This is a genomic window from Nitrosospira sp. Nsp2 (genome assembly GCF_003050965.1).
Classification (GTDB): Bacteria; Pseudomonadota; Gammaproteobacteria; order Burkholderiales; family Nitrosomonadaceae; genus Nitrosospira.
Window position 1 is genome coordinate 1 of record NZ_QAOU01000008.1, and the last position, 57671, is coordinate 57671.

46 protein-coding genes and 3 tRNA genes (1 of these 49 running past the window's edge) are annotated in these 57671 nt (G+C 55.4%); 11 read left to right on the forward strand and 38 right to left on the reverse strand.

From position 1 onward, the window contains the following. The first annotated feature begins 512 nt into the window (after positions 1–512). The 3 genes from C8R31_RS13885 to C8R31_RS13895 all read left to right on the forward strand — a co-directional run bounded on the left by C8R31_RS13885 (position 513) and on the right by C8R31_RS13895 (position 5212). The gene (locus tag C8R31_RS13885; protein ID WP_107694680.1) at positions 513–2708 is read left to right on the forward strand and encodes a primosomal protein N'; all 2196 of its coding nucleotides are present in this window, start codon (positions 513–515) and stop codon (positions 2706–2708) included. A 173-nt stretch (positions 2709–2881) separates the two neighbouring features. Then, complete coding sequence (gene argH / locus C8R31_RS13890) at positions 2882–4318, forward strand: argininosuccinate lyase (RefSeq protein WP_107694681.1); 1437 nt, start codon at positions 2882–2884, stop codon at positions 4316–4318. Positions 4319–4327: 9 nt separating this feature from the next. Next, positions 4328–5212 carry a fructosamine kinase family protein gene (locus C8R31_RS13895; RefSeq protein ID WP_107694682.1) on the forward strand — a complete coding sequence of 295 codons (885 nt, stop codon included), beginning with the start codon at positions 4328–4330 and terminating at the stop codon, positions 5210–5212. Positions 5213–5305: 93 nt separating this feature from the next. Here C8R31_RS13895 and C8R31_RS13900 read toward each other — a convergent pair whose 3' ends face one another. Genes C8R31_RS13900 through C8R31_RS13920 form a run of 5 tightly spaced genes read right to left on the reverse strand, consistent with a single transcriptional unit; the run spans position 5306 to position 13878 of the window. Further along, positions 5306–6904 (reverse strand): peptide chain release factor 3, encoded by a 1599-nt coding sequence (locus C8R31_RS13900; protein WP_107694683.1) that lies wholly within the window; start codon positions 6902–6904, stop codon positions 5306–5308. A gap of 12 nt (positions 6905–6916) precedes the next feature. After that, positions 6917–9076: an ABC transporter ATP-binding protein gene (locus C8R31_RS13905; protein WP_107694684.1), complete on the reverse strand. Its 2160-nt coding sequence runs from the start codon at positions 9074–9076 to the stop codon at positions 6917–6919. After that, on the reverse strand, positions 9076–10590 hold the full coding sequence (locus tag C8R31_RS13910) for an ABC transporter permease (protein WP_107694685.1): 1515 nt from the start codon (positions 10588–10590) through the stop codon (positions 9076–9078). The genes C8R31_RS13905 and C8R31_RS13910 overlap by 1 nt, the downstream gene beginning before the upstream one ends. A 22-nt stretch (positions 10591–10612) precedes the next feature. Then, positions 10613–11590, reverse strand: a complete 978-nt coding sequence (locus C8R31_RS13915) for an ABC transporter permease (RefSeq protein WP_107694686.1) — start codon at positions 11588–11590, stop codon at positions 10613–10615. Between the two features lie 23 nt (positions 11591–11613). Continuing rightward, positions 11614–13878, reverse strand: coding sequence for an ABC transporter substrate-binding protein (locus C8R31_RS13920; RefSeq protein ID WP_107694687.1), 2265 nt, complete (start codon positions 13876–13878; stop codon positions 11614–11616). Positions 13879–14277: 399 nt separating this feature from the next. Here C8R31_RS13920 and C8R31_RS13925 point away from each other — a divergent pair, with 399 nt between their 5' ends. Next, entirely contained in the window at positions 14278–15072 is a 795-nt protein-coding gene (locus C8R31_RS13925) for an enoyl-ACP reductase (protein ID WP_107694688.1), read from the forward strand. 15 nt (positions 15073–15087) lie between these two features. Here the strand turns inward: C8R31_RS13925 and C8R31_RS13930 are convergent, their stop codons facing one another. From C8R31_RS13930 to groES, 13 genes are all read right to left on the reverse strand, one after another. Then, complete coding sequence (locus C8R31_RS13930; RefSeq protein WP_107694689.1) at positions 15088–16965, reverse strand: SurA N-terminal domain-containing protein; 1878 nt, start codon at positions 16963–16965, stop codon at positions 15088–15090. A 59-nt stretch (positions 16966–17024) separates the two neighbouring features. Beyond that, positions 17025–17101, reverse strand: a tRNA-Asp gene (locus C8R31_RS13935). Between the two features lie 20 nt (positions 17102–17121). Then, positions 17122–17197: transfer RNA gene (locus tag C8R31_RS13940), tRNA-Val, on the reverse strand. A 14-nt stretch (positions 17198–17211) separates the two neighbouring features. After that, positions 17212–17484 carry an HU family DNA-binding protein gene (locus C8R31_RS13945; protein WP_107694690.1) on the reverse strand — a complete coding sequence of 91 codons (273 nt, stop codon included), beginning with the start codon at positions 17482–17484 and terminating at the stop codon, positions 17212–17214. Between the two features lie 159 nt (positions 17485–17643). After that, a complete protein-coding gene (lon, locus tag C8R31_RS13950; protein WP_107694691.1) occupies positions 17644–20055 on the reverse strand; it encodes an endopeptidase La in 2412 nt (803 codons plus the stop codon). A gap of 114 nt (positions 20056–20169) precedes the next feature. Next, positions 20170–21447: an ATP-dependent Clp protease ATP-binding subunit ClpX gene (gene clpX / locus C8R31_RS13955; RefSeq protein WP_107694692.1), complete on the reverse strand. Its 1278-nt coding sequence runs from the start codon at positions 21445–21447 to the stop codon at positions 20170–20172. 255 nt (positions 21448–21702) lie between these two features. Beyond that, positions 21703–22347 (reverse strand): ATP-dependent Clp endopeptidase proteolytic subunit ClpP, encoded by a 645-nt coding sequence (gene clpP / locus C8R31_RS13960; RefSeq protein ID WP_107694693.1) that lies wholly within the window; start codon positions 22345–22347, stop codon positions 21703–21705. A 1-nt stretch (position 22348) separates the two neighbouring features. Further along, positions 22349–23653, reverse strand: coding sequence for a trigger factor (gene tig / locus C8R31_RS13965; protein ID WP_107694694.1), 1305 nt, complete (start codon positions 23651–23653; stop codon positions 22349–22351). A gap of 101 nt (positions 23654–23754) precedes the next feature. Continuing rightward, a tRNA-Leu gene (locus tag C8R31_RS13970) sits at positions 23755–23839 on the reverse strand. Positions 23840–23899: 60 nt separating this feature from the next. Next, on the reverse strand, positions 23900–24658 hold the full coding sequence (locus C8R31_RS13975) for a YciK family oxidoreductase (RefSeq protein ID WP_107694695.1): 759 nt from the start codon (positions 24656–24658) through the stop codon (positions 23900–23902). 211 nt (positions 24659–24869) lie between these two features. After that, complete coding sequence (gene hpnD / locus C8R31_RS13980; protein WP_107694696.1) at positions 24870–25715, reverse strand: presqualene diphosphate synthase HpnD; 846 nt, start codon at positions 25713–25715, stop codon at positions 24870–24872. Between the two features lie 332 nt (positions 25716–26047). Next, positions 26048–27706, reverse strand: a complete 1659-nt coding sequence (groL, locus tag C8R31_RS13990; protein ID WP_107694698.1) for a chaperonin GroEL — start codon at positions 27704–27706, stop codon at positions 26048–26050. A 53-nt stretch (positions 27707–27759) separates the two neighbouring features. Continuing rightward, complete coding sequence (gene groES, locus C8R31_RS13995) at positions 27760–28050, reverse strand: co-chaperone GroES (protein WP_107694699.1); 291 nt, start codon at positions 28048–28050, stop codon at positions 27760–27762. A 502-nt stretch (positions 28051–28552) separates the two neighbouring features. Here groES and bioA point away from each other — a divergent pair. After that, the gene (gene bioA / locus C8R31_RS14000; RefSeq protein ID WP_107694700.1) at positions 28553–29869 is read left to right on the forward strand and encodes an adenosylmethionine--8-amino-7-oxononanoate transaminase; all 1317 of its coding nucleotides are present in this window, start codon (positions 28553–28555) and stop codon (positions 29867–29869) included. A 114-nt stretch (positions 29870–29983) separates the two neighbouring features. After that, complete coding sequence (gene dacB, locus C8R31_RS14005) at positions 29984–31537, forward strand: D-alanyl-D-alanine carboxypeptidase/D-alanyl-D-alanine-endopeptidase (RefSeq protein ID WP_107694701.1); 1554 nt, start codon at positions 29984–29986, stop codon at positions 31535–31537. 31 nt (positions 31538–31568) lie between these two features. On the opposite strand, the gene trpE is transcribed toward dacB, so the two are convergent. Next, entirely contained in the window at positions 31569–33053 is a 1485-nt protein-coding gene (gene trpE, locus C8R31_RS14010) for an anthranilate synthase component I (RefSeq protein WP_107694702.1), read from the reverse strand. On the opposite strand from trpE, the gene C8R31_RS16605 reads away from it, so the two are divergent. Continuing rightward, positions 33052–33186 carry a hypothetical protein gene (locus C8R31_RS16605; RefSeq protein ID WP_258192717.1) on the forward strand — a complete coding sequence of 45 codons (135 nt, stop codon included), beginning with the start codon at positions 33052–33054 and terminating at the stop codon, positions 33184–33186. The genes trpE and C8R31_RS16605 overlap by 2 nt on opposite strands. 34 nt (positions 33187–33220) lie before the next feature. On the opposite strand, the gene C8R31_RS14015 is transcribed toward C8R31_RS16605, so the two are convergent. Both C8R31_RS14015 and rpe read right to left on the reverse strand, forming a co-directional pair. Beyond that, complete coding sequence (locus C8R31_RS14015) at positions 33221–33979, reverse strand: phosphoglycolate phosphatase (RefSeq protein WP_107694703.1); 759 nt, start codon at positions 33977–33979, stop codon at positions 33221–33223. 204 nt (positions 33980–34183) lie between these two features. Continuing rightward, positions 34184–34867, reverse strand: a complete 684-nt coding sequence (gene rpe, locus C8R31_RS14020; protein ID WP_107694767.1) for a ribulose-phosphate 3-epimerase — start codon at positions 34865–34867, stop codon at positions 34184–34186. Positions 34868–35073: 206 nt separating this feature from the next. Between rpe and apaG the strand changes: the two genes are divergently transcribed. Beyond that, on the forward strand, positions 35074–35457 hold the full coding sequence (gene apaG / locus C8R31_RS14025) for a Co2+/Mg2+ efflux protein ApaG (protein ID WP_107694704.1): 384 nt from the start codon (positions 35074–35076) through the stop codon (positions 35455–35457). 83 nt (positions 35458–35540) lie between these two features. Here apaG and der read toward each other — a convergent pair whose 3' ends face one another. From der to purL, 11 genes are all read right to left on the reverse strand, one after another. Further along, positions 35541–36941 (reverse strand): ribosome biogenesis GTPase Der, encoded by a 1401-nt coding sequence (gene der, locus C8R31_RS14030; RefSeq protein ID WP_107694705.1) that lies wholly within the window; start codon positions 36939–36941, stop codon positions 35541–35543. A 91-nt stretch (positions 36942–37032) separates the two neighbouring features. Then, entirely contained in the window at positions 37033–38244 is a 1212-nt protein-coding gene (gene bamB, locus C8R31_RS14035; RefSeq protein ID WP_258192718.1) for an outer membrane protein assembly factor BamB, read from the reverse strand. Between the two features lie 145 nt (positions 38245–38389). Beyond that, positions 38390–39028: a tetratricopeptide repeat protein gene (locus tag C8R31_RS14040; RefSeq protein WP_107694707.1), complete on the reverse strand. Its 639-nt coding sequence runs from the start codon at positions 39026–39028 to the stop codon at positions 38390–38392. A gap of 14 nt (positions 39029–39042) precedes the next feature. Then, a complete protein-coding gene (gene hisS, locus C8R31_RS14045) occupies positions 39043–40332 on the reverse strand; it encodes a histidine--tRNA ligase (protein ID WP_107694708.1) in 1290 nt (429 codons plus the stop codon). Next, positions 40322–41572, reverse strand: coding sequence for a flavodoxin-dependent (E)-4-hydroxy-3-methylbut-2-enyl-diphosphate synthase (ispG, locus tag C8R31_RS14050; RefSeq protein WP_107694709.1), 1251 nt, complete (start codon positions 41570–41572; stop codon positions 40322–40324). The genes hisS and ispG overlap by 11 nt, the downstream gene beginning before the upstream one ends. A 32-nt stretch (positions 41573–41604) precedes the next feature. Beyond that, positions 41605–42585: a RodZ domain-containing protein gene (locus tag C8R31_RS14055; RefSeq protein WP_181320625.1), complete on the reverse strand. Its 981-nt coding sequence runs from the start codon at positions 42583–42585 to the stop codon at positions 41605–41607. 97 nt (positions 42586–42682) lie between these two features. Continuing rightward, positions 42683–43780, reverse strand: a complete 1098-nt coding sequence (rlmN, locus tag C8R31_RS14060) for a 23S rRNA (adenine(2503)-C(2))-methyltransferase RlmN (protein ID WP_107694711.1) — start codon at positions 43778–43780, stop codon at positions 42683–42685. 20 nt (positions 43781–43800) lie between these two features. Beyond that, complete coding sequence (gene ndk, locus C8R31_RS14065) at positions 43801–44226, reverse strand: nucleoside-diphosphate kinase (protein WP_107694712.1); 426 nt, start codon at positions 44224–44226, stop codon at positions 43801–43803. Positions 44227–44411: 185 nt separating this feature from the next. Continuing rightward, positions 44412–46490: a M1 family metallopeptidase gene (locus tag C8R31_RS14070; protein ID WP_258192719.1), complete on the reverse strand. Its 2079-nt coding sequence runs from the start codon at positions 46488–46490 to the stop codon at positions 44412–44414. 17 nt (positions 46491–46507) lie between these two features. Beyond that, positions 46508–47746 (reverse strand): ChaN family lipoprotein, encoded by a 1239-nt coding sequence (locus tag C8R31_RS14075; RefSeq protein WP_258192720.1) that lies wholly within the window; start codon positions 47744–47746, stop codon positions 46508–46510. Positions 47747–47855: 109 nt separating this feature from the next. Next, positions 47856–51890 (reverse strand): phosphoribosylformylglycinamidine synthase, encoded by a 4035-nt coding sequence (gene purL, locus C8R31_RS14080; protein WP_107694768.1) that lies wholly within the window; start codon positions 51888–51890, stop codon positions 47856–47858. Positions 51891–52071: 181 nt separating this feature from the next. On the opposite strand from purL, the gene C8R31_RS14085 reads away from it, so the two are divergent. The 3 genes from C8R31_RS14085 (at position 52072) to C8R31_RS14095 (ending at position 54959) form a co-directional block, all read left to right on the forward strand. After that, complete coding sequence (locus tag C8R31_RS14085; RefSeq protein ID WP_107694714.1) at positions 52072–53595, forward strand: NAD(P)H-hydrate dehydratase; 1524 nt, start codon at positions 52072–52074, stop codon at positions 53593–53595. Between the two features lie 174 nt (positions 53596–53769). Next, a complete protein-coding gene (locus C8R31_RS14090) occupies positions 53770–54372 on the forward strand; it encodes a peroxiredoxin (protein WP_181320627.1) in 603 nt (200 codons plus the stop codon). Positions 54373–54494: 122 nt separating this feature from the next. Next, positions 54495–54959, forward strand: coding sequence for a bacterioferritin (locus tag C8R31_RS14095; protein WP_107694716.1), 465 nt, complete (start codon positions 54495–54497; stop codon positions 54957–54959). A 60-nt stretch (positions 54960–55019) separates the two neighbouring features. On the opposite strand, the gene C8R31_RS14100 is transcribed toward C8R31_RS14095, so the two are convergent. The 6 genes from C8R31_RS14100 to C8R31_RS14125 all read right to left on the reverse strand — a co-directional run. Beyond that, entirely contained in the window at positions 55020–55238 is a 219-nt protein-coding gene (locus tag C8R31_RS14100; protein ID WP_107694717.1) for a hypothetical protein, read from the reverse strand. A 148-nt stretch (positions 55239–55386) separates the two neighbouring features. Continuing rightward, positions 55387–55659, reverse strand: a complete 273-nt coding sequence (locus C8R31_RS14105) for a hypothetical protein (RefSeq protein ID WP_107694718.1) — start codon at positions 55657–55659, stop codon at positions 55387–55389. Between the two features lie 214 nt (positions 55660–55873). Then, entirely contained in the window at positions 55874–56341 is a 468-nt protein-coding gene (locus C8R31_RS14110; protein ID WP_107694719.1) for a hypothetical protein, read from the reverse strand. Continuing rightward, complete coding sequence (locus tag C8R31_RS14115) at positions 56338–56952, reverse strand: acyl-homoserine-lactone synthase (protein ID WP_258192721.1); 615 nt, start codon at positions 56950–56952, stop codon at positions 56338–56340. Before C8R31_RS14115 ends, C8R31_RS14110 begins: the two co-directional genes overlap by 4 nt. Positions 56953–57258: 306 nt before the next feature. Continuing rightward, entirely contained in the window at positions 57259–57579 is a 321-nt protein-coding gene (locus C8R31_RS14120) for a hypothetical protein (protein ID WP_146164605.1), read from the reverse strand. A gap of 27 nt (positions 57580–57606) precedes the next feature. Further along, a protein-coding gene (locus C8R31_RS14125; RefSeq protein ID WP_107694721.1) for a TonB-dependent siderophore receptor crosses the window boundary here: on the reverse strand, positions 57607–57671 show its 3' portion. Its footprint extends 2041 nt past the window's final position; the window shows 65 of its 2106 coding nt (coding positions 2042–2106); its start codon lies off the right edge, out of view; the stop codon is at positions 57607–57609.

Genomic DNA, 57671 nt, shown 5'->3' on the forward strand with positions numbered 1-57671 from the left:
TGAAATACCAATATCAATACCAATGTTACATATACTTTACATACCCACAACCCTGTAAAGACTATCCGCGAAGATCAACCAAGTCAAGCAGTTTGTCAGCACTACAATACTCAGCAATATCCCCGCATCCCCTGACGAAAAGAGCGCCTAATGGCTCAGCCTTCTTCTCAACGTTTTTTGGCCCTTGATAAGAAAACCGAAATCCGTTGTTGCCATTACCCCAGCGGAATCGATCCGTCCACTAGCGTGCGGCACGGACAGTGCATCGCTTCGGTTAAAAGCATATCTTATGCCAACCCCTAGTGGATTCCGTAAATCAAGAGCTTGAGAAACAAAAACAGGCTTACCCGGGTACAATGTAAGAAGTCCCGACACGCCAACCCCAGATCCGGCGCGGAATTAAGCCGGTAACTGTCGGGGTTAAATTCCCCACCTTACTGCGATCGCCTCTCACGTCACCGCGGCGTCCGGGCATAATTGTCTGTTTCACTGGCTCCAGTGTCCATATTCCCATGCCTATCATTCGCGTTGCACTCGATGTTCCTGTGAACACCTTGTTCGACTACCTAGCACCTGACGAAATATCCGCGCGAGACATCGGCCTTCGTGTGCGCGTTCCATTCGGCAAAAATACGCTCACGGGCGTAATCATAGAAGTGATGGCTCACTCCGCCGTGCCGCCCCAACGGCTCCGCTATGCCAGTCATGTTTTCCGCGATGTCCCTCCCCTGCCAAAGGACCTGCTCGATCTATTCCGTTTTTGTAGCGATTATTACCATCATCCTCTGGGCGAGGTCGTCCTCAACGGGTTGCCCTCCAGGTTGCGCAGCAATAAACCCTTTGTAAAAAGGGCTGACGCTGATTTGCGATATCGCCTCACGGCGACAGGGGAATCGACTGATTTATCCCACGTTCCCGCGCGGAGTATCGTCAAGCGCAGGCTTTTGGCACGCCTGCAAGGACAAGGCGGGATGAGCATGAGCGAGGCAAGAGAAATCTCCAGCCGGGCTGTGAAGGCTATCAAGGACTTCATCGCCGCAGGATGGGTGGAAGAAATCCCGGTTTCATGCCCCGGCTACAGGATCTTCGACGAATCAAAGACATCGCCCGTGCTGACCCCCGCTCAGAAAAACGCGGTCGATGCCATCACGACGAAAGCAAATGAATTCCACGTCTGGCTATTGCATGGAATCACGGGGAGTGGAAAAACAGAGGTCTACCTGCGCCTTATATCGCTTTTACTCCGGCAAGCGCGGCAAACGCTCGTACTGGTGCCTGAAATCAACCTCACGCCACAATTGGAAGCCAGCTTCCGCGCCCGCTTTCCAGCTGTGCGATTGGTAAGCCTCCACAGCGGGCTCAACCCGTCTGAGCGTGCAACCGGCTGGCTGCAAGCGCAACAGGCAGAAGCTCAGCTCATACTTGGAACGCGTCTCGCAGTTTTTACCCCACTGCCAAAGCTGGGATTGATAATAGTGGATGAGGAGCATGATCCGTCGTTTAAACAACAGGAGGGATTGCGCTATTCTGCCCGAGATGTGGCGGTATTTCGTGCCAAACAAGCTGGCGTGCCGGTGATATTGGGATCCGCCACCCCTTCTCTGGAGAGTTACCATGCCGCTCTGAGCGGCCGCTACACCCGACTTCGATTACCGTTACGCGCGGTGAAGAACGCCTCGCTGCCGGTCGTACGTTGTGTTGATATGCGGACCACCCGAGCCAAGGACGGCCTTTCGGCTCCAGCGACCGCCGCACTGGCAAGATGTCTGGCATTAAACCAGCAAAGTCTTGTGTTTATCAACCGCCGCGGCTACTCGCCAGTATTGCTGTGCAGATCGTGCGGATGGGCGGCGGCTTGCCATCGCTGCGCCAGCCGCTTGGTGGTATACCTGCGCGAAAAACAATTGCGTTGCCACCATTGCGGGCACCGGGAACGCTTCCCCAACGCCTGTCCCCAATGCGGCGATCAGGATATCGCGCCTTTCGGACACGGCACGCAACGCGTGGCGGCCACGCTGGCAGAATGCTTTCCTGACGCCCGCGTCATGCGCATTGATCGCGACAGCACGCGCCGTAAAGATGCGTGGCCACAGATGCTGAAAGACATCCAGGAAAAGCGGGTGGACATTCTTGTCGGAACGCAGATTCTAGCCAAGGGGCATGATTTCCCCAATCTGTCGCTCGTGGCCATACTGAATTCGGACGCTTCGCTATACAGTACCGATTTTCGTGCTTCCGAGCGTTTATTTGCGCAGTTGATGCAAGTCGCTGGCCGTGCGGGACGCTCGGGTATTGAAGGAGAGGTATTGATTCAAACGGAGTTCCCTGGTCATCCGCTATATCATGCGCTTCAGAAGCAGGATTATGACGCGCTAGCCCGAACGTTGCTGGAAGAGAGAAGAGCGGCGGGATTCCCGCCTTTCGTGTATCAGGCTTTATTGCGAGCGGAGGCGCCGGAGATTGGCGTGGCGCTGAGTTTTCTCGCCAGCGCGGCATCTATCGCGCAGGCGCCGGAAGAAGTCGAAGTATTCGATCCTGTGCCCGCCCAAATGTCACGCCTCAAGGGAATGGAGCGGGCGTATCTGCTGGCGCAGTGCGGCTCCCGCAAACAACTACAGGCATTCCTCGCGGGGTGGAGATCAAGACTCGACGCGCTTCCGAGCCGCAAGGTGCGGTGGATATTGGACGTAGATCCCCTTGAGTTTTGAACGCACCGGACCATATCGGGCGAGCGTAATCGGTCAACGGCTCTTCCGCTGGAGTCAAAAAACGACGGCCGCCATCAGCGCATGGGGGGAGCGGATGTTTTGTTTTATACTCGCGTTCTTTAAATAGCAAAGGAGCGTTTGGAAAATTTAATATTTCCATTCCAGCAAGAATAATGGCAACCACCCACAAGAACAGCGCGTCGATCGAAAACACCAACGCCACCTGGTCAGGGCGCTTCGCGGAACCGGTTTCGGAACTGGTGCAACGGTACACCGCATCGGTGAATTTTGACCAACGGCTGGCGGAGTATGACATCCAGGGGTCTCTCGCCCACGCGGGCATGCTTGCAGCCGGAGGCATCATTAGCGCCGATGACCTGGCTGCGATCGAGTCTGGTTTAGCTGAGATTTTGAACGAAATACGGCGCGGCGAGTTTACCTGGAAGCTGGAACTGGAAGACGTGCATCTCAATATCGAGAAACGTCTTATCACTCTTATTGGAGATGCCGGCAAGCGCTTGCATACCGCGCGGTCGCGCAATGACCAGGTGGCGACGGATGTGCGCCTGTATCTGCGCGCCGCCATCGACAATATCGTTGATCTCATACATGCGCTTCAGCGCGCGCTGCTCGATCTGGCTGAAGCGCATGTGGATACGCTGATGCCGGGTTTCACGCACTTGCAAGTCGCGCAACCCGTCGTATTCGGTCACCATCTCATGGCTTATTTCGAGATGTTGAAGCGGGATGCTCAACGCTTGTCCGACTGCAGAAAGCGCGTGAACAAACTGCCGTTGGGAGCAGCAGCATTGGCGGGTACAAGTTATTCAATCAACCGCGAAATGGTAGCGCGACAATTGGGGTTCGACGGGGTTTGCGAAAATTCCCTCGACGCGGTTTCCGACCGTGATTTTGCGATTGAGTTCTGTGCCGCGGCAACACTCGTGATGACGCACCTGTCGCGCTTATCAGAAGAATTGATCTTATGGATGAACCCCTCCTTCGGCTTTATCGACCTTCCCGACCGGTTCTGCACCGGCTCATCCATCATGCCGCAAAAAAAGAACCCCGATGTGCCGGAGCTGGTGCGTGGAAAGACAGGGCGCGTTAATGGACATCTCATTGCCCTGCTCACGCTGATGAAGGCTCAGCCGCTGGCATACAACAAGGACAACCAGGAAGACAAGGAGCCGCTGTTTGATACGGTAGACACGCTCATGGACACGCTGCGAATCTATGCGGACTTGATAGCGGGCATTAGGGTCAACCGGGACGCGATGCGCGACGCGGCTATGCGGGGCTACGCCACGGCTACTGATCTGGCCGATTATCTGACAAAAAAAGGGTTGCCTTTCCGCGAGGCGCACGAGGCAGTAGCCCAAGCCGTGCGCTTCTCCGACGGAAGCGGCCGCGACCTCAGCGCACTCAGCCTGCCCGAGTTGCAGCAATTTTCGAGTCTAATCGACGATGATATCTTTGCGTTGCTAACGCTTCAGGGGTCGGTCGACAGCCGCAACCACATCGGTGGAACAGCGCCGGTACAGGTAAGCGCGGCGATCGCAAGGGCAAGGACATGGCTGGCCGGCGACGAACAGCTGCAAAGCGGATAACGTATATTCATGACGTCATGGACCGAAATTGCCGCGCAGATCTCCAGTTCAGAAGGGATTCCGTTTGTTGTGGAGAAAGTTGCGTCCATCGGCGGCGGCTGCATCAACCGAACTTATAGGGTGGGGGGCAGCGGACGCGAGTTTTTTGTCAAATTGAACAACGCGGATGCCTTGGCCATGTTCGAGGCGGAAGCGGCAGGGCTCAAGGAAATCCTGGGATCCCGGTCCCTGCGTGCTCCGGCGCCACTGTGCTGGGGGACCAATAGCACTGAGGCGTGGCTGGTGCTGGAGTATCTGGAGATGAACGATGCTGGTCGGAGCGGCGCAATCGCCCTGGGGCAGCGACTTGCCACGATGCATCGTTTCTCGTCGCAAAAATTCGGGTGGATACGCGACAACACGATTGGCTCTACCCCCCAGATCAACAAATTCTCAACCGGATGGACAGAGTTCTGGCGCGAACGCCGTCTGGGTTATCAGCTGAGGCTGGCGAGAGCGAATGGCTATACGGGCAGGCTACAGAAGCAAGGTGAGCAATTGATGGAACGGCTCGACCATTTTTTTCCAGGTCCGCAGCCGATTCCCTCTCTATTGCACGGCGATTTATGGGCGGGTAATTTTCGTTTCGACGACTCGGGACAACCGGTGGTATTTGATCCTGCCGTGTATTACGGCGACCGTGAGACGGATATTGCCATGACCGAGCTATTCGGCGGATTTGCGAATTCGTTTTATGCGGCTTATGGGGAAGCATACCCCCTGGAACCCGAGTACGAGACCCGTAAAACACTCTACAATCTCTATCACATACTAAACCATCTCAATCTGTTTGGGGGCGGCTACCTTCGCCAGGCGGAACAGACGACGGGTAGGCTGCTGGCGGAAGTCAGCTAATAAGCTTGATCCATCCGCCCCAAGGCTACACACCCCGGTGGAAGGAATGCTTCTTCAATCAGATCGCGCGCAGCAATGCCTCTGGGTGGTGTCTTACGCACACTGAAATACCAGCCCCGCGTGCTCTCGCATTCGGTGGAAACGGATGGTTTCCCAGCTTTCCTCGGCAACGCTCAGTTCAGCGCCAAATGATGCAAGGAAGGCCGGGGCGTTGACTGCGTCATACGCCACCCGATGCGCGTTGGAATCGATAAAGCGCCTGAGTTCGCGTTCGTCTTCCGCGGTAACCCAACGCGCAAGCTGGAACTTGGAGGGGACGAGCATCGCGTCGACGCCATACTCGTGTTTGAGTCGGTGCGCCACCACGTCGAACTGCAGGGTACCCACGGCGCCCAGCAGCAGAGTACTGCTGGAATGCGGCCGAAATACCTGGATCGCGCCCTCCTCGCCCAATTGGGCGAGTCCCAATTTGAGCTGCTTGCTCCGCATCGGGTCCGCAATTTCCACCGTCTGAAAGATTTCGGGGGCAAAAAAAGGCAAGCCGGTAAACTGCAGGCGTTCACCTTCTGTCAAAGTATCCCCCAATTGTAGCGTTCCATGGTTGGGGATGCCGATGATATCGCCGGGATAGGCGATGTCTAGCAAGTCCCGCCTCTGAGAGAGAAACGATACGACCCCGTTCGTCCGAATGTCCTTATCGTTACGCACGATTTTCAGATTCATGCCGCGCTCGAACCGCCCCGAACAGATCCTGACGAAGGCGATTCGATCACGGTGGGCTGGGTTCATGTTGGCCTGAATCTTGAAGACCACCCCGGAAAACCTCTGCTCGCCGGGTTGCACTTCGCGCTGCAGGGCCATGCGTGATCCCGGCGGCGGCGCGAGACCTACCAGCGCATCAAGGACTTCACAGATGCCGAAGTTGTTGATGGCCGAGCCAAAAAATACCGGTGTTTGCTTCCCGGCAAGGAAGGCGGCTTGGTCGAATTCAGGGGACGCCCCGCGTATAAGCTCGATTTCCTGCTGCATTTCGGCGGCGGTATCCCCAAACCGAAGTGCGATTGCGGGGTTATCCAGACCGTGGATGATTTCGTCATCCTCATCCAGCCGATCCGAGCCCGGACGAAAAACGCGCATCTGGTCGCGCTGCAAGTCGAATACGCCGTTGAAACTGCGACCCATGCCCACAGGCCAGGTAAACGGCACTGCCGCCATGCGCAGCGTTCGTTCGATCTCATCAATTAGATCCAGCGGGGGTCGCACCTCCCGGTCCATCTTGTTAATGAACGTGATGATAGGCGTATTACGCGCCCGGCATACGTCCAGCAAGCGTAACGTCTGCGCTTCGACACCGTTGGCTGCATCGATCACCATCAAGGCTGCATCCACGGCAGTCAGGACACGATACGTATCTTCGGAGAAATCCTGATGCCCGGGGGTATCCAGAAGGTTGATGACGCAGCCAGCGTACTCCATCTGCATAACCGAACTGGCTACCGAGATACCACGCTGTTTCTCGATTTCCATCCAGTCCGAGGTGGCGTGCCGGCTTGCCTTGCGCGCCTTGACACTCCCGGCGATATGAATTGCGCCGGCAAACAAAAGCAGCTTTTCGGTAAGCGTCGTCTTACCCGCGTCCGGATGAGAAATTATCGCAAACGTGCGACGCCGCGCCACTTCCTGACTGACCATTCTGAATATTCCTTATGCTTGCTGAGAATCTTGTTCCTGGGGATACAAATAGCAACGCGCGGTATGCGTTGAACTAAATGTGCTTGTTGCGGGGTAAATTTCTCGGCACACGGGCATGGCGTGCGGGCACCGGGGGTGAAAATGACAGCCAGCAGGCGGATGCGCAGGTGAGGGAAGATCGCCGTGCAAATGGATAATATGGCGTTTTGATTCGAGCTCGATCACCGGCACCGCCGACAGCAGGGCCTGAGTATAAGGGTGCTTGGGGCTGGTCAGCACTTCATCCACCGTTCCGCGTTCGACGATTCTTCCCAGATACATCACAGCGACTTCATCAGCGAGATATTCCACCACGGAGATATTGTGGGTTATGAATAGATACGCCAAGCCGAGATTGCTCTGCAATTCCTTCAACAGATTCAAAATCTGGGCTTGCACGGAGACGTCCAGCGCGCTGGTGGGCTCATCGCAAATGATAAGCTTCGGGTTGACGGCCAAAGCTCGGGCGATTGCAATACGCTGGCGCTGCCCCCCGGAAAATTCATGCGGATAGCGCCACTTGGCTTCGGGCGGCAACCCGACGCTATCCAATAGCGCATCCATACTCTGTCCCTGAGGTATCTTTCGCTGCGGTATCTTTCGTGGAAACACCCCAGCCTGAAGCTCCGCCGCTCTTCCGTCGCTTCCATTGCCGACATTCAGTGAATTAATGCCTTCTTCGATGATGTCGACGATGCGCATCCTCGGATTGAGCGAGGAATACGGGTCTTGGAATATTAGCTGGAACTCGGCACGCATGCGTCTAAGCCGGTTGCGTTCCAGCCCTACCAGTTCCAGCCCGTTGTAGCGTACGCTGCCCGAGGTGGGTGGAATGAGTTGCAGGATACTCTTCCCGACTGTTGTCTTCCCGCAACCGGACTCGCCCACCAGCGCCAGCGTCTTTCCCCGACCAATGTGAAGCGATACGCCATCCACCGCTTTGACGTATCCCACCACGTTTTTCATCAGCCCCTTGCGGATGGGAAAGTGGACCTTCAGGTCCGTAACCGACAGCAAATATGCGTCGGTGGTGGTTGCACCGGCAGGCGGATGCGACCCGATCTGCGCTGTAAACTCGTCCACAGCGCCAGGGTTATCAACGGTATTGGTGTTCTCCCGGAGCTGCCGGCCGGACGCTTGCTCGGCGGCGAGTGATCCGGCGTCCGCACCATAAAGATGACATCTTACGTGATGTTCCCCGGCTACAATGGACCAGCCCGGTGCCGCCTCATGACATAAGTCCCATGCATGCTCGCAGCGGTCCGCGAAACGACAGCCGACAAATTCCTGCGATAAGGGGGGCACGTTCCCGCTTATGGCTGCCAGGCGCAAACCTTGCCGGCGCCTGTTTCTCCCCGGAAGGGAAGCGAGCAACTTGCGCGAATAGGGATGCGCGGGAGCCTGAAAAAACGCATCCCGTGCGGCAGTCTCCACGATTTCGCCAGCGTACATTATTCCTACCCGATGCGCCATTTCGGCGGCAACGCCAAGATCGTGCGTAATGAGCAGAATCGCCATACCGTCACGCTGTTGGAGAGTACGCATGAGGTCAAGCACCTGCGCCTGGATGGTCACATCTAGGGCAGTCGTCGGCTCATCGGCGATTAGAAGCTCGGGTTGTCCCGCCAGCGCCATGGCTATCATCATCCGCTGCTTCATTCCACCCGAGAACTGAAACGGATATTCATGCATGCGGCGCGGCGCGTCGGGTATTCCCACTTGATTCAAGATTTCCACGATGCGCTCTTGCTCGGCCATACCGCGAAGATCGAAGTGGCGGCGAAGAACCTCGCCGATTTGCTCCGCCACGGTCATGACCGGATTCAGGCTTAGCATTGGCTCCTGAAAGATCATGCTGATGCGCTTTCCACGAACGCCGCGCATGGCCGCTTCCGGCAGCAGAAGCAAATCCTTTTCGCCCAGCCTGACCGACCCTCCCACAATTTCGCCCGACTCGGGCAGAAGCCGCATTATGGAAAGAGCGGTCATGGATTTACCGCAACCTGATTCGCCTAGCAAGGCGAAAGTCTCGCCTTTCCCAATCTCCAGCGTAAGCCCATCCACCGCATGTACCACCGTTGTATCGGTGTAGAGAATGGTTTCGAGATTTTGTATTCTCAATACCGGGCTCATCACAAAAATGAGTCCTCGGGCCTGGCTGAAGCGGTTTCAACTTCTGGCTTTTTCTGGATTTTTTTTCGGTGGAAGGCTTTAACCCTTGTCGACAAGTTCTTGGCTCGGGGGTCAAAAGCATTCTGTACCGCATCAGCGAATAGATTGGCGCTCAATACCAACGCAAACATGAAGCTGAAAGCGGCGAGCAATGCCCACCATACCATCGGCTCGCGCGCCATTTCCATGCGCGCGGCGTTAATCATAGTGCCAAAACTGATCATGGAGGGGTCCACGCCGACGCCTACGTAAGAAAGCACGGCCTCGGCCAGAACCAGACCGCTGAAGTCCATTACCGTCGATATCAGCACGATATGCATCACGTTGGGAAGGATGTGGCGGCTGATAATCCGCCAATGAGACACACCGAACGCATGGGCCGCTTGAATATACTCCATCTCCCTCAGTTTCAGGGTTTCACCGCGCAACAGCCGACACAAGCCGGTCCAGCTCGTTACCCCGAGTATGACGCACAGAAACAGCAGACGCAGGTCGGCGCGTGCCGCAACCGTGTCGAACAACTCCGGACGAGTTTCGATATATACCTGCATCATCAATACGGCGGCGGCAATCAGCAAAACGCTGGGAATCGAACTGAGCGTCGTATACAGGTATTGAATCACATCATCCACCCAGCCACGGAAATATCCCGCAGTGATACCCAGGAGCAGCGCAAAAGGCAACATCATCAATGTGGTGAGCGTGCCAATCACGAGCCCGGTGCGGATGCTTTTAAGCGATAGATAAAAAACGTCCTGCCCCACCTTATCCGTGCCGAATATATGGTAACTGCTGCACAACGCCAATGCCGCGCCGAGTAATACCAGTATCAGCGCGAGCATGATGCTAACGGCGTACCATGGGGTTGCGGTGGTACGGCACCGTATCGCGGCAAGTGCGGACATGAACGTTTCATTTCTTTGTCGCGCCAATGTCACAGCTAGCAAGGCGATCAGGACACCGCAGAGGAGCAGCCCCCCTACTGCGCCCGTCGCAGCCCTCGCCATAATGTCCGGCATAAGCTCTAGTTCCGGGTCCTGTAAATGCGCTCCGCCGTACTTCAGTCGAGGAAACTCGCGCGTCTGCCCGCCATCCGGAAGCTCTACCGTTTCGCGCGCATACAGATGAGCGGCAAACGGCGCGGAATAGGTCTTTTCCACGCGCGTGCGGAGAGGAGCCGCAATTAGGTCCAGCAAGCTCAGCACTTCAACGCTGTAAGCTGTCTCACTAACCGCGCCGTTGTCGCCGTTGCCAAGTTCGGTAGCGGGACGGAAATGTACCGTATCAAGTAATCCGGTAATGATAAAGAAGACCAGCACCGTGAGCGCGGACATACCGCTCGCGCTATGGCCCACGCGCCGCCACGGAGCCAGAAGGTGCTCGTTTCGCCGTATATGCCAGACAAGCACGAGCACAACCGCTACCAGCAGGTAGACGAGTGCGTCTGTCCACAGGACTACGGGTTTGAAAGACATGACAACTGCCGCGATCGCTCCATTATTCCATTCTTATTCTGGGGTCGACCAGCGTATAGGAAATATCCGTCAATATCAGCCCGACGATATACAACAGGGATCCAAGAAAAACCATAGCCCGCACCACCGCAAAATCCTGTGAATTGATCGCATCGATGGTATAACTCCCCAAACCCGGGATGCCAAAAAAGGACTCGGCAATGAGACTGCCCAGAAAAAGCAAAGGGATCACGACCACCGTTCCAGTCAATATCGGTATGAGCGCATTTCTCAGCACGTGCCCAAACAGCACGATACGCTCTGATAAACCCTTGGCCCGCGCGGTGCGGACGTAATCCCTGCTCATTTCTTCAAGAAAGATCGTGCGGTACCAGCGAGTATTGGCTCCGGCGCCGCTAATCACGCCGATAATCACGGGCAGTATGAGGAACTTCGCAGCGTCCATCCCGTAGCCGTAACCTGAAATAGGTACGAGATGCCATAGTTTGCTGATCAGGAATTGTCCGCCGATAATGTAGAAGAGGCTGGAGATGGACATTAGCGCGACGCATAGTACCACACCCCAGAAATCCACATACGTCGCCCGAAAAAACACCATCGTCAGCGCAAACACGATATAGACGCCCAGTCCCAGCAAGAATACCGGCAGCGCAATTGAAAGACTGGGTATCATCCGTTTTCTTATCTCATAGGCAATATCGCGCCCGTCGTCGGCCCGGCCAAAACGGAACGCAAACATGGATACCGACTTCTCAAAAAAAACCGTCCGGGTCAGTTTGGAGAAACCTTGCTCGGCATTATTGAACATCAACGGCTTGTCGTATCCACGCTCCTGCTTCCACCGGACGATGGCCTCGGGCGTCACGCGCTTGATGCCAAGCTGCATCCGAGCCATATCGTCGGGCGTATTCACCACGAAAAACAAGGTGAAAGTAATCAGGTTAACGCCAATCAGAATTGGAATCGCGTAAAACAAACGCCGGACAATGTAGTTAAGCATCTAATCTTGATTTTAGGCGGTGCTCAAGCGGGCTTGATGTCGCGGCTGGTTATTCCCGCGCTCCGTTCCCTGTGGCGATAAACCATTACCGCGGGGATCAGGCTGGCCAAAAGCAGTATTGCTACCAGCACAACCGGCCACAGCACTGGTTCATTCCATTCTCGCCGTTTCTCGGCTCTCAAGCTGCCATCTATGCGGAAGTATTTAATATTGTTGTGTGACAGTCTGTTCGGCTTAACATTCTCGTACCACGCGTGATATAACCCGTACTCCTTGGGGTGATAACCCCATAGCCAAGGCGCATCGCGACGCAGGATGCTCACCATGCGGTCAATGATGCGTTGGCGTTCCGGGCCGTTCTCCATATTCTTCATCTGCTCGAACAATCGGTTGTATTCGGAATTAGAGTAATTTGAGGCGTTTTCGCCCTCGCTCCCCGCCTTTCGCTGCGGACCGTGCAGAAGGAACAGGAAATTCTCCGCGTCCGGGTAGTCCGCATTCCATCCCCACTCGAAAATTTGCGCATTGCCCTTGCGTATCTTGTCCTGGAAACGGTTGTAGTCTGTACTTCGGACCACGAGCTGGATATTGAGTTTCTGAAATTGTTTCCGCATCCAGTCGAGACTTGATTTATCCTCGGCGCTACGGGCGGTAACGTCAAAGTACAGTACCAGCGGCGCTCCCGTCCGGGCATCCCTGCCGTTCGGATAGCCCGCCTCAGCCAGAAGCGCTTTTGCAGCTTCGATCGGTTTGCGCCGGGCACGTCCATTGACCCAATCGTACACTACTGGGTTCACACCCTCCTTGCCCTCGCGATGGCCTGCGATACCCGGCGGGATCGGCCCTTGCGCCGGAATGCCACGGCCGTTGGCAAATATCGAAACGTACTCTTCGTAATCAACTGCAATCGAGATCGCCTGCCGCAGCTTTCTTGCCGCCTCCTGTCCCTGCTTACCTACACCGCCTACTACCGGGTCTAACATATTAAAACCCATATAATTGGTGGACGCTGCCACAGCGGTTTCCAGCCTGATGCCCTGCTGCTTCATCGCTTCCGTCACTGTGGCTTCTCCCTGCCCCGTCAGTTGTACTGCCTGATCGAAACTGTCGGAACCAATGGCGGAAGCGTCATAGTATCCCTGGAGGAACTTGTTCCAGCGCGGAATGCTTTCCTTGTCACGGCTGTATATGACTTTCTCAATGAATGGCAACGGCTTGCCGGCATCCTTCAGCAAGCCCTCGTCTACGTCCTCGGGTGGGCCTTCCGTCGGATAGGCTTCGCCGTGAAAATTCGGGTTTTTCTCAAGTATCATTACGCGGTTTGGATCGTTTTCGGTCAACATATAGGGACCAGTACCCACGGGGTACCAGTCCAGTGTGATGTTTTTTTCCGCCATTCCGCGTTGACCGTAAAAACGCTCCGCCTCCCACGGGATGGGCGCAAAAAAAGGCATTGCCAGCCAGTACAGGAACTGCGGGTATTTCCCCTTGATCTTGATGCGATAAGTATGCGTATCCACAACCTGGGCGCCCTCGAGAGGGAAACTGTGGAGGTCCAGATAGGTGTCCGCGCCTTTTTGGTTGAACTGCGCCTGGGCCGTTACAGTCTCCAGCGTTGCTGAATATTCCTTAAGTCCGACGATATAGTCCGACATCAAACCCAATATCGGTGAATGCAGCTTCGGATGCGCCAACCGCTTAACCTGGAAAACGTAGTCATGAGCCGTGAGTTCCCGCGAGCCGCTAAGGGGAAAGTCACTCAGCTTGTAAATGCCCGCAAGATCCTTTGCTGACAGGGAATGATAGAGAAGTTCACCGCCCTCGTTTCTGGCAAATGCGGGGTGAGGTTGGTAACGAATTCCGGGCTTGATCGAAATTTCATAAACCGTATAGGCGATCTGCGCTGCATTGGCGTCATCCGCCAGCCGCTCCCCGCTCTGGCCGAAATATTGTACCACCGGCATTTTTGCTGCTGCCGATGGGATCAGTTCATAAGGACGCTTCAGATAATGGTATTGCAGCGGCGGCTCGTAGATCTGAGCCGTAAACAGAATTTCGTTTGAGCTATAGGACTGCACCGGGTCCAGGTGCTTGGGGCGTTCCGCAAAGGCGCTATAAAGTATATTTTTGTCTGCATCCGCGGCAGGGTAGGGGCTATTCCAGGGGTTGCCGCTGCACGCGCTAACCAGAATCACGGGCAGTACCGGAACATATTTCAGGGCCGCCTTAATAACGCGCCCGAGACGTGAGCCGCGGGAAAAACCAGATGGCGTGGCCGATGAGCGCATCGGGAAAAGTCTGCAACTCGGCAGGCTTCGAAATTGTTCCGCTCGGCGGTAACGCTCTGTAGTACCGGAGTCGCCACCGGACGCTGGACATTGGGATGCCCATGCGAGGATCTTTTTAGTCAAATATCTGGAAATCAGGTTACGCGAAACTGACCCGCTCCGCCCGCGCGCGCCTCGGCTTCGACACGTTCCGTTTCGCCACGCTGCCGCCGCGCCTGCGCATTGCGCAACCGTGGATTTACTAGGGGGATCCGCTAAAGCTGCCTTCATTGATGCAAGTGTAGCGTATAACCGACATGGAGACTGAGCACCGGCCAGCTAAAATTCGATGATTCCACAAGCGCCAATAACTTGACGCTATAATCCCCCCGATCGTTCAATACATTGCAAGGATATAACATGACACTGCTCGCCGATAAGCGGATCCTCATCGCCGGATTGCTCAGTAATCGCTCCATTGCTTATGGAATTGCGAAGGCGATGCATCGCGAAGGCGCGAAATTGGCCTTCACTTATCAGGGAGAGGGAATCCGCGAACGCGTTGCTAAACTCATCACCGAGTTTGATAGCGATTTGCTATTTCCTTGCGATGTTTCAAATGATGAGGACATTGCGAAGTGTTTCGACAGCCTGGGACAACACTGGGATGGCCTTGACGGCATCGTTCACTCCATCGCTTTTGCGCCACGGGAGGCTTTGAGCGGAGACTATCTGGAAAGTGTCAATCGGGAAGCTTTTCGCATCGCGCACGATGTAAGCTCCTATAGCTTCGCAGCTTTGGCAAAAGCCGGCCTGCCGCTGATGCAGGGGCGCAATGGTGCCCTTCTCACGCTTACCTACCTGGGCTCGGCTCGCGTTATGCCGAGTTACAACGTCATGGGACTGGCTAAGGCAAGTCTTGAGGCAAACGTGCGCTTCATGGCATCCAGCCTTGGGCCCAAGGGGATACGGGTCAATGCCATTTCCGCTGGTCCAATCAAAACCCTGGCCGCAGCCGGAATCAGCAACTTCGGAAAATTGTTGAGCTATACCGAAAAAGTCGCCCCGTTACGTCGAAATGTTTCGATCATGGAGGTAGGCAACACGGCCGCCTTTTTGTGCAGCGACCTCGCGAGCGGCATCACCGGAGAAATTACCCATGTGGACGCGGGGTTCAACACGATAGCGTTTGACGTCATCGACTCCTGCCCTTAGTGGATAAATGCCTTTCTAGTTAACGCTCCTGACCGAAACGTCATAACGCGTCCTAACACCCGCTAAATAGGATGTCAGTTCCTCCTGGGTAAGCAACTGCTGCAGTTGTTTCGCAAAAGCTCTGCGTGTAGCCACGTCTGGCACCTCTGGCTGAACGACACGACTGACCCGAATCAAAGTGAAACCGCCTTTAGGATTCTCCACCCCCGTATAAGATGGCAATGCCGCGGTATCAGTCTTGAATGCGGCGCGCAGCGTATCGTTATCGAGACCCTGCGGATCCTTTCGCGAGACCCGCTGAGCTGCGCTCCAGGTAATGTCGGTTCGCTTTCCCGCATGTAACTGCGCAAGCTTTTCCTTGCCCTCCTTAGTCGCCAGCGCTCGCGCTTCCTGCTGCGCTACCACCGCAGAAATTTTATCCTTCAACTCCGCAATAGAGGGCATCCGGGCTGGTCTATGGTCAAGGACCCTCGCCGCAACCAGGGTGTTGGGCGCGACCTCGACCGCTTCCGTGTTGCGCTTGTTCTTTAGTGCATCCTCCGCGAATATCGCCTGCAGCAGTCTCGCGTTGGTCAAGTATGGTGGCTGGCCCGAGTCTCTGCCTATCCAGTCACTTCGCTGAACAGGTAAGTTAAATTTTTCCACGGCGGGCTGAAGGCTATCGCTCTGCTCATAAACTAAATTGCTGAAGCCATCCGCTACTTCGCCGAAAAGCTTGCCGGCTTTCTCGTTTTTGATTTGCTGCTCAACCTGACCTTTTACCTCGTTAAAATCAACCGCCTTCGCACCTTTGATCGCCGTGAGTTTAATGATGTGAAAACCAAAGTCTGTCTCGACGATATTACTGATGTCATCCGGCTTCATCTGGAAAACAACGTCCTCAAAAGCCTTGACCATCATATTGCGTCCAAAATAGCCAAGATCCCCGCCATTGGCTGCCGAGCCCGGGTCTTGGGAATTCTGCTTGGCAAGCTCGGCAAAATTTTGCGGGGCTTTCCTCGCCTGGATGAGTAATTGCTCGGCTTTGGCCCGCGCTGCCTGCCGCTCGGCGTCGGAGGCGGATGCCGGAGCGCTTAGCAGGATGTGGCTGGCGCGTCGTTCTTCCGTCTGGCCGAATTCACTCCTGTGCTCGTCAAAATATTTCATCGCCTCTTCTGTACTCACGGGCGATTGTTCAGCTAATTTTTCCAGCGAAAGCACCACGTATTCAACTTGTACTTGTTCCGGCAGCTGGAACTCAGCCTGGTGGGAGTCGTAATAAGCCTTGATGGCCGCATCGTCGGGTTTGACACGCCCCAGGAACTCGGCCGGTAGTATTTGAACAAGGCTGATTTCGCGCTGTTCTTCGCTCAGCCTTAGCAATTTTTCCGCTACTGTGTCTGAAACGAAGCCATTTTCGCCATAAGGCGCAATCAGTTGCTGGCGCATGAGTTCCTGCCGCACCCGGGCTTCAAATGTTCGCGGAGTCATACCCTGGCCCCGCAGCAACTCTTCGTAGCGCTGCTTCGAAAACTTGCCATCTTCCTGAAAAGCGGAAATGTTTTGTATCATCTCCACCAATTGCGGGTCGAGTACGGCTAAGCCTGCGCTGGATGCCTCATGCTTTAACAAGCGTTGCTGAATCAGCCCCTCAAGGACCGCGGTTCGCACTTCGGGCCTGTCCAGCATGGTATCGTTAAAATTCTCTCCCATCGTTGCTCGCATGCTTTCCTGCTGATTGCGCATCGCCTGGTCGAATTCCTGGCGCTGGATTTTCTCTCCTGCGGCCATGGCGATGAAATCTTCGCCCTCATTGCTCTGATACGACTCGAGGCCCCAGAACAGGAACGGCAGCACGGCAAGACCCATGATGATCTGGACGATTCGTCTTTTTCTATGGACAAAATCAAACATTAATCGAGAAAAATGAACAAAAAAGGCGAACTTGCGTTCGCCCTGGTTTAACACAAAGCTGGCGGAGTGGACGGGACTCGAACCCGCGACCCCCGGCGTGACAGGCCGGTATTCTAACCAACTGAACTACCACTCCAACAATCTAATAATTTTCGCTGGTGGGTGCTGACGGGGTCGAACCGCCGACATTCGCCTTGTAAGGGCGACGCTCTACCAACTGAGCTAAGCACCCCGGCTAAAAGACTTCTAGTTTACTGCATCCTTGAGCGCCTTGCCAGCGCTGAATTTCGGGACTTTCGCAGCCTTGATCTTGATCGCTGCGCCCGTCCGGGGATTACGGCCCGTACGAGCCGCACGCTTGCCCACCCTGAAGGTTCCAAAGCCGACGAGGGTTACACTCTCGCCTTTCTTGAGAGCGGCTTTAATAGCGGATAATGCGCCGTCCAACGCTTGTCCCGCAGAGGCTTTGGAAATATCGGAAGACTTGGCGATGGCATCGATGAGTTCGGCTTTGTTCACGTGGTTCCCCTTTCGTTATTGTTAAAATACTTTTGACCCTGCAATCGGTTTATATCAAGCCGCTTGGGCTTGGTCAAGATTATTCAGGATAAAAACGGGCTCAACGGCGACACCTGGAGTTTAACCCAGCCCGCCGTCGAACCCGAACACATTTTTTTCCTAGTGCTTAATCACCGTGCTGGTCACATCCCCCTCAACCGCAACAGGTGCAGGAACAGCCGAGGCGGACGCGGGGAGCGGCTCCGGCTTCCGTTCCAGGGCGAAATCGAGTACCTGATCGATCCATTTTACCGGGTGGATATCCAGCCGGTTTTTAATGTTCTCGGGGATTTCGGTCAAATCCTTGACGTTGTCCTCGGGGATCAGTACGGATTTGATACCTCCACGGTGAGCCGCCAACAGTTTTTCCTTGAGTCCTCCAATAGGCAAAACCTCACCTCGCAAAGTGATTTCCCCTGTCATCGCCACCGTCGCTCGAGCAGCAATGCCTGTCAGCGCCGACACCATGGCTATACAAATGCCGATTCCGGCGCTCGGACCATCCTTCGGGGTCGCCCCCTCCGGCAAGTGGATATGAATATCGCTCTTCTGGTAAAAATCCTCGGAAATACCCAGTGTCCTCGAACGGCTGCGCACAACGGACAGCGCGGCCTGGATTGACTCCTGCATCACCTCGCCCAATTTTCCTGTGGTAATCGTTTTTCCCTTCCCAGGCAGCACGACTGCCTCAATGGTCAGCAGCTCCCCTCCCACTTCCGTCCACGCCAGACCGGTAACGTGTCCCACCTGATTTTTCTCTTCAGCCACCCCATAGGTGTAGCGCCGTACGCCAAGATACTTATCGAGATTGCGACCGGTGACCGTGACCTTTTTCTGACCGCTTTTCAAAAGTAGCGCCTTAACCACTTTTCGGCATATTTTGGAGATTTCCCGTTCCATGGCACGAACCCCGGCCTCACGCGTGTAATAGCGGGTGATATCTCGTAATGCCGATTCCGATACCGCCAGTTCCTGCTCCTTCAATCCATGATTTTTCATTTGCTTGGGCAGCAGGTAGCGCATGGCGATGTTGAGCTTCTCATCCTCCGTATATCCCGAGAGCCTAATCACCTCCATCCGGTCCAGCAGGGCTGGGGGTATGTTAAGCGTGTTCGCCGTTGCCACAAACATGACATCCGACAAATCATACTCAACCTCAACATAATGATCCACGAATGAATTGTTCTGTTCCGGATCCAGCACTTCCAGGAGCGCCGAGGAAGGATCCCCGCGAAAATCCATGCCCATCTTGTCGACTTCATCAAGCAGGAACAAGGGATTCTTGACACCCACCTTGGTCATGTTCTGCAAGATCTTGCCTGGCATGGATCCGATATAGGTCCGCCGATGACCGCGTATTTCGGCCTCATCCCGAACGCCTCCCAGGGACATGCGCACAAACTTCCGATTGGTGGCTCGGGCAATGGACTGGCCGAGCGATGTCTTACCCACTCCCGGCGGGCCCACAAGGCAGAGAATGGGCGCTTTCAACTTATCCACACGCTGCTGCACCGCCAGGTACTCGACAATGCGCTCCTTGACTTTTTCAAGACCATAATGGTCTTGTTCCAGCACGACTTCTGCGGCAGAAAGATTTTTACTGATTTTGCTTTTTTTCTTCCATGGCAACGCCACCAGTGCGTCAATATAATTGCGCACGACGGTGGCTTCTGCAGACATGGGAGACATCAGGCGCAGTTTTTTCAGTTCGGCTTCAGCCTTGGCGCGCGCATCCTTCGGCATCTGAGCGGACTTGATTTTCTTATCGACCTCTTCGAGATCAGCGCCATCTTCGCCTTCACCCAGTTCTTTCTGGATGGCTTTTACCTGTTCGTTGAGATAGTAGTCGCGCTGACTTTTCTCCATCTGGCGCTTCACCCTGCCCCGGATGCGTTTTTCGACTTGAAGAATATCAAGTTCGGTCTCAAGCAACCCCAACAGATGCTCGAGCCGTTTCGGCACATCAAAAATTTCCAGCACCTCCTGCTTCTGCTCGAGTTTCAGCGGCAAATGCGCGGCGATCGTGTCAGCCAAACGTCCCGCTTCATCGATGCCGCTTAATGAGGTCAGAATCTCGGGTGGTATTTTTTTGTTGAGCTTTACATACTGGTCGAATTGCGCGAGCAATGCTCGACGCATTGCTTCAACCTCATGGTTGTCCACCGCATCCGGCGGGAGTAGCGAAGCCTGGCCAGTGAAATAATTGCCGTCATCGACGACCTTTATAATGCGGGCACGACGCCCGCCTTCAACCAGCACCTTGACGGTACCGTCCGGCAATTTGAGCATCTGGAGCAGATTGGCGACGCTGCATACGCTGTAGAGATCGTCCGGCGCAGGCTCGTCCTTGGCCGCGAATTTCTGCGCCACGAGCAGTATACTCTTGCCCGACTCCATGGCGACTTCCAGCGCCTTTATCGACTTTGGCCGTCCGACAAAAAGGGGGATCACCATGTGCGGAAAGACAACGACATCCCGCAATGGCAATAGCGGCAACGAAATTTGACTAGGATCAATGATTGAAGAGGACATATCGGCTCGCACCTATGAGAACAAACAGAGTTAAGAGGTTATGGGGGCACCGCGGTAAAATTCAAGACACGGGCCCAACCAAGCCGGGCAAATAATGAACGTGAGCTACGCCGGTTAACAGCTCTTGGCCACCTTCGGTTTATCCGAATAAATCAGGATTGGTTTGACATCGCCGTTGACTGAGCCGTAATCAATTACCACTTTGGCTACATTTTCCAATGACGGCAAATCGAACATCGTATCAAGCAAGGTACTCTCCAGAATCGAGCGTAAGCCGCGAGCGCCCGTTTTTCGGGCCAGCGCTCTCCTGGCAATCGCTTTGAGGGCCTGCTCCCGAAACTCGAGATCGACGCCGCCTTCCATATGGAACATTTTCTGATATTGTTTGATAAGCGCGTTCTTTGGTTCGGTCAGAATTTGAATCAATGCTGACTCATCCAGCTCTTCAAGGGTGGCGACCACCGGCAACCGCCCCACAAATTCCGGGATCAGGCCATACTTGACTAAATCTTCCGGCTCAACACCCCGCAGAAGCGCACCGACGTCCTTGCGGTTCTCCTGGCTTTGCACATTCGCGCCAAAACCAATCCCGCCCTTTTCCGAACGGGCGCGTATCACCTTGTCCAGGCCATCAAAAGCACCGCCGCAAATAAAGAGAATGTTGGTCGTATCGACCTGCACGAACTCCTGATTGGGATGCTTTCTCCCTCCCTGAGGCGGTACCGACGCGATTGTGCCCTCGATCAACTTGAGCAGAGCCTGCTGAACCCCCTCTCCCGAAACGTCGCGGGTGATGGAAGGATTGTCCGATTTACGCGAAATTTTATCAATTTCGTCTATATAGACAATTCCTTGCTGAGCCTTTTCGGCGTCATAATTACATTTTTGAAGCAGCTTCTGAATAATATTTTCAACGTCTTCGCCGACATAGCCCGCTTCCGTAAGGGTGGTCGCGTCAGCCATGACAAAAGGCACATCAAGCAGTCGGGCCAATGTCTGCGCAAGCAGTGTCTTGCCAGAACCCGTGGGCCCAATCAGCAAAATGTTGCTCTTCGATAGCTCGATGTCGTCTGAATCGCCCGACTTTGAGAGATTTCTCAGGCGCTTGTAGTGATTGTATACCGCCACAGACAGTATTTTTTTCGCCTGCTCCTGGCCAATTACGTACTGGTCGAGAATCTGGCGAATCTCGTGCGGAACCGGCAGGTCCGACTTGGTAAGTTTGGCGGCCTCGGCTCCCTGTATTTCCTCACGGATAATATCGTTGCAAAGCTCAATACACTCGTCGCAAATAAATACCGATGGACCGGCAATAAGCTTCTTCACTTCGTGCTGGCTTTTGCCACAGAACGAACAATAAAGCAGTTTTTCCCCGCCAGTTTTCTCCGACATAGTCTTTATCCCGCATTATCCGAGCGAGCGCGCTCGTAGCTAAGGAACCTCTGAACCGGTGCTCTGTCGAGCGCCTGCCTGGCATCAGTTTCCTGCTCATTATATGCAGCGTGAAAGCGGCAATATGCGGCTCCACTTTCGCGGCGACGCCAGACGTTACGACGCGGCACGCATCTTTCTTTGTCGCAATCTAACAACATGACATCCCGTCTAACCGCTCCGGAGGTTCCTTCATAAATCCCCCCATATTAGATTTTAACCCGGACCCTCACTTCTGGAGGTTAGCACAGCATCGACCAGGCCGTATGTCACCGATTGCTCAGCACTGAGAAAATTATCCCGATCAGTATCTCTCTCAATGGTTTCTATGCTTTGGCCACTGTGTTTCGCCAGTAACTCATTCAAGCGTCGCTTTAGAAACAGGATCTCTTTAGCATGTATTTCGATATCCGAGGCCTGCCCCTGGAAGCCACCCAATGGCTGATGGATCATCACTCGCGAGTTAGTAAGGCAATAGCGTTTACCCTTTGTGCCCGCAGTAAGCAGCAGCGACCCCATACTTGCGGCCTGCCCGATACAGAGCGTGCTGACATCCGGTTTTATATACTGCATGGTATCGTAAATCGCCATGCCAGCCGAAACCAGACCACCCGGAGAATTAATGTAAAAGTGGATATCCTTGTCCGCGTTTTCCGATTCCAGAAACAAGAGTTGAGCCACAATCAGGTTGGCAGATGCCTCTGTGACCGGGCCGACAAGAAATATGACCCTCTCTTTCAACAGACGGGAATAAATGTCATATGCGCGCTCCCCCCTCCCGCTGGTTTCGATCACCATAGGGATCAGGCCGAGGCCAGATGTATCGAGAGATTGCTGCGTCCAATGAAGCTGTTGCATCATGTCATGATCTTCCCATTAACTCGTCCAAAGACATTTCCTTATCCGCCACCTTAACATTTTCCAACACCCACTTCACGACGTTGTCTTCCAGCGCCGCCGACTCGATCTCGCTGAGTCGTTCCGGGGCTGAATAATGCCATTTGGTAACCTCGGCGGGATTTTCGTAACTTTGCGCGAGATCTTCCACCACCGCGCGCACCTGCTCGGGTCTCGGATGCAAGTTATGGGCCTTCACCAGTTCCCCCAAGATCAACCCAAGACCGACTCGACGCTGCGCGCGCTCCTTGAGCAATTCCTGCGGCAATGGCATATTCTTGGCAGCAAGGCCGCGGGACGCCAACTCGTTATGCGCATCCTGTGTTAAACGCTCCAGCTCAAGCTCCACCAATGCTTTCGGAGACTCGATACTGGTACTATCGAGGAGCGCCTGCATCACCTGCTCCTTGAGTTTTGCATTTACCCGCTTGGATGCCTCTCGCTTGAGATTAGCCTCAATCTCGCGGCGCATTGTTTCGATATCGCCGTTCGCGACACCTAGCGATGTTGCAAATTCAGCGTTAACTTCCGGCAGCCTCGGTGACTCAACTCCGTTGAGTCTGACTTCAAACGTCGCGGTTTTGCCCGCAACCTCCTTACCATGATAATCCGCCGGAAATGTAACTTCAAATGTTTTGCTTTCGCCTGCCCTCATCCCGATAAGGGGAGCTTCAAAGTCCTTGAGCAGTCGGCCCTCTCCGAGTACCAGTGTAAAATTCTCAGCTTTATTGCCTGCAAATTCTATCCCGTCGATAACGCCACTATAATCGATACCAATTCGATCCCCCGCCTGCGCAGGATCATCGCCAGCTTCGAACTGAACACGTTGCCTGCGAAGTACCTCTATCGTTTTATCGACATCAGCAAGTGTGACGTTCACCACGGGCCTTGCCACCTCGATGTCGCTTAAGTCACCCAGCACCACATCCGGATAGACCTCGAATGTCGCACTAAATTCAATGGGGGAAATATCCCCATCCGCAGCTTTCGGTTCGAAATGAGGATAGCCTGCAACCCGAAGGTTATTTTCGCGCACGGCCTCATTGAAATTCTTCTTCAGTGCATCCCCTATTACTTCCTGGCGAACCTGCGGGCCGTATTGCTGCAAGACTACCTTGTAGGGCACCTTGCCGGGCCGAAACCCGTGCAGTTTAGCCGTGCGAGCCAGTCGCTTCAGGCGGTTTTCCACCTCCGTCTGGATTTTCTCCTGAGGAATTGAAACGTTGATGCGGCGTTCCAGCGCGCCCAATTGTTCGACATTCGTTTGCATTACATTTCCTGATGGTTGGGGGTAACGATCGCGCGGCATCTGCGGTCGGAGAGGCACGACAGCCCGCATGAAGGCTTATCCGACACCGCCTAGCGAATCCCTGGTGCGAAAGGGGGGACTCGAACCCCCACACCTTTCGGCGCCAGAACCTAAATCTGGTGCGTCTACCAATTCCGCCACTTTCGCAGGGTTTTTTCCGCTGTTGTATGTAAATTATACCTTTTTCTCTCCGCCGCAGCAGCCATACTATACACGGCCCTGGCAAATTACTGTTTCGCCGCGGACCGTTATACTATCCGGCCCCATCAGATATAAATAATACGGCATGAGATCCTGTGGCTGAAGCAGGCTATGCTTGATCTCTGCGGGGTGTGTCCGGGTGCGCTGCGGAGTGTGCGTGGGTCCTGGAATGATGACGTTTATATGCAAATTCGGAAGTATTTCCCATTCCTGCGCCTGAATCCTTGCCAAAGCCTCGAGGCCCGCCTTGGCCACCGCGAAACCGCCCCAGTACGCTGCGGGCGCATGACCATGCGAGTCCGATGTCATTATCACGTGAGCATCCGGAGATGCCTTTAGCAGTCCAAGACAGGCTCGCGTCAGAGCGAACGGTGCAATCAGGTTGACACGCAGCAGGGCCTGCCATTGCTCCATTGTCTGGGAGTGCAGCGGCGTCAGGTTAAACAGTAATGCTGCATTGTGCAAAATTCCATCCAGCCTGCCAAGTTGCTGCTTGATGGCGTGGGCAATTGCCAAAAAATCCTTGTCCTCGGCTTTTTCCAGATCGAGTGGAAAGATTGCTGGCTGAGCGCCACCTGCCGCCTCAATCTCGTCATACACGCCCTCCAATTTCTGGACATTGCGGCCGTGTAGTATAACGGTAGCACCATGCATCGCGTAAGTGAGCGCCGCAGTACGGCCTATCCCCTGCCCGGCACCGGTGACCATAACGACGCGATTCTTCAGCAGATCCTTCGAAGGACTGTAACTTTTCAGATCTTTCATAAACGGATGACACGATGGGAAACCATGATGTACGTTTAGCAAAATGATGCAAAGGCGAGATATGCTGTTCCACTCAACGTTCACCGACGGAATGCTGAATCCTTTTAAATAGCCTAATATCGGCTCACACTAAGAAGAACAATACTGCGGAACCTGTGCGTTGCAGCAGTTCCAACGTTTAGAAGCAGGCGGGCGCGAGACAGCAGGACGCCTATCCCCTCATCCATGTGATCCACGCGATCCACAATTTGCGTACCGGTGTCAGGCTGACCCGTTGATGAAGGACATGGCAACCGTCTTGCTTGATTTCCGTCAATAACGATCGGTAGATCGCCGCCATGACGATGCCTGGCCTCTGCTTTTTTCGATCCTCATCAGGCAATGCTGCAAACGCCCGGGTGTAGTAACTTTCAGCCCGCTCGATCTGAAACTCCATCAATCTCTTGAATTCTTCGGTTTCGCGACTATTGAGGATGTCGCCCTCGGTTACCCCGAACCGCGCAAGCTCATCTTGCGGTAGATAAATACGGTCGCGACGGGCGTCTTCGCCTACGTCACGTATGATGTTGGTAAGCTGAAACGCGAGCCCGAGATCCTCGGCGTACTTTAATGTATCCGGATTTCGATAACCGAATATCTCTGCCGAACATAATCCCACCACGCTTGCCACATGATAGCAGTAGTGCCGCAAGGTATCGAAGTCGGCGTAACGATTATAGTTGAGGTCCATTTCCATGCCATCGATTATCTGATTCAGTCGCTCGGCAGTGAGATTGAACGTATGCGACACATTAGCCAGCGCTTTCGCCACGGGATGGCTGGGCTTGGTTGGACTTTCGGCACTAAACATGGAATTGACTTCCTGCCGCCACCACGCAAGCTTGGCGCGCGCCACCGCCTCATCGCTGCATTCGTCCACAACGTCATCCACTTCGCGGCAAAAGGCATATAACGCAGTGATCGCACGCCGCTTTTCGGCTGGTAAGTAGAGAAAACTGTAGTAGAAACTGGAGCCGCTCTGGACAGCTTTTTCCTGACAATACTGTTCTGGTGTCATGATAAGAAGTTAAATCGAGGTGCGCCCTATCGGCAGGCAGTGGAAAGTAGAGATTATCTCATCCAATTGCCTCCATTTCTCATAGTATCGCCCAACGCCCGCAACTGGATCGAAAATCAGCAAAGGGAGGGGCAATACCAGCGAAACAACAATAATGGCAATCTCAGCGCCGTTCGGAGCGCGCCGAAGCATGAAACTCAAAGTGATTCGGCGCTGCGGCAGGCCCAATGCGCTGACCGCAAAATTCGTATAATCAATCTTGCGGCAGCTTTGGCACAACAAAAAACCCCACCGGAGCGGGGTTTTTGTTGTACTGCCGTTGTGCGACCAACCTACATGTCCATGCCGCCCATACCGCCCATACCGCCCATGCCACCGCCCATGCCACCCATGCCGCCGCCACCGGATTCGTCCTTAGGCAGCTCCGCCACCAAAGCATCGGTGGTAAGCATCAGGCCGGCCACGGAAGCCGCGTGCTGCAGGGCATACCGGGTGACTTTGGTAGGATCGAGCACACCCATTTCGACCATGTCACCGTACTCACCAGTGGCGGCGTTGTAACCGAAATTGCCCTGACCTTCAGAAACTTTGTTGATGACCACTGAAGGCTCATCACCGCAGTTGGCAACAATCTGGCGCAGCGGCTCTTCCAGTGCACGCAGAACGATCTTGATACCGGCGTCCTGATCGGGGTTGTCGCCCTTGATTTGACCAACAGCTATGCGGGTACGCAACAAAGCTACGCCACCGCCTGGAACGATACCTTCTTCCACGGCGGCGCGAGTCGCATGGAGCGCATCTTCCACGCGCGCTTTTTTCTCTTTCATCTCAACTTCGGTGGCCGCGCCCACTTTGATCAGCGCTACGCCGCCAGCCAGTTTAGCGACCCGCTCCTGCAATTTTTCCTTGTCGTAGTCGCTCGTGGCTTCTTCTATTTGGGCCCGGACCTGTTTGACGCGGGCCTCGATATTCTTTATATCGCCGGCTCCGTCGATAAGCGTTGTTTCTTCCTTACCCACTTCCACGCGCCTGGCTTGACCCAGTTCGCTCAGCGTTGCCTTCTCCAGCGACAGACCCACTTCCTCAGCGATAACGGTTCCACCAGTAAGGATGGCAATATCTTCCAACATTGCCTTGCGACGATCCCCGAAGCCCGGCGCTTTCACGGCGCAAGTTTTGAGAATCCCACGGATATTGTTCACCACCAGGGTCGCCAGGGCCTCGCCATCCACGTCTTCAGCAATAATGAGGAGCGGCTTGCCGGCCTTCGCTACCTGTTCCAGCACTGGCAGCAATTCACGAATATTCGAGATTTTTTTGTCATGCAGCAGGATAAAAGGATTTTCCAGGGCGCAAATCTGCCTATCGGGGTTATTTATGAAATAGGGCGATAGATAGCCGCGATCGAATTGCATCCCTTCCACTACATCAAGTTCATTTTGCAGCCCGGAGCCATCTTCTACCGTAATCACGCCTTCCTTACCTACTTTTTCCATTGCGTCTGCAATGATTTTGCCAATTTCGAGGTCGGAGTTAGCCGAAATGCTTCCCACCTGAGCAATTTCCTTGCCGGTCGTACAAGGCCTGGAAATTTGCTTGAGTTGTTCAACCGTCGCGGTTACCGCTTTATCGATGCCGCGCTTGAGATCCATCGGGTTCATCCCGGCGGCGACATACTTCATGCCTTCTTTCACAATCGACTGCGCCAGCACGGTGGCGGTAGTGGTGCCATCACCCGCTACGTCAGATGTCTTGCTCGCCACCTCCTTGAGCATTTGCGCGCCCATGTTCTCGAACTTGTCCTTCAGTTCGATTTCTTTCGCAACCGAAACGCCATCCTTGGTAATGGTAGGGGCGCCATAGGAACGCTCGAGCACGACATTACGCCCTTTCGGTCCCAATGTGACCTTTACCGCATCGGCAAGAACATTCACCCCGTTTATCAGTTTGTGGCGTGCTGAGTCGCCAAATTTCACTTCTTTCGCTGCCATAATTTAATTCTCCTAAATGTTCGGAAATCTTGTGTAAGGCCGTCGCTGGTAAATTAACCTTCGATAACGCCCATAATGTCTTCCTCGCGCATTACCAGAAGCTCCTCCCCCTCTACCTTCACTGTTTGTCCGGAATACTTGCCGAACAGCACCTTGTCGCCGACTTTCACTTCCAGCACGCGCACGTTGCCATCGTCGCCGACCTTGCCTTTACCTACGGCTATAATTTCCCCTTGATCGGGCTTCTCTGCAGCACTGTCAGGGATGACAATACCGGACGCGGTCTTGCGCTCTTCTTCCAGCCGCTTGACAATAACGCGGTCGTGTAAGGGACGAATCCTCATGTTTTCACTCTCCTGTCTGAAATTAAAACGATGAAATCTCGGAACAACTGTTCGCAGCTGAATTCATACGAATTATTAGCACTCACCGCGAACGAGTGCTAATAATAGTTGGTGTGGGACGGGATTTCAAGTAGAAGGCAATAAAACATATTTGAGCGCTGCCTTGAGGGCTCTGCGACAGCTCATCATTTCGTGAAGGTCTCCGCCCTTCCCTTTGCCGCCTCACGAGGAAGCCAGGAGATAAGGTCGACGAGGCAGCAGGCAGGGGTACGGTACAGTGAGCCAGGTATCCAGACACCGCGCTTGGTCATGTAAAGTCGACTTCGCGCTTAGCGTAGTACAGGAAAATTCTCCGCGAGGATGATACACTTCCAACGACCCCTTTTTCAGCGGGCGCCGTTGCAGTCGCAACCGCACCTGATATCCGCAAAATTGCGCTTTATCTCACTTCCCGCTCATACACGCGTCGTCCTTTTAATGCGCAATCGCCAGAATACCGACAATGAGTAGTAAACACTTGCCGGAGCAGAGCTTAAGCTCGGTCTGGCACCCCTGCACCCAGATGAAGCAGCATGAGACGCTGCCGCTGGTCGCCATCGCGCGAGGCAAAGGCGTGTGGCTTTATGACTATGAAGGGAAACGCTACCTCGATGCAATCGGTTCCTGGTGGGTGAATCTGTTCGGTCACACCAATGCACGCATCAACGCCGCCCTCCGCGATCAGCTTGACAGGCTGGAACATGTGATGCTTGCCGGCTTCACGCATGAGCCGGTGGTGCAGCTATCGGCGCGCCTGAGTAAACTGGTTTCGGGTAACCTGGGGCACTGCTTCTATAGCAGCGACGGCGCGTCCGCAATTGAAACCGCGTTAAAGATGAGTTTTCATTATTGGCGCAACCGCGGGCTACCTGAAAAAAACCGTTTTGTCAGCCTGCAGAATGGCTACCACGGCGAAACGCTGGGCGCGCTGTCAGTCACCGATGTGGCATTATTTACGGATGCCTATGGGCCGCTGCTGCGCCACAATGCGCGCGTGCCCACTCCAGACTGGCGTCATGCGGCCGGAGGGGAATCCCCCCGTGAATATGCGATTCGCGCAGCCAGTGCGCTCGACGCTCACCTGGCCGAACATCATGCGGAAACCGCAGCGCTTATCGTCGAACCGCTGGTGCAGGGCGCAGCCGGAATGGCTATGTATCACCCCGAGTATCTCAAGCTCGCACGTAGGATATGCGACGAGTACCAGGTACATCTCATCGCCGACGAGATTGCAGTTGGTTTCGGCAGAACAGGAACGATGTTCGCCTGCGAGCAGGCGAACATCGTTCCAGATTTCTTGTGCCTGGGGAAGGGGCTGACCGCCGGTTATCTGCCGCTGTCCGTGGTGATGACCACAGACGGCGTTTATCGCGGGTTTTACCACGACAAGACCGCCCTCGGCTTTCTACATTCGCATACTCATGCAGGTAACGCATTAGCATGTCGCGCCGCCCTCGCGACACTGGATATCTTCGAACAGGACAAAATCATCGATGCTAACCGCGTCACGGCAGATTATCTCAACAAGGCGGTACGTCCAATTACACTCCATCCAAAGGTGAAGAACTTTCGCAATTGCGGCATGATCTGGGCATTCGAAGTTGAGACCTCCGATCCCGCTTTTGCCGCAACTTTTTTTCAGGCAGCGCTTAAGCAGGAGTTATCGTTGCGCCCGCTGGGTAATACGGTCTACTTTATGCCGCCATACGTCATCACTCAACAGGAATTGGATTTTCTGGTGAAGGGGACGCTGCGCGTGCTCGACCTATGCCAAAAATAGACCTCGTGAGCCGTACTCAATTTCGGTTCCCGGCTCATGTCATGTGGTAGAAACGCCGTACTTACAGTTTCCGGTGGACGGCGGAATGTTCCAGGGTGACACAGCAGAGACCTGATGCTCGAATTTTTCAACCGGAGTGCAACCCTTGCGTGGCAAGCATACGCCGCCATCGCATGGGGTTTTCGATGTGGCATTCTTGCTCTTCTATCGCTGCCGGCGCTTGCTCATAACCTGCCTGCGCCGGTCAGCCTTGCGCTCAAACAGGCCGGGATTCCCACATCTGCGACTGCGGTTTACGTACATGAGATCGGCACGGCCCAACCGCGGCTAGCAGTGAACGCCGGGACCGGTATGAACCCGGCGTCGGTGATGAAGCTCGTCACGACTTTTGCCGGGCTGGAACTGTTGGGACCGGCCTATACCTGGAAAACCGAGCTATATGTAAATGGCGTACTGAATGGCGATACCCTTCAGGGCGACCTTATCATCAAGGGTTATGGCGATCCCAAGCTGAATCTGGAAAACTTTTGGCTGCTCACCCGGCGACTGCGTCAAACTGGGCTACGCGAGATCACCGGAGATCTGGTGCTGGATGGCAGCCATTTCGAGCTGCCGAGTGCTGACCCGGCGGCTTTCGACGGCAAACCACACCGCTCCTATAATGTACTCCCTGAGGCGCTACTCGTGAATTACCGGACGCTTGCGCTGCGCCTGATTCCGCAACCGGCGAGCAAAACCGTCAGGATTGTCGCCGATCCTTTCCTTGGGTCACTTGACCTCAAAAACGGCCTGACCCTGGTAAGCGGCCCATGTAACGTATGGCGCGATGCACTCGATACTGATATTCGTACCGCCGCTAGCGGCAATGTCCGGGGCTTGATTGCCCTCAGCGGCATTTATTCCAGCGATTGCGGTGAAAAAACCCTTTATCTAAGCGTGCACGATACTACCGATTATATCTTCAGCCTGTTCAAGCAATTATGGGAAGAGCAAGGCGGCACATTTCGCGGCAGGGTACGCACGGGCACTGTTCCCGAAGGAATAACGCCACTGGAAACCCATCAATCTCCCCCGCTTGCAGATATCGTGCGGGATATCAATAAATTCAGTAATAACACAGCAGCACGGCAACTATACCTTGCGCTGGGGTTAACCAGTGGTCCTGCTTCGGGAGTGGGCGCGGGGGGGACCGATATGATACTGAACAGCGCAACAAATGGCGCAGCCAGCAGCCCTGACAAGCCACGCGCAACGCTCGAAAAATCGGCCATGGCGATGCAGCGGTGGCTGACGTCCCGTCGGCTCAGCTTTCCCGAACTGGTGATCGAAAACGGCTCAGGGTTATCACGCAATGAACGTATCAGCGCCGGGCACCTCGGCGCACTTTTACTCTCGGCCTTCCAGAGTCCCGTCATGCCGGAGTTCATTTCGTCTTTGCCGATCGCGGCGGTGGACGGCACCATGAAGAAACGGCTTAACGGCAGCGGTGCCGCTGGTCAGGCGCATATAAAGACCGGTCTGCTGGAGGGAGTAAGAACCATGAGTGGATATGTTCTCGATAAAGCCGGCAAACGCGTGGTCGTGGTTTTTTTTGTGAACCACCCTCGGTCGGGAAATGCGCAGCCCGCAATGGATGCGTTGCTGCATTGGGTGCACGAGGGGCGTTAAATACCACAGAGTCACGTCCTGCCAGTCTGCATTACTCGACCTTGCTGTCCAATCCCGCTTCAGCAATCTCTGCCGCTCGCAACAACGCCTTGGCCTTATTTTTTGTTTCGACCCATTCGCTTTGAGGAACGGAATCGGCAACAATGCCAGCCCCGGCCTGAACATGTAGTGTACCGTCCTTGATAATGCCGGTGCGAATCGCGATGGCGAGATCCATATCGCCGTTAAATCCAAGATAGCCCACGGCACCGGCGTAAATGCCCCGCTGCGAGACTTCGAGTTCATCGATAATTTCCATTGCCCGTACTTTCGGGGCTCCGCTTACAGTGCCCGCAGGAAATGTCGCACGCAGCACGTCCATTGCGTTCAGGCCGGGTTTCAGCTTGCCCTCCACGTTCGAAACGATATGCATGACGTGCGAGTAATTCTCGATTTGCATGTTCTCGGTGACTTTAACGGAGCCGGTCTGCGCAACACGACCGACGTCGTTGCGCCCGAGATCCATCAGCATGACATGTTCCGCCCGTTCTTTTGGATCAGCGAGCAGATCGGCGGCCAGCGCCGAGTCCTCCTGCATGGTTTTTCCGCGCGGGCGGGTGCCTGCGATGGGCCTTACCGTTACGCTATCGCTCTCCAGACGCACCAGAATCTCGGGCGAGGCGCCTACCACGTGAAAGTTGCCAAAATGGTAGTAAAACATGTAGGGAGAAGGATTCAAGCTGCGCAGGGCGCGGTACAGTGCCAGCGGCGATGCGCCAAATGATTTGCTGGTACGCTGCGAAAGCACAACCTGCATGATATCGCCATCGAAAATATAGCGCTTTGCACGCTCCACTGCCGCGATAAAATCCGCCTCGCTGAATTCGGAAACAGCCTCTCCCGGCTTGCCGGGCGCCTCCGCAGGGATGTCTACCGGTTCGCGCAGACTTGCCAGAAGTTGTTTCAAGCGTCCCTTGGCCGCCAGGTACGAGCCAGCGAGGGCGGGATTCGCATAAACGATAAGGTAGAGCTTGCCGGAAAGGTTATCCACCACTGCAAGTTCTTCAGATAGCAGCAAGGATATGTCCGGGGTACCGAGCCCGGCCGGACGTGCCTTTGCATGGGGATGAGCAGCGAGCTTGCGCTCGATATAACGCACAGTATCGTAGGAGAAATAGCCCGCGAGGCCGCCGCAGAAACGCGGCAAACCCGGATAAGGCGCCACCTTGAAACGTGACAGATAGGATTGAATGAAAGCCAGCGGGTCCTCCGCCTCGATATCTTGCGCTTCAGCGTCACCGATAAGGCGGATAAGAGTGCCGCAGGCCTCAAGCCGGGTCTTCGCCGGGAGGCCGATAAAGGAGTAGCGTCCAAAGCGCTCCCCGCCCTGCACGGATTCCAGCAAGTATGAATATGGACGATTTGCCAGCTTCAGATAAACCGACAAGGGTGTGTCGAGGTCGGCAAAAGTCTCGAGGACCATCGGGACACGGTTGTAGCCCTGTGCGGCAAGATCATTGAATTCGATTTCGGTCATGACTCAACTCCGCGATCACAGAAAGAAAGGAAAAATACGCGACGAGGCGCAGAAACTCGACGTTGGAACCGGCCTGGAGATTCCTAGGCACGCCAACAATCGGAGCGGCGGCGCCAACAGCGCCAGGCTCTAGGCACGTATTCGATCATTTCCGTTGTTTTCGTTGATCATGACAATTTCTGGATCAGCCTTGTTGCTTCGAATAACGAAGGGACGATAGCGTCGCAATCGAGTTCGCGCACGTCTCGTCCTTCATTATATCCGTACGGTACGCAGAAGACGCAGCAGCCCGCCGCGCGCGCCGCCTGCGCATCGTTAAGCGAGTCGCCGATCAGCAGCATCTCGCTCGGCTGAATACCAAAGTGCGTACAGGCATGCAGAAGGGGCATAGGATCAGGCTTCTTCCGGGGCAGACTATCCCCTGCAAGGACAATATCGAAAAAATCCAGCAGGCCGGTAGCACGAAGCAGCGGCGTGGTAAAAGCCTCAGCCTTGTTGGTAACACAGGCCAGCTGAAAAGCACCCTCACGCAGGATGTTCAATCCTTCCAATACGCCGGGATAGGGCCGCGTGCTCATGCACAGCGTTTTGGCATAGTTGCGCTCGTACAGTGGCATCGCTTTGTCCAACAGGTCGGCATCTGGCTCTCCATCCAGGGTCCCGGTAAGCGAGCGCTTTACCAGCTTTTGGATGCCTTTCCCGATGTACGATTTTATGGTTTCGAGCGGAAGCTCCGCCTTGCCGAGTTCCCTTAGCATCATGTTCGCCGCGGCAGCCAGATCCCCCGCGGTGTCTAAAAGGGTTCCGTCCAGATCAACCATCACAGCCTTGACGGAAATGGGAAATTTTATTTCAACCGCAGAGGTATCGGTCGTGGGGGAAAAGCTCTTGTTCAAGTTTAGTGGTCTCGGATAAATATCAATCATATGACAGCACGCCCGTCCGAAGCGACGGGATTTTTCGGGATGCTGCGGAACCGTCCGCTCACCACAACAGCGCCTTGCACTGCCCTGCAATAATCAGCCCGGCGAATTCCTTCCGAATGGATAGGGCAAGCCGGGCACCTCACGTAGCAAACGCTTGAGCCGAGTTAGGCTCTTATGCCTCGTGCCCGATCAAGCTCAGCCAATTCAGACTTTAGCCAACTCTGCCCGGAGTGCGCCCACGACTGTATCATAACGATGTGGGTCACTGTCCCGGCCCGCGCCGTAAATCGCGGAACCAGCAACGAAAGTATCTGCGCCTGCACGCGCAATTTCCGCGATGTTGTCCACTTTTACGCCGCCATCAATCTCGAGAAGAACCTTCCTGCCGCTTTCGTCTATGCGCTTGCGTACCGCCCTGAGTTTCGCCAACGCTTCGGGGATAAACTTCTGGCCGCCGAAACCGGGATTTACAGACATGATCAGCACCAGGTCCAGCTTATCCAGTACGTGGTCCAGGTAATTCAAGGGAGTGGCAGGGTTGAACACGAGGCCCGCTTGGCATCCTTGCTCCTTGATGAGCCCAATCGTGCGGTCGATATGGTTGGATGCCTCCGGGTGAAAGGAAATAATATTGGCTCCCGCCTTGGCGAAGTCCGGAACAATACGATCCACCGGCTCAACCATCAAATGCACGTCGATAACTGCATCCGTCAACGGTCGGATTGCCTCGCAGACCAGCGGCCCAATGGTCAGATTGGGCACATAGTGGTTATCCATCACATCAAAGTGAATGAAATCCGCACCTGAATCGATGACAGCGGTGATCTCCTCGCCTAACTTGGCAAAGTTTGCAGAGAGAATACTCGGGGCGATGCGATAGTTAGCCATGAAGGGCATCCTTTAGTCGAAAATTCGCAATTTTAACCGCAAATGGCAATCTCGCGTTAACTCGCTCGACAAACGAGTATTTTGCAGGTTTGCCTACATCCACGATGGAGATCCCGTCACCCTGAATACCCCGCCGTTCGGCCTTTTCAACTTATTTTGTCGGAACCACCCTTGCCGTGAGGCAAAAAATAGTGTGCAATGTAGCTATGGATGAAGGAAAAAAGTACGAAATTATTGTCAAGGTTCAAACCACATATCTTCCGGAACAGTCGGACGAGGCGCTCGATCGTTATGTTTTTGCCTATACCATCGTCCTCTCCAACACCGGCACCGTTCCGGCGCAGCTCATCAGCCGTCACTGGATTATTGCGGATGGAAGCGGCGGCGTGCAGGAGGTACGCGGACTGGGAGTGGTGGGAGAACAACCCCTGTTGAAACCGGGCGACAGCTACGAATACACCAGCGGCACTGCTATTTCCACACCGGTTGGATCCATGAAGGGCAGTTACCAGATGGTCGCTGAAGACGGCCTCCGTTTCGACGCATCCATTCCAGAGTTTATCCTGAGCGTTCCCCGAGTGTTACATTAGGGCGCTTCCTTCTCGCCCTTTCCGCCTTTCTTTTGTATCCCGTTAACAACGATACTGCCGCTGGCGCTTGCGCCATCCCAATCTCAGCTATAATGCTTTCTTCCGTATCTGCGACGGCGGTGCGCCTGTTTTGCGTCGGCCTCGCTTAAAGGAGCAGGCCGCTTCCCGGCAAAAGGATTCCGGCCCGTTTTAAACTCCACCCGCAAAGGCGTCCCTTCCAGCTGGAAAGTTTCGCGAAACATATTTTCGAGATACCGCTGATAGGTCTCCGGCACCTGATCCAGGGCGCTGCCATGGATTATGATCAATGGCGGATTGGAACCGCCCTGGTGGGCATAGCGCAATTTCGGCCGCGAGGCGCCACTGCGCGGCGGAGGTTGCTTCTCTACCGCTGCAATCAGTGCCCGGGTGAGCTTGGGGGTCGGTAAATGCGCCATCGCGGCGTTGTAGGCTGCGTTTATTGATGGCAACAGGCCTCTTATGCCGCTACCAAGCAGCGCGGAAATATAGTGAAATTTTGCGAAACTCATCAGAAAGGGCAGTTTCCGGGCTATGCTGGTCTTGATCACGTCACGTTGATGATTGTCCAGGCCGTCCCACTTGTTAATCGCCACCACCAGCGCACGACCCGTCTCAAGGATGAATCCGGCGATGTGCGCGTCCTGATCCGATATCTCGCTGCTCGCATCCAGCACCAGTATTACGACATTCGCGTCTTCCACTGATTGCAGCGTTTTAACTACCGAAAACTTCTCCACCGTTTCGAGCACCTTCCCGCGCCGACGCAAACCAGCGGTATCAATCAGGGTATACCTGCGGCCGTTGCGTTCGAAATCGATATAAATGCTGCTGCGAGTGGTCCCAGGCTGATCAAAAGCGATAACGCGATCCTCGCCCAGCAAGGTATTCACGAGCGTTGATTTGCCAACGTTCGGGCGTCCGACAATGGCTATTTTCGGCTGCTCCTCCTGTTTTTCGGCTTCCTGCTCCTGAGGAAAATCAAGTAGGGCCAACTCGACCAGTTCACTGACGTTATCGCCGTGCTCGGCTGAAATTGCGCAGGGCTGCCCCAGTCCAAGTTCGTGAAATTCAGCAGTAACGACGGAGGATGACATGCCTTCCGTCTTGTTCACCACCAAAAGTATTCCGCGCCCGGTTTTACGCAGTTGCTCCCCTATGATTCTGTCTTGTGGAGTCAAACCGGTCCTGCCATCAACAATGAAAAGGACCAGGTCGGCCTCGTCGATCGCCTGTCGTGTCTGCTTGGCCATTTCATGCAATATGCCCTCGGTGGCCATGGGTTCGAAACCGCCTGTATCCACCACCAGGTAGGGCTTTTCGCCCAGCCTGCCGTGACCGTAATGACGGTCTCGCGTCAGACCGGGAATATTCGCGACGATCGCGTCGCGGCTGCGCGTCAGGCGGTTAAAAAGTGTCGATTTCCCGACATTGGGCCGCCCGACCAGAACAAGGGTAGGTTTCATGGTTCAGGCTATGCTGAAGACTAAAATACTCAAGAGGAGAAAAAGTAAACCGTCCGCGTTAAACGCGGTTGAATGACTGGCGGTCAGCGGTCTACAGCCCGAATGCGAAGATACCGCCTTTCCTGGTTTGAACCGCGAAGCCGTTCGGCAGAGATACCGGTCGGGTAACAATCGGACTGTCGTCACTGGCAGAGCGCGAAATCATGTCGCCGTTCTCACTCTTTATGACATTAACGTGCCCTTGGGAATCCCCGACTACAATATGATTCCCTTGAAGAAGAGGCGGAGACAATTTCATGCCGTTAAGCAGCTCCTGTTTCCAGATCGAAGTGCCATCCCGTTTGTCATAGGCCGAGATACTGCCGCGATTCTCGCTGACATAAACATAATTATTGTCCATGGCGAGACCTGCATTGCTCGATACATCCTTCGCCCAGAGCTGGTTACCCGTACCAATTTCAAAGCAGGCGACCCGCCCCTGATAGGCGACAGCGCATACCTGCTGTTCATCGATCATCGGCGGACTGGTGATATCGGCAATACGCTCCAGTTCCGTGGCCCCTCGCGGCCTTGCTACCACCGCTTCCCAGCCCGCCACACCGTTGGATAAGTTTATTGTTACCAGCTTGCCACCCGCAAAGCCCGAGTATACGGTATCCCCCGAGATCAGGACACCGGCAAAGTTGCGCACGGTGAGCGATGGGGTGGCACCCTGGTAAACCCACTTGCGTTTGCCGCTGCCGGCTTCCAGGCCAAAAATCCGGCCATCCCCGGCTCGAACGACGACCATGCCGCCGGCTGCCTGCGGCGGACTCAGCACCTCGCTGGAGACTTGGGCGGTCCATAAGGGCTTACCATTTTCCCTGTCGTATGCCAGCACCTCGCCTTTGAAAGTTCCAACCATCAACATGTTTTCCCCGGTGCCGATACCGCCCGAGAGCCGCCCCTTGGTGTCGATCGTTCCTTCTTCCTTCCCCGATGCCGAATTGAAACGCACAAGACGGCCCTCGGTGGATGCCGCGTAAACCGCACCATTTTCGAATACGGGAAAAAATACCGCCGCTTGACTCTCTTCCAAAGCGTTGCGCCACAACGGGCGGGCGGGTGGAATCTTTACCAGCTGCGCGGTCTGTTCCGGACTCAACTCAACCTTACCACCCCCGAAGAGGTCGGTGACACCTGACACATCGATATCTGCAAGGCCGGTTATCACGTCGCGTGCCAATTCGGTAACGCCTGCGCACCCGGATAACGCGAAGATCGAAACTCCCAGCACGATATGCTGGCGAATGACGTTAGACACGGGCTTGCCTGATGGCATTGTTATTGTTCAAAACAAATAGGTATCGTTACGTTGATGGATTTGACTGCATCACTTACTGCCGGAACAGAAGAAGCTGTTTGCCGCCCCTTTCACGCGAGCTTCCCGCGCGCGATTCCAAACCCGGTTATTTCGCGTCGAGCAAAGCGTCGAGCTTCATTTGAACGATATTGAAGTACGTCCCCTTCCCACCCATCTTATCGAGCGCCATTTGATAAGCAACCCGCGCTTCGGGAATTCTTCCCGCTGCGGAGAGCACATCACCTTTAAGATCAGCGTAGAGACCGTCAAAAGATGTACCGTGCTTTGTTTCCAATATCCGCAGGGCATCATCGTATTTTTTCTCATCCAGCAGGATGCCGGCGAGTCGCAGCCGAGCAAGATTCTTCAGCTCATCTTCCTTCGAATTGTCCAGCACCCACTGCAGCCGGCTCTTTGCGTTTTGCAAGTCACGCGCGTCGAAGCTCGCTCGTGCCGAGATTATCGCTGCCCGCGAGGCATAGCCGCTGCCGGGAAAGCCTTCCATGAGCAACCCCGCGGCATCGTTGATCTTCTTGGGGTCGCCGCTTGTCTGGAGTTGCAGTAGCGAATCGAATAGTTCCGCCGCCTGCCCGGTTTTTTGACTCTGGTAGTACTTCCACGCCTGCACGCCCGCGATGCTGGCGGCAAAGACCGCCAAGCCAATGACGATGAGCGTGCCGTATCTTCTCCACCAGGCTTTCAGTTCGTCTATTTTTTCCTGCTCTTCCAGATCATAAACTGCCATTTAGAGTGTCCCCATCAAGAACCTGTTACTCCCGAACCTCTGAGCAAGTCGGCCGCTTCCGCGAGCGCGACTCTTACCTGTTCGGCTGCTTCGCGCAGGGGCTTGATGCTTATCTCGCCCGCTTGCACTTCCTCATCGCCTATAATGACTGCAAAACGTGCCCCACTGGCATCTGCTTTTTTCATCTGCGCCTTGAAGCTGCCGGTGCCGCAATGGAGAATTGCCTGCAACCCTCTTTCCCGCAGATGCCTCACGGTTTTCCAGGCGAAGCCATCCGCAGCCTCGCCCTGATGCACTACATAGGCATCGGGCACAGGACCCGGTATATTTATGCCGCTTTCCGCCATCAACGCCAGCACTCTTTCAATGCCCATGGCAAAACCGCAAGCGGGGGCCGCTGATCCCTTCCCGCCGCCGATCTGCTCCACCAAGCCGTCATAGCGGCCGCCGGCGCATATCGTACCTTGCGCGCCGAGCCTGCCGGTGATCCATTCAAATACGGTGCGGTTGTAATAATCCAGTCCCCTCACCAAGCGCGGGTTGATCTCAAAGTCTATCCCCTGATTGCGCAGGATTTTCTGCAATCCCTCGAAATGCGCGAGGGAATCCTCGTCCAGATCATCGAGTAACCGCGGTGCTCCATCGATGATCTCGCTCATTTCAGGATTCTTGCTGTCCAGTATTCGTAACGGGTTGCTGTGCAATCGCCTGGAGGCATCGTCATCAAGCTTGCCCAGATGGCGCTCCAGATACTCAATCAACCGGTGTCGATGCACTGCACGGGACGCGGTGCTGCCAAGTGTGCCGATCTCAAGGCGCACATCAGAGATACCCAATCTTCTCCATAACTCCGAACACATAATAATGAGTTCGGCATCGATATCCGGGCCTGCGTAACCCAGCGCTTCGACCCCTACCTGATGGAATTGACGGTAACGTCCTTTTTGCGGCCGCTCATGACGAAACATAGGTCCGGAATAATACAATCGTTGGGGGCCGGCATAGAGCAGGTTATGTTCCAGAACCGCACGTACGCAGGACGCGGTTCCTTCTGGACGCAACGTCAGGCTGTCGCCATTGAGATGGTCCAGAAAGCTATACATCTCCTTCTCGACGATGTCGGTCACCGCACCGATCGAACGTACGAACAGGTCGGTCTGTTCGACTATTGGCATGCGGATATTACGGTAACCGTAAGCCCCCATGGAGTCGCGGACAACCTGCTCGAAGAACTCCCAAAGGTATATCTGGTCAGGCAGGACGTCGTTCATCCCGCGGATGGCTTGAATCCCCCTAGTGGACATTACCTGCTTTCTTCGGGTACTTCATTTGCACGTATTCATCGACTATCTGGCGAAACTCTCCGGCGATGTTGTCGCCTTTCAGCGTCACCGATTTTTGCCCATCCACGTACACCGGCGCCACCGGCCGCTCGCCAGACCCGGGAAGACTGATCCCGATGTTGGCGTGCTTGCTTTCACCCGGGCCGTTGACCACGCAGCCCATCACCGCCAGGGTCATATTCTCCACCCCATCATACTCCTCGCGCCATACCAGCATCTGGTTGCGAACATAACCCTGAATGCTCTCCGCCAACTCCTGAAAATATGTACTGGTGGTACGCCCACAGCCGGGACAGGCGGCCACCAGGGGCACAAAGGCGCGCAGCCCGGTAGTTTGCAGGATCTCCTGCGCGACGATCACCTCACGCGAACGGTCGCCGCCCGGCTCGGGTGTCAGCGATATGCGAATGGTATCGCCGATTCCATCGAGCAGCAGCACCGACAGCGCAGCGGTAGATGCCACGATTCCTTTTGATCCCATCCCCGCTTCTGTCAATCCGAGATGCAGGGCATAATCGCACCGCGCAGCAAGGTCGCGGTAAACTGCGATCAGATCCCTTACGCCGCTCATCTTGCAGGATAATATGATCTTGTCGCGGCCCAACCCGATCTCCTCGGCTCTCGCTGCGCTTTGCAGCGCGGAGGTGATCAATGCTTCATGCATAACCACTGACGCCTCCTTGGGGTCGCCTGAGCGCGCGTTCTCATCCATCATCCTGGCCAGCAACTCCGGATCGAGGCTACCCCAGTTGACCCCGATACGCACCGGCTTGTCATATTTGCAGGCGGTCTCGATCAAGATGGAGAACTGCTCATCGCGTTTCCTCCCATGACCCACATTACCGGGATTGATTCGGTATTTGGCCAGCGCCCTCGCGCAATCGGGATATTCCGTCACCAGCTTGTGACCGTTGAAGTGAAAGTCGCCTATCAGGGGCACATGACAGCCCATGTCATCAAGCCGCGCCCGTATCGCAGGCACTGCTTTGGCTGCCGCGGGGGTATTGACGGTAATCCGCACCAGTTCCGATCCGGCACGCGAGAGTTGGGCCACTTGCGTTGCCGTGGAAATTTCGTCTTCCGTATCGGTATTGGTCATGGACTGAACCACTACCGGGGCGCCGCCCCCGATCGTTATGGTATCGACGCGCACGCCGACACTGTTGCGGCGGGGCGGAAAAATATCTTGTGACTTAATCATGATAAGTATGAAAATCCGTAAATTTAAGAATCCTATTCTAGCGACAGACGTGCAGTTCCCCCATACACGTTGATGTGGGGCGTCAAATCAACCGGGTTGCTATTGTAGACTAGCTTGACCTCGGCAGCGTTGCCGATCTTCAGAGAGAATGGCGGCGTGCCGCGCAGCACCTGCTCGGTACCCCGGGCATTAACCCGCGACAATAGCAGCCTCCCCTTTCCGTCCCTGGCTTCAACCCAGGACTCCCCCTCGAATATCAAGCGCACGACACCCGGCCCTTCGTCCGCCAATTCCCGCGAGGGCGCATCAGCCGACCTGGAAGCGGCGGGTTGCTGGGCGGGTTGCTGGGCCGCTTGCGGCGCCGCCGGCACGACCGGAGAAGACGCAGAACGCACGGGCGGGGGCTGAACATCGGGCTTTGGTTCAGACGCGGCAGGCCTGCCGGCAGAAGCCGCGATATCAGCTCCGTCAGCCGTAATTTCCGGGGGCGCCTCGAATAATGACGCGTCTGAAGTTTGCTCCGTCTCCACTCTGCTCTCCACATTGCCGCCTGGCGCTTTTTCGATATTCGCCTCGCTGCCGCGGTAAATTTCATACACAAGCAGTAGCAACGCCAGAACGATCGCTACCCCGATAATCAGGTTGCGCTTACCGTGGTCCCGATTTGATGGAAAGGGAATTCCCTCGATTGGATACGAAATGGTTTGGGTAGGCGGCGGGGGGGGAAGGGATTGCTCTAGTCGCTGCAACAACGGCGCCGCATCCATTTGCAGCAGCTTAGCATAGTTGCGCACGAACCCGCGGAGAAATGTGCCGCTTGCAACCTTGGAGTAGTCGTCCTCTTCCAGTGCTGTAACCTGCCTCACCGATAACCGCAATTGCCGCGCGATATCCTCTATGCTCAAACCGCGTTCCAGCCGCCCGGCACGCAATGATTGGCCCGGGCCCGATTCGGTTTGCGCTGGTTTTGGTTCGGCTATTTCGCCGAAGTTGTTATCTTGAGGATCCGTCATCAGCTGGACACACCACTGCCTGGCACAAGTACTTTCATGCCTTCCTGAACCATGCATCCGATTGCCGTTTCCGCCGCAAAATGAGCCATGGTCCGCCTCATCTTGCCGGTTCCGATAACCTGCGGTTTGCGCGCCGCGTCTTGTCCAGCACTTTTCCGGCAAGCTGACCACAGGCTGCAGCAATGTCATCGCCGCGTGTCTTCCTTACCGTCGTTACCAGGCCAGCTTGCATCAGCACATCTCGAAAGCGCGAGACCGCTTCTGCCGAAGAACGTTTATAGCCGGAATCCGGGAAGGGATTGAATGGAATCAGGTTGAATTTACAAGGCGTATGCCGTACCACTTGCACCAATTCCCGCGCATGAGCCACGCTGTCATTAACACCATCCAGCATGACGTACTCAAAGGTGATGAAGTCCCGCGGCGCTGATTCGAGATAGCGTTCGCACGCCGCCAATAATTCCTTGATGGGGTATTTCCTGTTGATCGGCACCAACTGATCGCGCAGCGTATCGTTCGGCGCGTGCAAGGATACGGCCAGTGCAACAGGGCAGCGTTCGCGCAGCCGATCCATGGCAGGCACCAGTCCCGAAGTGCTCACCGTCACGCGCCGCCTGGAAAGGCCATAGGCATTATCGTCCAGCATCAGATCGAGTGCTGTAACCACATTTTCAAAATTGGCGAGCGGCTCGCCCATGCCCATCATCACCACATTGGTAACGGCACGCTCCCGCACAGGTTCGTTTTCTGACTCCTCGGCCAGGGCTTTATTGGCCCACCACAGCTGGCCAATGATTTCTGCGACAGTCAAGTTGCGGTTGAATCCCTGTCTGCCGGTAGAGCAGAAGCTGCATGCGAGCGCACATCCAACCTGGCTGGAGATACAGAGGGTTCCGCGATGCGTTTCAGGTATGAAAACCGTCTCGATACCGTTACCCGCTCCAACCGACAAAAGCCACTTGCGCGTACCGTCGGCAGCGATATTATCGCTGATAACCTGGGGAGGATTGACCACGGCGGCCGCGGCGAGCTTATCCCTTAACCCCTTCGCCAAATCGCTCATCGCGGCAAAATCCGCCTCGCCCGAACGGTGTATCCAGCGCAGCAATTGGCGCGCGCGAAACGGCTTCTCGCCTATTTCCTTACAAAAACCGGCAAGAGATTTCGCATCGAAATCGAGGAGATTGACGCTCATATGGTGAGCTGCGTTCCGTCCTATCGGGAATAAATATTTAGTTCAGGGAAAAAGTACGCGATCTCGACCGCTGCCGTTTCAGGCGCATCGGAGCCATGCACGGCGTTGGCATCGATACTGTCTGCGAAATCGGCCCGTATTGTTCCCTCCTCGGCCTTCTTGGGATCGGTCGCGCCCATCAGTTCACGGTTCTTCCTGATTGCGTCGTCACCCTCCAGTACCTGCACCATCACCGGTCCTGAAATCATGAATTTCACCAGATCATTAAAAAACGGACGGCTTCGATGCACCGCGTAAAAACCCTCTGCCTCAGTCTCGGACAGGCGCGCCATGCGTGCCGCGATGATTTTCAACCCACCGCCTTCAAAGCGTGAATAGATTTCCCCGATCACGTTTTTTATCACCGCGTCAGGCTTGATAATGGAAAGGGTTCTTTCGACCGCCATCAAATTCTCCTACTAAATTTATGAAAATAAGTATATTTTAACAAAAAACCGGTTCCAAAGTCGGTAAATGAGAAAACCCCTGCCGACGGGGCTTCTCGGGGCAGGTAACGGATCAGTCAATGGCTTTTTCGATTCGGCTGGATACGCACCAGATCCGAAACGGTATATTTCCGGCTTGAAGACCATTAGTCCAGCTTTACGACCTGCGAGCGTGTGGGCCACGCACCACGATTGATCACCTTTGCGCCATCAAACACCACATAGCTCTGGCGGCCGTAATGGGGCAGCGGCCGTGCCAATGCAGCAAGTGAGGGAACATCCGCCGCAGACACCATCGCGAGGGTCACACCATCAGGTCGACTCACCGTCCATGCTTGCGCCGAGCCCTTGCCCTTCATAACGTCGGGACGCGCCGGCAGACGATGCTTAGCAAGCCAGGCATCCACCTGGTCCGCCAGGCCAATAACCAGCAGGGGTACAGCCGGCAGGTTATCGTCATCTGCTCGCATGGCCATTTTTGGCGCGCGGTTTTGCATTTTGGCCGCGAGCGTTTCGGCCGCGCTGCGCGCCTCTCCGTTTTCCGGCAGCAAAATCGTCTCAGCTCTGTGATCTACCATCACCTGGCGCAGGATTGGCGGGGCCTCATCGGGCATCAGGCGGCGGAATATGCGGAGATCCGGGTCAAGGATTATCTCCATTGGCCGGCTGCGAACGTCAACGGTAAATGCCTGGCGCGCACTCTCCAGGTCAAGCACGTGAACTTCCTCGCTCTCGGCGGTGCGGATCCCAACCGGTACACGCAAACGGTACACTGGCTCAGCTTGCTCAAGGGTAACCGTAACCCGATGGCTACCCGAGCCCGGCTTCGCCAGCGCCGCGTCCGCTATTCGAAGGACCGGCGCGCCCGGTCGCGTAAGCCATTGGTCAAAAAATGGACCGAGATTCTGCCCGGACGCTTTCTCGAAGGCCTGCCGCAGGTCCGCCCACGAGGCGATACGGAAGCGCTGCTCGCGCCAGAAGGTTTGAAGCGCCCGATCGAAGGTATCCTGCCCGAGCATGTCGCGCAGCATCAAAAACAGCATCGCGGCCTTGTTATAGCCGACAATCTGCGTCGCACCATGCAAACGCGAAGTAAATGTCGTGAGTGGTTTATCCTGCCCAGGCGCCAGCGCGGCAAAATCACGCAGCCAGCCACGCCGCATATCACGGGCAGCATCGGCGCTTTCACGCTCCTTGTACGCATAGTCCGCCATGAACGTGGTGAGCCCTTCCGACCAGTTTCCTTGAGCGTAATCAGGGTACACGCCGTTCCCCCACCAGTTGTGCAGCACCTCATGACCCAGCGAGGTGCCGCGGATGAAGGGCAACCTCAGCACTTCCACTCCGAGATAAGTAAGCGTAGGCATACCGAAACCCGTCGGCGTCGGGCTCGATACCACGCTGAATTCACTGAACGGGTACTCGCCGATCCACGATTCGTAGAGTCCGAGATAGCCTTTCACCGAATCCAGGTACGCCGGTGCAAGATCCGCAATTGACGAATGGAAGTAGGTTCGTAGCTGTATGGGCTTGCCGCCTGCCCCCCGTACTGTGCGCGTATCGACAACATAGGGACCCGCCATGAGATCGATTCCGCCCGTTGGAGCCGGAAACTCGAACCGTGCGCGATACCCCTCGGCCGTTTCGGTTTCCTCGACAAGACGACCGGGCACGATACCGCGTTGCCCGGCAGGCAACTCGATAGTCAGATTGTAGCTGGCAAGCTTATCCGCCAGAAAGGGGTACCAGCCGCTCGAATCCGGCAGAAAAGTACCCGCTTCCCCGCTGGCTGGGTCATTCCGTCCCAGTGTCTGATGATGGTCGAGCGCCGTATCGAGGGCAGCAAGCTCCCCGCGCCAATGGATCTCGATACGGCGGGGCAGTTTTTTATCGCCTAAGATCCGCCAGCCTCGCATTCTACCCATGGTCGCGGCTGGCCCAAACGGCTCGGCATCTACTCGTCCACGCATGACTTCGAAGCGGCGGCCGATCACCAGCGTCAACTCTTCGGGTGTGTTGGCCGTGATAACACTGCGTCCTTCAATCTTGCGCGCAACAGGATCCAGGCGCACGGTAATGTCATAGTGGACCTCGGCACTAACCGGCGTGGCGCCAGAAGTAGCGGATGAGGTCGCGGACGACGTAGCAAAGACTGTGGTCGCCATAAGCATCGAAAACAGGAAACCGACTACACCTTTCATGTACGTGAGACGTGCGTGCAGCATGGGCTTGTTCCTTGGGTTCATTTCCGCACCGCCGGAAACTTGGCAATAATCTCGCTCGTATCGCTGCCGCGTTTTAATGTAAGCGGCAACCAAGTGCCCGGTGGCTGGCGTTTGACTGTCTCTACAATATCCTCGGTCCGCTTGACCGGCACGCCAGCTGCTTCGACAATAATGTCGGCGTCGCGAATACCAGCCGTCTCCGCAATGCTCCCCTTCTCCACCTGCAGCACGCGCGCACCGCCATCCTGGGCCATTTCAAAGCGGATCCCCAGGCGCGGCCGCGAGGAAAGTTCCGGGGTGGCAGGCGATAGCGATGCGATACCAAAAACTGCGTCTGCCATTCCGGTCGCTATTTGACCACACCCGGTGCCGCTATTCCACGGCAAGAGGGTCCCTACATCGCCCACCCCCAGGTCCTTCAGTTGGTGGGGAACGCCATAGCCATGCCTGATGTGCCCCGAGCCCATGATTCCGACTACAAGGGGACGACCCGGACGCTCCAGGGCTGAGTGTATCGCTTGGGCCATTGCGCGGTCCCAGAGTTGCTGACCTTCAACAAAGCGCAGAAAATCCGGGTCATCCGGCTTGGTATCGCCCCGCTTCTTGCCACTGCGGTCGTGCTCGCCATAAATCGGCAGGAGATAACCCAGGTAAGCGGCGCTGGGCGCAGCGGGCTGGGTCACGCCTTCGCGCTCCTTCTCAGCCACGCCCGCAAAGCCCTTCGAAGCGACCGTCCGCCTTAAACGCGTGTCGATATTAAGGGCCACCATGGGTATCCGGTTCATGCGGGCAAAATGAAATAATGGCAAGTAAAGATTCGCGTCCGTGCTCCAGACGGTGCCCCAGTCGGCAGCGGCAAGAAACTGAGCCTCGGTAAGGTCTCCAGCCACCCATTGATCAAGCGCTTTTTGCACACGCCGCGGAAACATCTCGAAACCGATAACCATTTCTGGCCGTGCAGCATGCAACGCAGCCAGCGTCTGCAATTGCCAGCGGTGATGCTCAGCGTTATCGTGCATTTCGCCCAGCAGCACTACCGGGCGTTTGGCTGCCTTGGAGATGACCTCAGACTCGGTAATCTTTCCTCCGCCCGGCACGACCCAGTTCCCGACCGGGGCGCAGTCGACGCTTTCTCTTTCCTTGTTATCCACTTTCGTCTCCGCTAATGCAAGGTTGAGGGGCACGCTAACGGCAGTTATCGTCATTGCCGATAATGCGCCAACCAAGGCAAAGAAAACGTTCCGGATAATTTTCAAGCTGATGCTCCTTATCATTTGTCGTACTCATTCGCACGCGTTCTCAAACTCACCTGTCGTCTATCAGCTTTGCCGCGAGCACAGTTTCCGATCGCTTCGGCAGTGGCGCTTACCCCACCCATTTGCGCGCATTCCGGAACATGCGCATCCACGATGCGTCTTCGCCCCAGTCAGGATGCCATGAGTGCTGGACGGTTCTAAACCCGCGCTCCGGATGGGGCATGAGTATGCTGAAGCGGCCATCCGGCGTGGTGACACCAGCAGTAGCTGCGGGCGAGCCGTTGGGATTGAGCGGGTAAATCTCGGCAATTTTGCCGCGGTTATCGACGTAACGGAGCGTCACCAGGGATGAGATGACTGAGACAGCTTTCTCATCGGAGAATTCAGCGCGACCTTCACCATGCGCAACGGCAATGGGCATCCGGCTGCCAGTCATGCCCTCGAAAAACAGCGACGGGCTTTCCTGCACCTCCACCATGACAAGGCGAGCCTCGAACTGCTCCGATTTGTTCCGCCCGAATTTGGGCCAATGTTCGGCACCGGGAATAATCTGATGCAAATTGCTCATCATCTGGCAGCCATTGCACACGCCAAGAGCAAAAGTATCGCCGCGTGCGAAAAAAGCTTCGAAGTCATCGCGAGTACGGCCATTGAACAGTATCGAACTGGCCCATCCCTCCCCTGCCCCCAGAACATCACCGTAGGAGAAACCGCCGCAGGCGGCAAAGCCCGCGTAGTCCTTCAGCGAAATCCGTGCGGCGATGATGTCGCTCATGTGTACGTCAGTCGCGGAAAATCCGGCCCGGTCGAAGGCTGCCGCCATCTCCACATGCCCGTTCACGCCCTGTTCGCGCAAGATCGCGACGCGAGGTCTGGCACCGGTGGAGATATAAGGGGCGGATATGTCGTCGTCTACATCGAAACTCAATTGCGCATGCAAACCGGGGTCATCGGCGTCGAGTATGCGGTCATATTCCTGTTGCGCGCACTCGGGATTGTCGCGCAGCTTCTGCATCTGATAAGTCGTTTCTGACCAGGCGCGATGAAGGTCGACGCGTTTCTCAGCAAAAACCGGTTTATTGTTACGCAAAAAACGGATCTCATCCTTGTCGTTAACCCCGCCAATGATGAAGCTAACGTCTCGCAAGCCATACTCCGCGAGCACACTCAGCACATCGAGGCGCTCCGCGGTCTTTACCTGGATTACGGCGCCTAGTTCTTCATGGAACAAGACACGGAGGATACGCTCCACAAATCTCCCGCTCAGCGCTTCTGGCCGGAGTTCATGACCATCCACATCATTCGCAGAAGCATCGAAGCACAGCTGATCGAGATTTATGCTAATTCCCGCGCGGCTGGCAAACGACATCTCGCATAAAGTGGCGAAAATCCCGCCGTCCGAGCGGTCATGATAAGCCAGTATTCTGCTTTCACCGTTTAAACGTTGTATGGCAGAGAAAAATCCCTTGAGTTTCTCCGCCCCCTCGGGAACTTTTATATCCGGCGCGTCATCGCCCACTTGCTTGTAGACCTGGGCGAGCGCCGAGCCCCCCAGCCGGTTCCTGCCCTCACCAAGATCAATCAGGATCAACTCGGTCTCGCCACAGTCGGTGCGCAACTGAGGGGTGAGTGTTCTGCGCGTATCCGTTACTCTTGCAAAAGCGGAAATAACCAGCGACAGGGGGGCGGTCACTTCCTTTCTGATTGCCCCCTCCCGCTTGCCGGCCCCGCCAGCGACGCTTGTCCCGGCTTGCCATACCGTCTTCATCGACATTGAATCCTTACCCACCGGGATACTGATGCCCAGCCTGGGACACAGCTCCATGCCGACTGAGTGCACCGCATCGAACAGGGCCGCATCCTCGCCGGGATGCCCTGCCGCTGCCATCCAGTTTGCCGATAGCTTGATCTCTCCGATAGTTGCTATCGATGCCGCGGCGATGTTGGTAATCGCTTCACCGACCGCCATCCGCGCCGAGGCCGCCGGATCAACCAGAGCCACCGGGGCGCGCTCGCCGATCGCGAACGCTTCCCCCAGATAGGTTTGATACCCCATCGAGGTTACTGCCACATCCGCTACCGGGACCTGCCATGGACCCACCATCTGATCGCGCACGCTCATGCCCCCGACGGTACGATCGCCGATACTGATGAGAAAGGTTTTATCCGCCACAGCTGGCAGCCGAAGGACCCGATAGGCGGCTTCCCGTACATCCAGCCCCGCGGTATGAAACGGCAACAGCGGTTTTTGGATATGTATAACCTCTCGGATCATTTTTGGCGGTTTGCCCAGCAGCACAGAGAGATTCATATCTGCCGGACGGTTGTCGAACACCGGATCAATCACAACAAGCTGTTCGTCCGCGGTGGCAATACCTACCACCGCAAACGGACAGCGTTCACGCTCGCAAATTTCACTGAACAATTCCAGCGATTCCGGCCGGATCGCAAGCACATAGCGCTCCTGAGACTCGTTGCTCCAGATTTGCATGGGAGACATCCCCGGTTCCTCCGAGGGAATATCGCGCAAATTCACCCGACCTCCCCTATCGGACCCGTGCAAAAGCTCCGGCACCGCGTTCGACAGGCCGCCCGCGCCCACATCGTGGATGCTGAGAATCGGATTAGGTTCGCCTCGTCGTTCCATCTGCCAGCAACTGTCGATGACCTCCTGCGCGCGCCGCTCCATTTCGGCATTGCCGCGCTGAACGGAATCGAAATCGAGCCTCTCCGCATTTGTTCCTGTATCCATGCTCGACGCCGCCCCACCGCCGAGACCGATCAACATACCGGGTCCACCGAGCTGAATCAGCAGTGCGTCAGGTGAAAATTTCTCCTTAAGCGAGTGTTGCCCGGCAATATGGCCGATGCCTCCAGCAAGCATGATCGGCTTATGGTAACCGCGCATTTCGCCTGCGACGTGCTCCTCGAAAGTGCGGAAGTATCCCGCCAGGTTCGGACGTCCGAATTCGTTATTAAACGCCGCTCCGCCGATCGGACCCTCAAGCATGATCTGAAGGGCCGAAGCAATACGGCCCGGCTTGCCGTAATCTCCCTTGCCCGATGGCGCGCCCGCTTCCCAAGGCTGAATAAAACCGGCGATATTGAGGTTGGAAACGGAAAAGCCGCTGAGTCCGGCCCTCGGTTTTGCCCCTCTGCCGGTGGCGCCTTCGTCGCGAATTTCGCCTCCGACCCCGGTTGCGGCGCCGGCGAAGGGGGCAATCGCCGTGGGGTGATTATGGGTTTCCACCTTCATCAGGATATGTGTCTGCTCCTCGCTGTACCCATAGGCGTTCTCCCTGCCCGGGTAAAAGCGAGCGATATTCGCGCCCTCGATAACCGATGAGTTGTCTGCGTACGCCACCACGGTACCTTGAGGGTTTTGCTGGTGCGTGTTGCGGATCATCGAGAACAGCGATCTCGTTCGAGGCTCGCCGTCTATTATCCAGTCGGCGTTGAATATCTTGTGGCGGCAGTGCTCGGAATTGGCCTGGGCAAACATCATCAATTCCACATCCGTGGGATTGCGGCCGATGCGCAGAAAATAGTCCGCGAAATAATCTATTTCATCTGGAGACAAGGCAAGCCCTGCCTCGCTGTTGGCCTTTTGCAGCGCCTCGGCGCCTCCGGTCAGTACATCAATTATTTGAAGCGGCGCAGACGGAAAATGCCGGAACAACTTCTCTGCATCATCCAGGGAGTTGAACACCGACTCGGTCATGCGATCGTGTATCAGCGGGAGCAGCACTCCCCTGACTCGAGCCGGTAAGCCGGAGGGAGAACCTTCGGTTTGTACATAGACGGCGACCCCACGCTCCAATCGCTCCACTGCTTCCAATCCGCAATGGTGAGCGATATCAGTCGCCTTCGTGGACCAGGGCGAGATCGTACCGGGGCGGGGCACGACCAGCAACAACTCGCCCTCGGGATTTTGCATCGTTTGAGCCAGGTGTGGCTTGGGGGGACATTTGAGCAATTGCTCAAGGATGGCCATTTCCTCTTCGCGCAAACTACGCGTAGCCGCGCAAAAATACCAGTATTCCGTCGAAATATGGGAAACTTGCGAGGCTTCAGTTTTAAGAGCACCGACCAGTTTTTCCAGACGGAACGGTGAAAGCGCGCGGCCACCACGAATGCGAAGCATCAGCATGAGTCGGTTAGAGTGAAAAAATAGGGGCGCTGGGTTGTGCAAAGACCGGACTTATTCAGCAGATCCTAGATTTTACACGAGAGGCAGGCGCGCCGCAGCCCGGCAACTCTGTGTGCCCTTCAAATTCACAAGAACGTGAAATCAGTTCAATGGAAGCTGGATTATCAGACACCGCATGATCACCTCAGCCCATCAGGAACTCAACGCTGTCTATTTCACCGCTGAAATCCGGGAAATCGAGCGGCTGGCCGCTGCTCTGCCCGACCCCCCGCCACTCATGGAGAAAGCGGGCCTCGCTGCGGCCGAAGTCGCCCGGGACAAACTGCTGAATCAGGGCAAAACCAATGTGCTGGTGCTCGCCGGGCCCGGGAACAACGGAGGTGATGCATTCGTCGCAGCTCGCCATCTGCGCTCATGGGGGTACAAGATTACGCTGGTATTTACCGGCGAGCGCTGCAACCTATCTGACGACGCGCGACACATGCTGGACCTGTGGATCGCCAGCGGAGGTGAAATAACAGGGGCAATTCCACTAGACGAAGAATGGGACGCGGTAATCGATGGCCTGTTCGGCATCGGGCTTGACCAACGGGTGGGGCGGGATCTCTCAGGTAAATATCTTGCCCTGGTCAATTCAGTGAATGCAATGAAAGTGCCCGTTCTTGCCCTTGATATTCCGAGCGGCCTGGGCAGCGATACAGGCATAGTACGTGGCGCGGCGATCCGGGCTGCAATTACGGTCACATTCATCGGCCTCAAACCGGGCCTGCTCACGCATTGCGGTCCTGATCATTGCGGCGAAATCTTCGTCCGTAATCTCGATCTGGACGCCCCCGCGCTCAAGACCCCGAGTTCATGGGCAGTGGATTACGCATACGCCACAACACTGCTGCCAGCCCCGCGTCCCGCTGATAGCCATAAAGGTATGTTCGGCAGCATAGGGATCGTTGGCGGATCAGCAGGAATGACCGGTGCGGCGCTTCTGGCGGGGGCCTCAGCATTGAAGCTGGGAGCGGGCCGCGTCTATCTGGGCTTGATGGCTGCGAACGCGGTCGGCGTGGATACCTCCCAGCCTGAACTGATGCTGCGCCCGATCCATGAATTGTTCAAGGCTGGTCATCTCAACTGCCTTGTTATCGGCCCAGGACTGGGAACAGAACCTGACGCATGTTTCTGGCTTAACTGCGCACTGGAGTCCACCCTGCCGCTGGTGCTGGATGCAGATGCTTTAAACCTCATCGCCGCGTGGTCCGATATTGCCAGCTTGTTACGACACCGCCAGACACCTTCCGTTCTCACCCCTCATCCCGCGGAAGCGGCGCGCTTGCTGGGTCGCGAGACTGGCTCGATCCAGAATGACCGGATGGGCGCCGTACGCGAGCTGGCCGAGCGGTTCAACTGCTGCGTGGTACTGAAAGGTGCTGGCAGCGTTTGCGCCGTACCCGGCGGTAAAAGGTATATCAACACGAGCGGGAACCCGGGTTTGAGCAGCGCGGGTACGGGTGACGTACTGTCTGGTTTGATCGGCTCCTTTTTAGCCCAAAAATTAAGTGCCGAACACGCGCTATTACTCGCCGTCTATCTGCACGGCTCAGCGGCCGACGTGTTGTGGATGCAGAATGGCGGACCAGTCGGCATGACCGCCTCGGAACTAGCCGATGCGGCACGAGGCCTGCTGAACCGTTGGGTCTATACTTAGACACTGCAGGTACCCGGGGCTGAGCTACCATCCTATTCCGGTATTTGTACAACCTGATTTCGGCAAGAAATACGAGATTTCGCAAAACGGGTAGAAAATGTTCTAATCTTAGGACTGCCCGCGCACACGACTCGTGGCAGCGCCGATTCGATTAATTTACAGAGGAGAATGTCAATGTCCGTACTTGTTACTCATCTTGCCCCTGACTTTACCAAGCCCGCCGTCCTTGCGGATGGCACTTTCAATGACGCTTTTAACTTTCATACGGAAATCTCGGGCAAATACGCGATGCTATTCTTTTATCCGCTCGATTTTACCTTTGTTTGCCCCTCGGAAATTCTCGCTCACTCGCACCGCGCTGAAGAGTTTCGTAAGCGCAACGTGGAGGTTATCGGCGTTTCGGTCGACTCGCAGTTCACCCATTACGCATGGCGCAACACGCCCATCGATAAAGGCGGCATTGGCCCCGTGGGGATTACGCTGGTCTCGGATGTCGGGGGGGATGTCATGCATGCATATGGCATCAGCCATCCCGATCACGTCGCTTTGCGAGCTTCCTTCCTGATTGATAAAAACGGCATTGTGCGCCATGAGGTGGTGAACGATCTACCGCTCGGGCGGGACGTGGATGAGATGTTGCGCATGGTGGACGCACTGCAATTCCATGAAAGCCATGGTGAGGTTTGCCCCGCCGGCTGGAAAAGCGGGGAGCCCGGCATGAAGGCGAGTCCGGAGGGGGTAGCCGAATATCTGGGCACTCACGCGGAGCAGCTATGAAGCACAGCAGGCTTTTTGAAAGGTGAGACAACCGAAAAACAGCGCGGCAAGGCCACTTGCCGCGCGAGGATGATCGAAAAGACCCATCCTGGGTTTCTTGCAATGATTTAAGGAGAAGCTAAATGGACTTCGATAAAGAAAGAGCGGTTGCAGTATTGAACAGAATCATGGAACTGGAACTGGCTGGGGTGGTGCGGTACACGCACTATTCCTTGATGGTCTACGGCTATAATCGGATCCCAGTTGTCGAATGGCTCCAGAAACAGGCCGAAGAGGGTCTGCTACATGCACACAGGGCGGGGGAACTGGTCACGCTGCTGGGCGGATATCCGTCGTTGTCGATTGGCCCCCTGCTTGAGACTCACCATCATGACATTGGCGACATACTTAGGGAATCTTTGGCGCATGAAGGCGCATCATGCGCAGCCTACTATGAGCTTCTGGAACTGACCCAGGGTAAATCGGTACTGTTGGAAGATTACGCGCGGAGCCTGATCGTCGAAGAAGAGATGCATGCCGACGAGGTGAATAAAATGCTACGCCGGACCGGTACCACTGGCGTATATGAAGCGCCTAAAGGCCGATAGGCGTTGATGGGAACGAGAGATCGCCGGTTTAACAAGTACCTGTATTAACGTAAAGCCGTGCTATTCGGCGGCTCTCATGTCGCTCTGCACCATTCCGCTTAACTGGATCATGAGATCTACTTCGCTTTCTTCTTCATCCAGGATCTGGCTGGATTCATACATTTTCATCAGGGAGCAAAGCGCGTCAACGTTGTTTAGATCAACCGAAGGGGAAGTACAGGAAGTATGGACGTCAATCTCGCTCAGATTCCGTCCTGCCTCTAGTCTGCTGATAGTCATTCAGAATCCCTCCGTAAAAGTGTTCCCGGGACCAGGTGTCGCCAGGGGCAGTATCACGCCCGGCGAAACAGTCAGCGTTGGCGAAAGATCCGGCAGAGGTCCGTATAGAAGCTGAAATTTAATACGCTCCATCGCGTCACCCTATCCCTTATCCGAATCGTTTTTTCTTGCTTCTAGCCCACGGGGAGCCACGAACGATGGGCGGTTTAAGACCATCGACCTCATGGGGAGGGGCGGAGCCGTAGACGGACGACGACGCTTCAGCGGAATCAGGGACGCCTGCTTCGCCGACTGCGGGTGTTGGGTCAAGGCCGAAGCTTCGGCCGGGCTGTATGGCACGTCGTTGGACGCTGTCAGCGGCCTGAACAGGCTTCCGGAATTCCGACAGCAGCATTATTAACGCGGGTAGCTGGGATTTCATGTTCCCTCCTAAGTGAACAGGTTTCGCCAGCACAATCTTGGTATTTCGCTGGCCTGTTCAGGCTACCGGGAACACATGGCGTTCAGATGTAAGTTTTGTGAACGTTTTATAAATAATCGAGATGCTTGCCGGCATGAGTGCCCTGGTGATGAGGGGTAGGAGGCGAGCAGATGAGTTGTCTAGCTGGTGCTTCTGGTTCCCATTTCCTTTACGCTCAACCATTACTCCGGCGCCGGCCTGCATATTCGAAAGTAATCGGCTCCAGCAACGGGCGCTCGCACTCCTCGCGCATCAATGCCGCGGTTTCGCCTAAAGCAATTTCACGCAGGCGGCAGCGCATGTTCAATACCCCATTGCCGGACTCAAAGATTCCACAGGTATGTTGCAGCGCTTCGTCGTGCCGATCACATTCTTCGTTGACTACCTGAGATCCGATATTGTTCATCACCGCTACAGGCAGATGCGGAAAACGCCGCCTTGCCTCCCGGATCCAGTGCAGGAGATTTACCTGTTGCGTGCAATCCTGAACCGCGCCATCCACCAGTACCATATCGTAGGTTTTCAGATCTCGTTGCGGAAAATCCTCCAGCGAAATCCGCTCCAGTCTGTGCCTGGATTTATCCAGCAGCATTTGCAGAATTTGGCGCGTATCCTGTCTCTCACCCACCAGCAGGATATTCACGCTGCTTTCCTCTGCGCATTTTCTGGAAGCGTACCGAATAAGGCGAATTCTGTAATCTCGTCAATTTCGATGTAGCAAGCCACCGTCATCACCCGACCAATCTTGATCGGGGGACCCAGCCTTGAAACGTTGACTCCGAGCCTGCGTACCAATCTCTCTACCGCAACGGTCGTCACGGTGACATAGCGCTTGATGCCGTTATGCTGGGCGAAGCGGAATAAGGTCTGCATCATCTTTACGGGAATTTCGCTGAAACCGAAACCGGCGCTTTCATACTTCGGTACCGTAACCGCGAAGCGGCTCAGCTCCCAGACATCGGATTGGTGCGGCGCGTGCTGTCCATGCAACAGTTGTGGAAACGTGTCCCTCAGCATATTAGGGCCCATGGTCGGGAGTAGCCGCCAGCAGCCCAGCACCTCATCTTCGTCGCCTTTTGCAAGTACATAAATGGGATCAGCGTGGTCGAACTCGTCGTGTTCCATTCCATTATCCGTGGTGACCTCCCAGCCTAACCGATCGTGGAAAACTTCATGTCGCAGCCGGTACATTCCTGTCGCTGCCCGCTGATCCAAAGAACCATTCCCGTGTTGCGCAAGCATGATCTGTCCCATTTGTTTCGCATCCGTCGTTGGTTATGACGGTGCTATGAAACAACGGAACGAGACCCCGGGGATAGCTGTAAAATCTTACAGGAACAAATGCTGAGTATCCTCTGAAACCGTTGCCTGTAGCAGGTTTCAGAGGTTAGCAGCGTTAAGCTTCTCCCCGCTTTTTAAGGTGTAATTCCTCCCCAAAAATAGAAGTACTGTCGCTGGTTTCGCATTTCATCAGTAAAAATTCGCCCGGCGACAGACCTCAGAAGGATGCGTTCAAGACTCGGCAGTGACGTACCCTATCGCCGTGCTTTGTATATCCGCTTACATCGTGGGTAAATTGTGGTAGCCGGACCCGAGTGACTGGATCTCCGGGCCGCCAAGTGCGCGGACGCGCAAGCCCCGTATGGAAGGATCGAGCTGCCGCAGCGGCGCGCCCCGGCCAGCATTGCGTACCATGCTCTGCACCCGGAACACTGCGACGTCCACGCAGCCATGGGTGAGGCTTACTTGATTGCAAGCTCCACAGACAAAATACTGCCTGGTTTTTTTTCGAAAAGAGGAAATGGCCGGCGCAGCGAATTCGTACTTACGGTTGCCCTGCTGCACCCGGCGCCCTGCCGCGACGCCGGGGATGCAAGGCAACAGTGTACTTTCTGAAAAGTCTGTTTCTTAATTGAAATTGAAACGGATCGAACCGTACGCGCTAAGCGGGTCCCCAGGCAATGCACCGGCAA

Bases quoted from the DNA above. Each gene is read 5' to 3' on its own strand.
- tig (WP_107694694.1), bottom strand. From the start codon at position 23,653: ATGCAAACGAATGTCGAACAATTGGGCGCGCTGGAACGCCGCATCAAC.
- C8R31_RS14040 (WP_107694707.1), bottom strand. From the start codon at position 39,028: ATGGCAGTTTATGATCTGGAAGAGCAGGAAAAAATAGACGAACTGAAA.
- C8R31_RS14105 (WP_107694718.1), bottom strand. From the start codon at position 55,659: ATGAAATCCCAGCTACCCGCGTTAATAATGCTGCTGTCGGAATTCCGG.
- C8R31_RS14115 (WP_258192721.1), bottom strand. From the start codon at position 56,952: ATGGGACAGATCATGCTTGCGCAACACGGGAATGGTTCTTTGGATCAG.
- C8R31_RS14095 (WP_107694716.1), top strand. From the start codon at position 54,495: ATGGACTTCGATAAAGAAAGAGCGGTTGCAGTATTGAACAGAATCATG.
- C8R31_RS14100 (WP_107694717.1), bottom strand. From the start codon at position 55,238: ATGACTATCAGCAGACTAGAGGCAGGACGGAATCTGAGCGAGATTGAC.
- hpnD (WP_107694696.1), bottom strand. From the start codon at position 25,715: ATGACACCAGAACAGTATTGTCAGGAAAAAGCTGTCCAGAGCGGCTCC.
- clpX (WP_107694692.1), bottom strand. From the start codon at position 21,447: ATGTCGGAGAAAACTGGCGGGGAAAAACTGCTTTATTGTTCGTTCTGT.
- clpP (WP_107694693.1), bottom strand. From the start codon at position 22,347: ATGATGCAACAGCTTCATTGGACGCAGCAATCTCTCGATACATCTGGC.
- groES (WP_107694699.1), bottom strand. From the start codon at position 28,050: ATGAGGATTCGTCCCTTACACGACCGCGTTATTGTCAAGCGGCTGGAA.
- dacB (WP_107694701.1), top strand. From the start codon at position 29,984: ATGCTCGAATTTTTCAACCGGAGTGCAACCCTTGCGTGGCAAGCATAC.
- groL (WP_107694698.1), bottom strand. From the start codon at position 27,706: ATGGCAGCGAAAGAAGTGAAATTTGGCGACTCAGCACGCCACAAACTG.
- rlmN (WP_107694711.1), bottom strand. From the start codon at position 43,780: ATGAGCGTCAATCTCCTCGATTTCGATGCGAAATCTCTTGCCGGTTTT.
- lon (WP_107694691.1), bottom strand. From the start codon at position 20,055: ATGTCCTCTTCAATCATTGATCCTAGTCAAATTTCGTTGCCGCTATTG.
- bioA (WP_107694700.1), top strand. From the start codon at position 28,553: ATGAGTAGTAAACACTTGCCGGAGCAGAGCTTAAGCTCGGTCTGGCAC.
- argH (WP_107694681.1), top strand. From the start codon at position 2,882: ATGGCAACCACCCACAAGAACAGCGCGTCGATCGAAAACACCAACGCC.
- C8R31_RS14070 (WP_258192719.1), bottom strand. From the start codon at position 46,490: ATGCTGCACGCACGTCTCACGTACATGAAAGGTGTAGTCGGTTTCCTG.
- C8R31_RS13915 (WP_107694686.1), bottom strand. From the start codon at position 11,590: ATGCTTAACTACATTGTCCGGCGTTTGTTTTACGCGATTCCAATTCTG.
- C8R31_RS14055 (WP_181320625.1), bottom strand. From the start codon at position 42,585: ATGACGGATCCTCAAGATAACAACTTCGGCGAAATAGCCGAACCAAAA.
- rpe (WP_107694767.1), bottom strand. From the start codon at position 34,867: ATGGCTAACTATCGCATCGCCCCGAGTATTCTCTCTGCAAACTTTGCC.
- C8R31_RS13930 (WP_107694689.1), bottom strand. From the start codon at position 16,965: ATGTTTGATTTTGTCCATAGAAAAAGACGAATCGTCCAGATCATCATG.
- C8R31_RS13910 (WP_107694685.1), bottom strand. From the start codon at position 10,590: ATGTCTTTCAAACCCGTAGTCCTGTGGACAGACGCACTCGTCTACCTG.
- hisS (WP_107694708.1), bottom strand. From the start codon at position 40,332: ATGTCCACTAGGGGGATTCAAGCCATCCGCGGGATGAACGACGTCCTG.
- trpE (WP_107694702.1), bottom strand. From the start codon at position 33,053: ATGACCGAAATCGAATTCAATGATCTTGCCGCACAGGGCTACAACCGT.
- C8R31_RS14090 (WP_181320627.1), top strand. From the start codon at position 53,770: ATGTCCGTACTTGTTACTCATCTTGCCCCTGACTTTACCAAGCCCGCC.
- C8R31_RS16605 (WP_258192717.1), top strand. From the start codon at position 33,052: ATGACTCAACTCCGCGATCACAGAAAGAAAGGAAAAATACGCGACGAG.
- C8R31_RS14085 (WP_107694714.1), top strand. From the start codon at position 52,072: ATGATCACCTCAGCCCATCAGGAACTCAACGCTGTCTATTTCACCGCT.
- C8R31_RS13905 (WP_107694684.1), bottom strand. From the start codon at position 9,076: ATGAGCCCGGTATTGAGAATACAAAATCTCGAAACCATTCTCTACACC.
- C8R31_RS13900 (WP_107694683.1), bottom strand. From the start codon at position 6,904: ATGGTCAGTCAGGAAGTGGCGCGGCGTCGCACGTTTGCGATAATTTCT.
- ispG (WP_107694709.1), bottom strand. From the start codon at position 41,572: ATGATTAAGTCACAAGATATTTTTCCGCCCCGCCGCAACAGTGTCGGC.
- ndk (WP_107694712.1), bottom strand. From the start codon at position 44,226: ATGGCGGTCGAAAGAACCCTTTCCATTATCAAGCCTGACGCGGTGATA.
- C8R31_RS13895 (WP_107694682.1), top strand. From the start codon at position 4,328: ATGACGTCATGGACCGAAATTGCCGCGCAGATCTCCAGTTCAGAAGGG.
- C8R31_RS13920 (WP_107694687.1), bottom strand. From the start codon at position 13,878: ATGCGCTCATCGGCCACGCCATCTGGTTTTTCCCGCGGCTCACGTCTC.
- C8R31_RS13975 (WP_107694695.1), bottom strand. From the start codon at position 24,658: ATGAAAGATCTGAAAAGTTACAGTCCTTCGAAGGATCTGCTGAAGAAT.
- C8R31_RS14015 (WP_107694703.1), bottom strand. From the start codon at position 33,979: ATGATTGATATTTATCCGAGACCACTAAACTTGAACAAGAGCTTTTCC.
- C8R31_RS13925 (WP_107694688.1), top strand. From the start codon at position 14,278: ATGACACTGCTCGCCGATAAGCGGATCCTCATCGCCGGATTGCTCAGT.
- der (WP_107694705.1), bottom strand. From the start codon at position 36,941: ATGAAACCTACCCTTGTTCTGGTCGGGCGGCCCAATGTCGGGAAATCG.
- C8R31_RS13885 (WP_107694680.1), top strand. From the start codon at position 513: ATGCCTATCATTCGCGTTGCACTCGATGTTCCTGTGAACACCTTGTTC.
- purL (WP_107694768.1), bottom strand. From the start codon at position 51,890: ATGCTTCGCATTCGTGGTGGCCGCGCGCTTTCACCGTTCCGTCTGGAA.
- apaG (WP_107694704.1), top strand. From the start codon at position 35,074: ATGGATGAAGGAAAAAAGTACGAAATTATTGTCAAGGTTCAAACCACA.